Source organism: Elizabethkingia occulta (assembly GCF_002023715.1).
GTDB lineage: Bacteria > Bacteroidota > Bacteroidia > Flavobacteriales > Weeksellaceae > Elizabethkingia > Elizabethkingia occulta.
In genome coordinates this window covers 57672-115342 of the sequence record NZ_MAHX01000006.1, presented here as the reverse complement: position 1 = coordinate 115342, position 57671 = coordinate 57672, and the positions used below count along the sequence as shown (strand labels likewise).

Genomic DNA, 57671 nt, shown 5'->3' with positions numbered 1-57671 from the left:
GGCCAATCATTATCCATACTTTCAGCAAACACCTGTAAGTTAGCTGGTTGATTTAGATTTAGACAGCTCAAATACCTCTTCAAATTAAATATGAAGTATTTAGGCTTAATAAACTCAATTACATCCGAAGTATTTGGTGAAGACTCTCCACCACTACCATTACCACTTGACCCACTACAATCACCATAGTCACCACATCTGCCATCTGGATCAGTAGGGAATGGAGGCGGACTAGGACTAGGATTAGGTTCTTTTGTTAAAGGTTTAGGCTTAGTTATTATAACCTCTTCTATATCTTTACATTTTGGATCATAGTTTACACTATATGGATCACTACAACCTTCAGGATCAGCAAGTGCAATAGGATTTAAACTTGCATTAAGTGCCAATTTTGAAGTCTTCTTTAAACGTCTGTCTAAAGCAGCTTGAAATAATATAACATTTCCCTTATATAAATCATCACCATTTCCAAAAGTACGGTAATTAACACGTGTCCCTTTCTCGGAAAGTATTCCAACTACCAGACTAACTACTTTATTTCCTTGAACCTTTGGGAAAGCAACCCATTTAATATCATCTTTTTCTGTAACGGTTTGTGAACGAATATTTGATTCAACATAAGATTCACCATTCTGAAATAGTGAAGCATTTTTATCATTACTGGCTAAAGTTCCTATTACAGGTTTATTGTTTATTCCTGAAAGATTTGTTTTGTGTAAATTATCATATCTTTTCATTAGGGAAGCAAATCCATCTGCATAATTAATTGTTTTCCCAGATTTAGGAATAAACGTGGCAAAACGATTATCTTCTATCTGTTTTTGTTGAATTGCCCCGTCTTCGGAACGACAAGAAGAAAGTAAGGATAAAGTGAAGATCCCCCATAATGGGACAAAGAGTAATTTTTTTCTCATTTTTATGATTTTATGTTTTTAATTGGTTAAATATATAATAAAAATTCACATTTATATTACGGTTTGCCATAAAATGATATAAAATCAATATTATTTTCTATTAAAACTTAGTAAACCATTGCTATTAGAGGTTTAATGTTATAGATGCAACAATATTGTTAAAGGTTGGATTGATGGGTATTTAATAAGTGTTATTGCTAATGTAAAAGACTGTATGTAAAATATTGTTAATAAGAGTGTTATGTTAATTTCTGCAACATAATACCAATATATACTACATATTTATTCAATCATTATATAGCTTATTATATCCAGTAATCAATCGTTTGGGGAACTTTTGGGCTGTTGTCTGGAGAGTTTATACAGTACAGTTTTAGTCAGTAATGTTTTCATGGGAGCGATTTTAAGCCTATAACACACCACATTACATAAAAGAACTGTTACAAGGTAAGTGAAATCAGTAAACTTTTAAGTGTTAATACAATCTTACCTTATCCCCCCAGCAACTAAACTGTACTAATCACTAGTTAATGGTTTGCCGAGCTTGTTTCTAATATCAATATACATTCTGGTACCTTCATTTTCGTCTACCTTTGTCTGAGACTCCTCTTTATTTGTGATTATCCAGTCTCCATTATGCTTTGATAGCTTGTATTTATTAAAAGATCCATTTTTAACTCTTAAGATCTCTACATAAGCATCATTATCTTTATAAGAGATATTGTATAGAAACCAGAAGTTATCTTTTTCGGTTTTTAACAATTCATCCTTTGCAAAATAGCTTTTCTCTTTAAAAATATGCTTTTTATTGAAGAAACTACTATAATAAAACGGTTCAGGAAGTACATCTTTGGAAACTGTCTGGAGAATATTATCTAAATCATTGTTTTTTGATGACTGACAACTAATAACCCCAGCGGATACAAGGCAAATAAACAATAAGATATACTTTTTCATAAAGTTATTGCTTTGTAAATATTAATTCAGGTACTCTTAGAGGGAACAGCTTAGCATTACCAAATTTTTTACATTCAATATTAGCGCCAATATTGCACATTAGTTTAAGTTCCCATTGTATATGCGTTGAATCTATATAGGTAAAAAAGATAGATCCATTAGTTGCTGGACATTCTTCTCCATCATATTCAAACAATACTCTTTTTTCAGGTGATAAGACAGCTGCTGAACTAATTATAGAATACGGGCTTGTTATCTTCCTGTCAACTGTACTATAAAGTAATTTACCTCTAGAATCTTTTATTGTATAGGTCATAAGCAAGACATCTCTATCATAGCTTAAATCTGAGAAACGTGTGGCTTTAATTGGGAACTTTTTAAATTTCTTTAAAACTAAAGTTATCTTGTTGTCATTAAAGTTTGCAGTCCATTTACCTTCAAACAATGGCAAAACATTTTCCATATCTTTCATGTATACACCACTAGATTTGTTGTCGAAATATTGTGATAGAGGTATCGTTTGAGCTTTGGTATATAGATTAACTAGAAGGATTGTTAAAAATATAATTCTTTTCATATGTGTGATTTTGGACTACGAAATATTAGCAATAAAGAACTTACAACAAATATTCCTGATGTCGCTATGAACCATAAATTTGGCTTACTTGTCAATATCCCAGAAAGAAATACTGAAAATAAAGATAGGGTGATAAAGCAAAGGATTAGCAAGCTTCTGTTTTGATTTTTATAAAAGATTATGAGAGTTCCTGTTAATGTGATTACAATTACAAGTGCCAATAGCATATCCATTCCTAAATTCCCATTAAATAGTTCTGCAAAGAACTCTACCAGCATATAAGGAAAAGCTAGTATATTAATTGTACCCTTTGGGTTTACTCCTCCTATTAATAGAAAAGAGATAATAGAAGTAATCTTTAACGCTTTCATTTTATTTATAAGATAAAATATAGTATTCATTACTACATAACAAGTTTATCTTCTTTAATATAGTATGTTATTAAATTTTCTTTATTATCTATGCTTTTACTTACTGAAGACACTTTTTTGACTTTAAAATTTTTACTGTTTAGAATTTCGATCTTTTGATTTTTCTCATCATAAATCACCTGATAAGCCCCATTAAAACTTATAAAGGGACTATCCAGTGACACATCGTTAGTAAATCTGGTTACTTGTAAAATTTTACTAGTTATAATATTTTTACTTTTAAATTTGAAATGATCATCAGTCTTTTCATCACTACTTGTTTGAGCGAATAGAGCATGGGAGAATAAAGAAAATCCTAACACTACTGAGAATTTAAATAGTTTTTTCATATTTATGCTTTTGATATGATAAATATAATCAAAATATACCCACTATAATCATACCCTATGAGTGTATACCTTAAATAGTAATAGAGTGGGTACTTTTTCCGTATTACTGTATACCTAGTGTAGTGTTAATATAATATATACTATCACGGAAAGTTTTAAAATATAAGAGAAATGTTACTTCTCAACTGCTATGGAACAAGATAATAATTGCTATGATTATGAATGCGAAGATATATAAGACATGTTTTTCATTTATATCCTCAGATAATACTTTATTTATAGTCTTTTTCTCTACATGCCGATCTATTGTCAAATATAAAAATGGTGTAAATATTACACTTAGACCTATTGCTACAACTAGGTATAAAAAATTATTCCACCAAGGTGTTGCCCATAAGTTAACAAAAAAACTTCCAGCTATTAAGACGATCAAAGATACTATAGCTGCAAATATTAGAATTTTGTATAGAAATGAGAGTTTTTTATTAATTCTTAACCTGTAGTCCTTTATCAACTGGAATGGCAATAGAACAATCATTAGCCAAAATATTGAAAAGTATACCTGTCCATGCAAAAGAAGTCTTAAATATTCACGTAGAGTATAATGAATATTATAATATTCGTAATTACCTGTTATAATATTTACCCAATGGCGACCTATTCCCACTATTGGAAATAATACTAAGGCAGCGATAATATTCCATAGAATTTTTCTCCAGATCATTATTTATAGTATTGTATTTCCCTTACCCATTTAAAAAGATCTTTCCCATCAACATTTTTAATTATTTCTGTCCAGTTATTGTTTTGATCATATTTATATCTAAAGCTTACTTTATAGTTTTTCTTATCTTCTGTATAATTTAAGCTTATTATCTGATTATCACTATACTTGAACTTTTCAACAATGATTGCTTTAGAGATATCTTTGTCACAACAATATTTTTCAATAACTCTTTTCTTTTTATCATAAGTATAGTATGTGAAAGTAGGCTCTCCACTAGCGTATCCTCTAATAGTAGTAATAAGGTTGTCATCTTTATAAACATAATTGGTTTGCCTGGTTATTTTAGGATTCTTATGTTCTTTGTCATCTTGGTATAAATCAAATTGCTGTGATTTTATTAATCTGTTTTTTATATCATATTCATTAATGATATTTTTATAAACATTCCCAATAGTATCATATACACCGTACCCCCAGCTACGTTCATCAATACGCTTCCATAATCTAGGATTTTTGTAAATACTATATAAAAGCTTACCTGCATTATTATAAAAATACTTGTACTCATCAACATTTCCATTCTCATCAAATGTTTTAAATACTTGAACTTTCTCTTTGTCATATTTTCGATAAACATGACCGAAGCTATTGTATTTCATATTCTGAGAAATAATATTTACATCACCGTAATCTGAATAAAAATAATTTTTTGTGGAGACAGAATAATTTGTTGAGTCTATTTCGCTTTGAATCTTATTCTTTTCATTGTATATTTTTCGGTAGGCATTCATAAAGTTATCTTTTTTTCCATACCAGATATCTTTAATAACATTACCTTTTGCATCAAAGAAGCGATGATAATTTAAATAGTAACACATTTGAGAAGTATACCAAGTATCCTTAAATCTTGCTATAGTTGATTCTGGTCCCATAAAACCTGAATGACCATAGTCATCATAGTATAACAGTTGTGGGTTTTCAATTTCTGTCAGAAAGATAACTTTTTCTCGAATTTCTTTAACTTTTCCGTATAAAGTATCTTTAGGTAAGTATTGAGATCTTAGAGTATTTATTCCGAAAATAATGATTAGAGTGTAAAGTAGTTTTTCTTTCATATTAAGTGTGTTAGTGAACACTAAAATATTAATAATTAATCATATAATTTAATTTTAGATTTATGTAGTAAAAATACATTATAACACTCTGTTAATTAATTGCTTATGTGGTTTTCTGCAACATAATACCAATATATACTAATATTTATTCAATACTTATATCAGGCTTATATCTTCATATACTAAGGAAAAGCTAGTGTTTGGGGACTTTTTTTTGATATAACGGTTTAAGAAATAACTGACCATCCAAGTCTAATATTTTGCTTCTGGAGATCTAAACTATAATCTACCCACAAAACTGTCTGTTTAAGCCTATATTGTAGGCAGAAGTATATTGCTTTACCACATTTTAATAGTAGCATCTTTTTTGAAAGGATTAAGCAAGGATTTTGATCTGAGGGAACCAGAGCCATTATCAATACTACCAAAAAATATAACAGTCGATCGAAATTAATCTAAAGGAGTAGAAGCTTAATAATTGAAACAACAAGGACTTAAATAAGTAATTAGTATTACATATTAATTGTACAGCTTAGGTGCATTAATTCCTTTTCTTGTAAAGTATTCCTTATTCATTTCATAATGTCTTTCGGTCATGGAGTTCAAATAATCTTTTATGGGTTCTAAGTCATACCTTTTTCTAATTGCGTCAACATTTATACTATCAATAAGCCCATTTTTAGGTTCTGCTTGCCCAAGTTCATTGTAAGTAACTTGAGATCCAAATAGCTGTTTTTTATCAGAGTTAATTCTAACTCTATCATATAGTAATGCATAATTGTCAGCTTGAGCATTTTTTTTCTCCACCTCAATCTTCATGGATTTAAGTATTTTTTTTTGAAATTCAGGATATTTATCACAATGTTGTACTAATAACCAAAAGTTATAAGATCCTTCTTTTCCTACTTTGTCAAAGCCAAGGAATTCAAATTTTTTATAATATTCATTAATGACAACTTTGTTGCTACTATAAACGCTATCTTGCATTTTTCTCCATGTCTCTTTGGGAAGTTTACTGTTTTCTCCGCTTGGGGGAAGTGAAACCAACTGATCACTATCAACCATATTGCTTAGGGTTCTATTAATCAACTCTTTCTCACTTTCTGTTATTTTAGTAGTTTGAGCAAAAGAAATTTTAAAGAATAAAGGAAATGCTAATACTATAATGAATTTAAATAGTTTTTTCATATTTATGCTTTTTGATATGATAAATATATAATAAAATTCAATATCAAAATTTACCCATTATAATCATACCCTATGAGTGTATACCTTAAATAGTAATAGAGTGGGTAATTTTTCCGTAGTACTGTATACCTAGTGTAGTGTTAATCTAATATATACTATCACGGAAACTTTTAAAACCTTTGTAAAATACTATAAATAAGGTGTTTGTGTGATTTTCTGCAACATAATACCAATATATACTAATATTTATATCATTATTAATCTTTACATTTCTATACTATAAACACAATCTTCGGGTACTTTTTAGTGATCTGGTAACTGATACAATATATAAATAGCTCTGTAAGGAGGGATTTAAGTATAATGCAGGTATTAAATACATTATAATGTAGAGAAAGAGGCTCAAAATGGCTGAAAAGACTCTTGTTTACAGAGTTTAGTTATATTCTGGTTTAAAGTTTCTCGCAAAATCGTATTATAAGAGGATTATAATAAATCCAATTTAGAATCAAATAAAATAGCCCTGGGATTACAGGGCTAAATACAACTGTTAACTTAGTTATGTAATAATTTTAATTACTTCTTAGCTTTGAAAACCAATTGAATACGATTACCATTAATACGGAAAAAATTGGTGCAACTATTAAGATATCTTTGATTTCTTCTTTAGTTATAAATATACCCGAAAGAGTATAAGATATGAACAGTATTAGAAATAATACAATGTTTTTCTTCATGATTCTAAAATATTAGTTATTACCAACCCATAGCTTGCCATATACCTTCTCTTGCAGAATTTAATGAAGCTCCCATGCAAGCTCCAAAAAGAGCTCCAGGTAAAGCTCCTACACCTGCGCCCATAGCAGTTCCTCCAATAGCCCCAGCAATGCCTCCATCAATAGCTCCATTGACATCTGCTTTTATGATTGCTTTGTGTTGAGAACTAACAGGTCGCAATTTCATAATAGAGACTCCTCCTTTACCATTGAATAGGTTCTCATTAAGTGCGTATGCAGCTGATTGTGACGTAGTCCAATAGGTAGCAGATGAAATTGATATATCTATTGTCTTTCTTAAAATTAGTTTTTCTTCATTATTTAAATTTGTAGCGCCAGAATATAAAGCTTCTAAATTATTTGTAAATAATTCTAAATCTTCCATATTGTCCAATTCATATATAATTGACTGATAATATGGAACTAGCTTTTGATTGGCACTTCCATAATTCGGTTGCTCAATAGTTCCATTAATAAAGTTTTCTTTATCATATCCCATTTCAGTTAATAATTCATTAGTTGTATCAATGCTTAAATCAAGCTCTTCGGATAAGTTGTAAACAATTTCATTATTAACTTCTCCTAAAACTTCCAGCCGTTCTTCATGAGTTGGATATCTAAATGTTTGAACTCCGCCACCTAAGTTACGCTTTTCTAAATATTTATTACAGACATCTATAGAAATATCTAAAATTTTATTGTGGATTTTCCCCATATCTAATTTACTAATTCTTTGTAAATCGATATTATTAGGTTGAATAGTTTCATCATCTGAAACACAGGAAAATGTTATTAAAGAGATAATTAATAACATGAAAAATAAATAATTTTTTTTCATTGCGATTTAGTAATTTAATTAATTGTTATATTATTCTTAGCCAGCCCCAATAATTATAATATATAACTATTGGGATACTATCTCAAAGACAACTTGCATTTTAATTTTTTTTAATTCCATTTATTTAAATTGTAATTATATTAATCGAATGTATGAATTATTAATAATAAAAACAATTTTTCCTTGATTAAAACATTGATTTATTATCTTTTTATATGGAATAATTAAATACTTAGAGGTGTAATGTCAAATTGATATTAACTTTTTCTAAAAAACTGCATACCTATTGAAGAGTAAGCCGCTATTAATGAGGTGTTTGTGTGATTTTCTGCAACATAATACCAATATATACTAATATTTATTCAATACTTATATCTTCATATACTAAGGTAAAGCTAGTGTTTGGGGATCTTTTTTTGATATAACCGTTTGCCCACATCTAATATTTCAAGAGGATTAAAACTTAAAACCACACACCCACAAAACAGTCTGTTTAAGCTTGTTTTACGCGTAAAAGTATAAACCCTATCATATTTTCACATTGCCCATTCAGAAACGCCTGAAAAGCGCCTTATTTACAGTGTTTATCACTTAATATGCGCACAATCATAAAGCCAACTGTAACTAAAAGGTATAAATTCAGTAATTAACAATCATACTGTAAGTTTAGGAACAAAAATTGCATTAAAAACAGCATACGGATTGTAAAAAGTTATATTTTTGCAGTCAATACATATCGAAAAAAAGAGCGTTAATAATTATTCTGTCAATAGGAATCTGGTAAATTCAATTTGAAGTGCAGAATGGTAAGTTGAACGCTCACGTCCTTATATTAATATATTGGGCGTGGGTTTCGCTTATTTATACTTCAAAGGCTTACCAGAGCCCCTATTGGTAAATAAGAGTTACGAGCCTACGTCCTTTTTCCTTTTTATACATTATCAACAATCACTTTTAGGCTTGGGTGAATTAAAACAATTCATCTTATCATGAAAAAAACATTATTACTATTAGGTGGTGTAACATCAATCCTTTTATCTAGCTGTGGAGTATCTCCAATCGGTCAAATGGGCTATTCCGACAAAGAAGTCATCAAAACAGTAGCTATTTAACAGAACTGTCCCAAAGAAGACATCAAAATTCTAGACAAAATCAACAGACTAGGACATGCAACTTATTCTATAGAAGCATGTGGAAAACATTTTGTTTATAAACGTGTAGGGTCTGTACTAATGGAATCATCAAAGCTTAACGAAACTATTAACGCTAAGTAATATGAAAAGACTTTGTTATATCGCTTCTACAGCACTACTTACAATAACAATATCATGTAAAAAGAAAGCTGAACCAGAAGCTGATAACCAATCTCCAGCCAAAATTCCAGATTCAAGCATGAACAAAGTAAGAAACACTCTCAAGGAAGGAGAGAAATATGCCGACTCAATTATTAATGCAATGCCTAAAAAGTATGTTTTCGTAAGATTGGCAGTTAGTGAGCGACACGTAACAGAAACTGAAAGACTGAATGTTGTATCAAAGATCATGGAGTTACAAATTATTACCGATGAAGAAAAGGCGAAAATGGAAGATTTAATGATTACTAACTATCTTAATTCGTCCAGCGCACAAGTTTATGGTGGTAGGGTCATTTCCAAGGAAACGTTCGTATTTGACACCTATATGGACGCCAGTAATAAAAGAAACACCTACTTAGTGGAAGGGGAATGAGAAAATTAACAATTATATTAATACTTTTCATTAGTTTCTCACTATTCGGGCAACAACAAGTCTTTCAGTCAACTTCTTATGCTTACAAATACCTTACTAATAAAGGGTGGGGTGAGTGGAGTGAAAAGATTCCAACCAGAGCCAATATTTATATTGACAGAAATAAAGGCGAGATAAGAATAGATAGTGCCAAACCCCAGCGGTATAGCCTTACAAGCTTCTTAGATTCTGGATATAATAAGGAGAATAATAAATATTTCCGTTGGCAGGCAATGGATCAGGACGGAAAACTTTGTACAGTCATGCTAATATCCCCGACCAACAAAGAGCATAGCACGCAATTCTATTTCATCTATAATGAATTTAAGATGTATTACAACTTCTTTGAAAATGCTAATTATTTTGATGGCAAATAATGAAACAACTGCTTTTATCAGTCTTTACAATAGTTATTGTGGCATCTTGTGAGCCAAAAGAACCGCCTATTACAATCGATGTATATGCTGACCTTGGATATAAGAACATCGTTGAAACACCTCCTATTAATGGTGAAAAATACTTTATATCATCGTCTAATCATGGGTTCTTCAAAGATACTAGTCAGTTTGATTTAGACAGAGGTGGGTATTTTGTGTTTTACAAGGTCAATAACGGGTTATACATGGCTAATGTATCGGATAAATGGGGACAACAGTCTTATGGTAAAGTAGAAGTGTTATCAAAAAAGGTAGAGGAAATTAACACCTCTACCTTTAAATGGTATTATCACAACAGCTACGATAACAAGTCAGGCTGTGCTACTATTACTCTGGTAAAAACTCATACTCCAGAAGAAACCCAGTTTACTTTACAAATGAGTTACTCAGGACTGAAAGTGAGTTATGGCGGGTTTGTTGATATTTTTTAATATTATTGCTTAACTTCTTGCTTTTTGATAATGACTTGAGTATCTCCAGTCGTGACATCAATAGTATATTTGTTGATATAAACATATTCAAGTGTTCCCCAACTAACTTTAACATATTCTTTCCACTTATTGGTAATTGTCCATACATTTCCATTAACCTCTTTCACCGAATCAGCGTTATTTCCGTACACTACCCCTTCAACAGCAATCTTTTTCTCAAATAAAATTGTATTGGTTTTCAAATTAATTTTTTTGGCTGTCATGGCTGTATTATCAAACAGAAGTTCTTCTTCAAAACTTACAGGATTTAGGGCTAAAATATTGCTGTTAAATATGTGATCTGCTGTTTGGTTATAATAATCATAGGTTAAACCATTGTTATTTTTTTTTGCTAATATAAAGCCGTCAAAATATTTTCTAAAATTGATAACTGTTGAAAGATTTCCTTTATCTAGAGTGTTTCCTTCAAATTTATTTGTAATCTTGCCGTTATTTACAATATAAAAACGACTATATTCTATTGATCCGTTATTCCAATCACTATTATAATTTATATCAAAATTACGACTTGTTGACAAGTGGAAAACAAAAGTGTCTTTATTAATAAAAATAGGATAGAAATAAAACTCATTACTTATATCTATAATACTTCCTTTACCATCTATTCCTCTTATAGGCCAATTCTCATTATCTGAAAATTCAACAATTTTCTTTTTTGATCCTAATTCATAAATTCCAATCCAGGCATTATTATTCTTGGATTTATCAGTACCTATAATTTCAATAGAAGAAATCCCGTTTATCTTATAATTACTTGATTTAATAACATGTATACTTTCAGGAACTCCAAATGAAGCATAAGGGTTATCAGGGCTAATTGATGGGGTATCTGGGGTTTCGGATGCCTCACTTCCTCTTGAACATGCTATTATGCTAAAAATTAGACATGACAACAAGAAATAAAATTTAATTCTCTTCATATTATTTTTTTTTAAGTTCTCTACGTTATTATAACTCACTATTAGTTGGTTATGATTTGTTTTTTGTACAGTCAAAGTATTATAAAAGAATATAGTGAAGATTAATCTACAGCTCCTTCAGGCAATCTGACTAAAATTTATATAAATAGTAAAGATGGTATTTCATTATATATCAACTCCCTATCTTTGTTAGACTAATTGTTTATTGAAAAAAAGAAAAAATTAAACTTTATTTAAAAAAACAAGTTGCAAATATACACAAATTACAATATACTTTAATGGTCTTTAACCTGAGATGATAAATAATAGTATATAAAACAGGCCATTTAAGCACTATTAGGGCATTCTTTTTCTTCGCACCAAACTCTGCCTTCATTTGTGGCATAACTCCGCCAGAATAGCTATAAAAGGTCTTATTTACAATGTCTTTCATTATATAATACCACCCAATGGTAGTACAAAAAGAATCATGTATTGTCCAAATCGGCATTTTTAACAGAAATTCAAATATGTAATTATATAATTAAGATAATCATGAAGAATCAATTTTTAGTAGAGATATACGACTTTTTAATTCTCTATAGTATTTCTGGACAGTCTTTTTGTTCTTACCTGATATTTTAGTAATTTTCTTAATTGTCATTTTACCATATTGTTCCTCATTCCAGGTATTCATAATATCTAATAATTCTTTTGTGGTTCTAGCAACAGTATCCTTATGTATTTGCTTTAGATTGAGCTGTCTTTTTTCTTTTGCAGATAAATCTCTATATGGATCATAAAGAAATCGCCTTTCAGCATTGAATAGTGGAGTTATACCCTTTATTTTATCATATGCCTTGTCAAAAGTAATCTTTACCTCTTGCATCTCTAATGGAGGGTTCATCGCTTTATAGTTAACGGAATGCAGATATTTTAGCAAAAGAGATTCTGGGGCGTCTTTATTTAATGCTAATAGTTGATAAGTAATACTTTTTAGTACAGCTTCTCTTGCTCCAACATTGACGGGTTTGAATGGAACAAATACCTGCGCATAACTTAATTTATTGTGTCTACCTAAATCATAGAATCCGTTTTCATCATATTCGATATTATATGACTTTAGTAATTCATTCAGATTATTAAATCTTAAATTATACCCATTATAATCATACCCTAGTGATATACTCTCTTTAATATTATTAGAATGGGTACTTTTTTCAGTTTGTAATGGAGTCAATGCATCAGTTGTAGGTAGTATCTCTGGTATAGGAATAATATCTGTGTTATCATTATAGTAAGCATTAGGATCGTAGGATAATACTGTTAGTCTATCAATTGAAACTGCTTGGGTATCATGTGGAATATCTAATAATCGAGCTATCTCTGTAGTAGCTATTTTTAGATTGTAGGGAGTTAAGCCTTCTACTTTTACAACTAATGACATACCATTATTGGACAAGCTTCGCCAATATGCACATACATAGGCAGTATTGATTTCAATATCCTCTTCAGTAGCACCATCTACATCCATGTATAGGTAACCAGTCGGAGAATCTAAATTTATACCTCTAATATAATTATTTGAGAAACTAAACCCAACTGAAATAGCTGGTAAACGGTTTTTCTTAATATCACTATATTCATCCGATGTTCTGCTTAAGGATCTAGCTCGTTCTACAAGAGTAATGTGTTCTGGAGGAGGAGTTTTAATAAAGTTGACAACTTCCTCGATATTCTGAAAAGAGCTTGTAATTGTTCTGTTTGTACAACAATTTATTTTGTTTATCATATGGTGTAATGTTTAAAAATTAGACATAGCAACAGCCGTACACGATGGCGAATCGTATAAAAACTTATTGTCATTAAATTATTGATTGTTTTAAGCAGGACTAGGTAGTGTATGCATCCACCATCAACTGTCCTTTTCGGAGATTAGAATCTAATCATGAAGATTAAAATTCAACCTGAATAAATTCTATTTTTTCAAAATCTTCATAATCCCACTCTAAATAAAGGAAATCAGAAAGTTCATCACAGATTCTATCATAGTCTGGATTATACTGAGGGTCAATTTCAACTTCCAATAGTATTCTGCCGTTAGCTTTTTTATTTACAAATATTTAAGCTACAGTATTGCCGTTTTCGTTCACCCAAATACATGTTTCATCATCTTGTATAAATGTTAACGTATCTGGCTCGAACTGTCTTTCTTGAGAATGCATGTAAAGGATGAACTCTTTTGTGAAATCGATATTTTCTTGTTGTTTTTTCATAATAAAAAGATTGAAATTTAGACATAACAATAGCCCCCATAGTAATTTTACTACAGCCAAGTCATTGATTAATAAATTTTTTAATGGGGATTGTAAAAGATACAGGAAGGTTTTTATTATGCGCAATCTAAAAACCAACTGTATAGAAAATGTTAGTTGTCTCGTCTATTTAAAGCCTCTTTAACGTCTTCTTTTGAATAATATACACGTTTACCGATTTTTCTAGCTTTTAGTATTCCGTCTCTATTCCATTGAAATAGTGTTGGATAGCTTACATTAAGAAGCTTAGACGTTTCTTCACGTGTGTAGTATTCTTTTTCTTCCTGAGTATTAACTTTATACTCGCTTAATTCTTTTCGAATTATTTCCTGGATAAACTGACCAAAAGACTTACTGTCTATATGTATCAATTGAATTGTTTCTTTGATCATAATATTTTTGTTTAATTATGATACAAATTTAATATAAGGTTACTTCCGAGAATCGGAAGTTTTTTCCGATAGCCTATGTCAATCTTCAAAAATATTTGCAAAATTATTCTCTCGTTGTTCGGAAATAGATTTTTTTAGTGATCTAAATCCTGCGTTATTTGTGAAAATTTCATAATCTTTGTCTGAAATAAAACGATTGTTCCTAAGCCAATTAATATATTTGAAATGTGGGTGATTATGTACTAATTCTAATTCTTTTAACTTCTGAAAAAGATATGAGTAATCTATAAAGGGATTAAGAATATGTTTCTTTGCGTATTTTATAAATTGTTTGTAAGTATCTTTTTCTCTAAAAATATCCTTCCAATTTATGAGTGTTTCAGGCTTCTTCTCTTGTTTTTTCAACTTCTTCTGCCTCTTTTGCTGTTTCAAAATAAATTTATTATCTCTTTTATGCATTTTGTAAACAAGAGAATCTTTATCTATATACTTTTTGTATTTATTAATTACATGATCTATTTTTCGTGTGTATATATTTGCGACCTCCTCCATTCCTTCATTATCAATATAATACTCAGGAAGATCTTTCACTAACAATGCCCCCATTTTATAAAATAGAGGTTCTGCAGAGATCTGAGATTTGCAGTCATTAAAGAATTTAAGTATATCATTAAGTAACTTAGGAAGTTCTTCTTTGCTTAGTTTAGGATTGTCTAAGATATAATCATCTAAATTGTTTTCTATTTCAGTTATTTTTGTTTGAAATTCCATGTTTAAAATGCTTAAAAAATCATTGTTTTCATGAACAAAATCTAGGTAATTAATAGTTTTAAAACTTAAACATTCTTTAGTCCCCGTATAAGTTTCAAGCCCTAAAGTGAATAAGTTTCCTTTAGTAGTATCATCTGGAAAAAAATCCGTATTACAATGCTCGGATTTAAATTGAATAACCAGTTCAGTAATTGTAACCTTTCGTACAGGTCTGTTGGATTTATCGAAAACAGTTACAACTTTACCTAACATAAATTTTTCTAATGTATGTCTGTCATATATCCCTAGCTTATTTGCCTTATTTATGATTTCTTCTATAGTTGCCATAAATTTATTTACTTTTTAGTCTTTCCTGTTCTTCCCAATACTTTTCGAGTTTATAAACCTGTTCTCTTTTAGACGTAATCTAAAAACCAACTATATTATGTATTGTGATAATTACAAATTAATATCCTAGACTATTAAAAATCTTAGCTGTCGATTTAGCTTTTTCAACCTCTGTTTTATTAATATATGCCAATAGTTGCTTTTCAGTTGTATGACCTGTGAAATTTAATAAATAAGCAGTAGGAATTTTTTCATAGAAATTTGAGGCAAAACTTTTTCGTCCAATATGAGATGTTACCAATTCATGTTTTGGATAATGGCCGAAAACTTTTCGTGTAATCTTTGTTTTATCTTCTTTCTCTATTGGCATCATTTTTCCATTATAGATTATTTTATCTATCCCAGCTTTTTTACATACTTCTTTGATATATAGATTTAGATTTACATCTGATATTTTTCGGGGAAATTCTCCTTTCCTTTTATTCAGAATTTGTTGAACCTTTTTTAATAAGGGGATTTGCATTTTGGCATTTGTTTTTTGCTGGGTAAATTCAATATATTTTTGACCATCACTATCCTCAACAATCATAGAAGCAGTAAACCTTAAATAATCACTAACACGCTGCCCTGTATAACAAGCTATTAATAACCAATCTTTGGCATTTTCTAAATAATCATGAGGCATTTCTGTCTGTTCAATTTTATCTAGCTCTTCAAATGTTAGGTAAATAGATTTAGGTATATGTTTAGTAGCTTTTTCAACTTCAAATTTCCATCCTGAAACATGTTTATGAACATTAATATCAAACGATTCGGCAACATTACATACCATTTTTAAAAATTTTAAGTTTCTGAATGTTGTAGAAATTTTATATTGTTCATTATAACAATAATTTTCAAAATCAACTCTAAATGCATTATCTAAATCCTTGAATTTTAAACCTCTGAAAGTTTTTTTTCTCTTCTTTCGATCAATAACATATCTATTGATTAATTCCTTAACAACTTTTGCCTTTTTTAAAGTTGCAACTGTAACACTTTCCTTTTTTAAAGAAATATAAATATCAATGAATTCGATGACGTCATCAGTATAATTTACATCTTTTGTTTTTTCTTTATCTGGCGATACAATGGTTTTTATCCATTCTTTTAAATCAATTTCTGGACGCTCTTCAATATAACTAGAAATAATACCCGCCTCTAGTTGGGCTAAACGAGTATTTATTGTTTCAGTATCATCCTTGTGCATCTTTTTAGATGGCAGTTTACATTTTCCATCTTTCCACTCTTTAGGCTTGCATGTTATATCGGGAATTGGAACACGAATATCAATGTCCCTGTCTCTAAATTTCACCCAAACAGTACTTTCTTTATCTGAAACTTTTCCTCTGATGTAAAAACTAACTGATGCCATAAATAAAAATATTTCAATTTTAAAGTTGTACCCAAAATTGTACCCAAAAAGTTTAAATCCTAATTAATTTCAGAAAATTTATTTTAATTAAGATGCCTTATATCCTTTTGATATAAAGGATTTATAAATTAACGTGCATTTTAATAGATTTTAAAAAGAAGTTCCTCCAGCTCCACTAAAAAGAGAATCTAAAAGATTCTCTTTTTTCTTTTATGCCTAAAGGTGTACTGAATTTTTATTTTACAGAATCTTTTTTAGATTCTTTATACAATCCTTTTCTTTTAAGGTCTGCAATCCATTGTCTTTTATATTCAGGCATAAAACTGGCATTTGTCATTTTTTTATACAAATGCTCCCGTTTTAGGTCTCCTGTGATGAATTTTTCTGCAATAACTGTGCAGGCGGGACCTGCCCATGCCGCTCCGCCGCCTGCATGTTCCATAACTGCTGCTACAATTATTTTTGGTTTGTCTGCAGGAGCGATGAGCGTAAAAATTGAATTATCCTTTCCTTGGGGAACTTGTGCAGTACCTGTTTTTGCAAGCTGAGTAAAGTCTTTAGATTTTAATCCTGCTCCGGTACCCCTCAGCATTACAGCTTCCATTCCTTTCATGACTAACTCATAATATTTGGTATTTTGTACCAATGTTTTATGTTTCACTTTAAAACGAGGATCAGGATTATTCTTTCCATCAATTGATTTTACAATATGAGGAGTATAGTACCATCCTTTATTTGCTATTGCTACTGTGAAATTTGCTATTTGGAGTGGTGTCAATAGTATTTCTCCCTGTCCCATACCATTATAAACGGCCTGAATAGGTTTCCAGTTTTTGCCATACCGTTTTTTATAGTATTTGCTGTCAGGAATAAATCCTTTTGCTCCGACTGCCAGATCATTATCCATATAAGCATTCAGCCCAAAGCTTTCCATTATTTTGTACCATTCATCAATCCCTTTTGATGGATTACCTGTATATTTATTTAGTATTGACTGGTATGCATATGAAAAATAGCAGTTACTGGATACCTGAATAGAGGGGATAAGAGGAACAGCCCCTCCATGTCCTTTTATAGTTACTCCTTTGTAATGAAATCCTCCGGCACATGGAAAAACGGTATTTTCATCTAGAACCCCCATTTGCATCCCTGATAAAGCAGTGAGTAGCTTGAATGTAGACCCCGGAGGGTAGGATGACTGAACGGATCTGTCCAATGTAGGCGAATCAAAAGAATCTTTAGCCAAATGATAAAGGTTTTTGGATTTCTCATTACCCGTAAAGAGATTAGGATCAATGTCCGGTCCTGTTGCTAAAACTAATATTTCACCGTTACTAGGATCTAAGGCTACAATTGCTCCATGTTTCTCTACCAACATTTCTTCAGCTGTTTTCTGAAGGTCATAGTCGATGGTAAGTGTTATGTCTTTTCCTGTAATAACATCTTTGTCTAGTTTTCCTCTTTTATAGGAGCCTATATTACGGAGTTTAATATCTTTTTGGAGATATTTTATTCCCTTTGTTCCTCTAAGTTCCTTTTCATATGCCTTCTCGATACCTGTTTTCCCTATAAAATCCCCTGGTAGATAATACATCGAATCCTTTTTTATATCCCTTTCATTTACTTCATGGGTATATCCCAAAAGATTGCCAGAGGTAGATACTTCATATTGTCGTTGTGGTCTGTAAACAATATTAAATGCAGGATATTTGAATATAATCTCTTGTATTCTGGCTATTTCTTCACGATTCAGGTTTTTTATGAAAGTCATGGGTGTAAGCTTTGAATAATATTTTTCTTTCTTTATTGAGTTTATCTTATTTATAAAAAAAGATTTATTTATTCTAAGGAGCTTACAGAATCCAATAGTATCAAAATCAGTTTTCATAAGATTTTGTGTGAAAGACATTTCATAAGAAGGTTGATTACCTACCATTATCTTTCCGTTGCGATCGAAAATGACACCTCTTTGTGGAATAATATAATCAGTCTTTATGGATGTATTAGCTGCATTAAGTGCATATCGATCTGTTACCAATTGTAAATAGGCAAGCCTTGCAATAAATATAAAAGCGATGGCCAGCAGGATTGAAAAAATCTTTAAATAACTTGATTTCAAAATTGTTGTAGATTTTAAATCGTGGAAGGTAAATGAGAAGGACAAATATAAATAATAAATTACCTGTATTTTATAAAAATTATTGATGAAAAACTATTTTTTCAATTTAATTTTAGAGGTATTTATAATAATAAAACCAGATAAGAGATGATATGGAATTTGAATTGGATTTTATGTCTGTAACACCAGAATTAGACATAGACTATATTTATTAAGATATACTTTTTCTACAAGGATTAAATTAAAGATTTACAACCTAATAGACGAAACCAAAATTGCTCTATATCGGGAGACATAGAGCAATAAGTATAAAAATTTATTTTGAAAGACGTGAAGTATTGTCTTTTGAATCATTCAAAGAAGATAAAGATGTAAAATTTTCAGAGTGTCATCATAGTATGTATTCAACTTCATTATTATGTGAACAATCAAGATATTTATCACAGTCTTAAAACTTATAAGCTACCATTAATCCACCACGATAAGGTATCCATTCACCACTTTTGTTCCAGTTGTCGGCATCGTCATATCGTTCGCGTGGAGATTTGGAACCATCCCAGCCATGATAGAAACCTTGTGAATTTCCACCACCTAGGTACAGATCAAGATTCCAGTGATCATTTATTTTAAACTGATATCCAACAGTGGCTCCGAGCATTACATTGAATCCTTTCTGATATAAACTAGAGTTCCAGTAATTCCACTTTTGCATATCATAGACAGCCATGCCTATATTAGCACCAACATACCATTTTTCCATTGCTTTCGAGAAATAATAGCGGGTTTCCAGGTGTCCCATATAAATTTGTAAATGCCTTCCGGCAAAAGATTTCCATGGAGAGACGAACAAATCTGCCTGTCCTGTCCAATGCTGGCTGAAAGCATGCTCATAACCTATATTAATCATTCCTATGGGAGCAAAAAGTGCATTCCCTTTGATCTGATTTTTATATTCCTGGGCGTATACTGTATTGCTTAAGATTGCCAAGATGATAATAGTAAGTGTTTTTTTCAATTTTAAATTTTTATGCAAAGGAGTGAAATTCTGAACTTCCCGGCAATGGTGCAGGCTATTTCTAATGTAATTCTAATATGGTGCTTTATAAAAGAAAAGACTCAGGTTCCAAACCCGAGTCTTAATATTAAAATATAATCTGATTTTGTTCAAAAGGTTTTATAAACCAAAATTCACAAAAATGCTAAAACGTGATTTTGCTTCAATATCTCCACCGGCAAGGCGGGTATAAGCAGGTAGCATAAGCTCTGAACCCAAGCTCCATTTCTGATAAGAAACCTCAAAGCCGAGTTTCCCATATAATGCACTTCCGGCAGTATTGGACATGTTTTCCCCAAATTGTTTGTTCCGGTCATAAACCTCACCCTGTAATCCTAGTTTACCTGATAGAATACTATTTTCATTGCGCCATAATCTGTAAAATCCGGTTACCGCATAATTCCACTGATTGCCAAACTGATAATGTTTTTTATTTTCAGTTTTAATGGTATAGTCCGTATTGATAAGCAGGGCAAACAGGCTTTTTTGATATTTGTAACTCAGAGCCATCTGATAATCCCAACTTCCGGTACCTAGCTGGAAACTAGGATTGACTCCGGTAATTCCCTTTTCATCGAATTTACCCAGAGGAATCTTTATTCCTATTCCGCCATTCAGTTGGTGATAAGAATCTTTTGACGCCAGTATTTGGTATATTCCCATTACATTCGCATCGCCTATTCCATTGATCCTGATATCGCCCTGCATTGTTTTTTTATTGTGAAAATGATAAGGGATACTTCCGTAAATACTGAGTTTTTGTGTTACAGGTATTTTTCCCCAAAGCTGAATTGTATTAAAATACTGATCCTGTGTTAGCTTGTCTGTAAACAGGTTTTCTTTTGCAAGATAGTGCTGGGAAAAATATTTTATACCAACAAACTGAGGATTCAGTAAGGATTCAAATCCGGAAGAGCCATTTCCGGCAGCACATCCACAGGCATCACAATCATCATCCATCAATACAAAATGTTCATATCGTAGATTGGCAACCATAGCAATGCTGTCTTTCCCAGGTTCAGCATGAATATTTATAATACTAATTAATCCTATAAATATCAAAATTATTTTTTTCATTTTTAATGATTTCATTTTATTCCGAAAACTTCGGATTTGTTATAAAGTTTTTATCACTTAAAGTCTTTAGAAAAGCAATGATATATTGCTTCTCAATACTTGTCATAGGAATACCGACGTGTCCGTTTTGCCTCAAAAGTGGATCCAGGTTGGGTTGATCCTCTACATTGTCTGAATAAAAGTTAAGTACTGCTTCCAGTGAATAGAATCTACCATCGTGCATATAGGGTGCGGTGTATTCTATATTCCTGAGACTGGGCACCCGAAACTTCATATAATCAGCTATATTAAGCGTTACCCTGTATCTTCCTTTATCATCGAACTGGGCGTTATAATACATTCCTGTATTTCTGTAACTTTCGTCTGTAAATAATTCTCCCGAATGACAGGACGAACATTTCTGTTGAAATAATGATAGACCTTTTGATTCTTCCTGACTAAAAGGAACCTGACCTTTTTTATACTGATCGTATTTGGAATCTGCGGAGACCATAGTCACCATAAATTGGGATAAGGCTTTCAGTACTCTTTCGCCTGTAATATTATCATCTCCGAATGTTGCCCTGAACATTTTTTTGTAATTGGCATCTGCACTTAGTTTTCCTACCGCTTCAGGCATCGAACTGTCCATCTCGAAATCTGTTGTTATAGGGACTAATGATCTTTCATCCAGATTATGACTTACGCCATCCCATGTATAATTTTTGAGAAAAGCCATATTCTGAATGGGTGGTGCATTTCTTATTCCAAGTCTGTCATCAATACCATGGCTAACGGTATGTCCATGATGGGTAAAGGCATATTCCTGAATATGACAGAATCCACAGGAGATAGTGTTGTTTCGGGATAATTTTCCTTCATAGAAGAGCTTTTTGCCCAGAGCAACTCCATTTACCGTAATTGGATTTCCAAGAATATCAAATGTCATTTTGGGAAATCCATCAGGGACATTCAATTGATAAGCCTCATCTTTATTCACGGAGAAACCTTCATACTCATTTTTACAAGACATAAGTGTCCATAAAACAAGAAACGAAAGAATCCGGAGAGGGGTAAATAGCCCTCTTCCGAATTGTTGTATTGAATTAATCGTTATGAACATGATCTACCCTGAACATTTTGGTTAGATTATTAGTCGCATTTACCAGATGCTGGTTAGATCCCATGGCCATCTCGTTCTCTTTATTTAGAGTCAGAGCAGTTTGGCCACTCAGGTACTGATTAAGGTCTGCCAGAATATGGATAGATGGCTTAATACTTTTAGTAACCCTTGCCGTCATAGGTAGATCCAGTGTGATCTCCCTGTATAGATCCGGAGTATTGTTTGCGGATACATTTCCCATATTTCCGCAATGGTTCATAAATTTGGTGTCCGGAGCTGCTGATCCGTAATTGCCTTCAAGTTTTGAGAAAATATATCCGACAGCCCACGACCATGCCATTCCTGCAGCCTTTGCCTTTTGCCAGAAAATACCCTGCCCGTCCTGTCCCAGAAGGTAAGACGACTGACTGATACCAAGTCCGAATCTGATTTTTTTATAGTTATTCCGTGGAATATCTGCCAGATTAATATAGACAATTCCTGCCTTGGCTTCGGCTTGATCTACGATAAAAGCGCCTTTATCGGGATTATTGTAATTGTATTTAAATTCTTTTCCACTTTCATCTATCAGCACAATATTGCTCACAATGTATTTCAGGGTAGTGAAATTATGCTTCTGTCCGCCAGATGAAGTCTGAGCAGTTTGCCCCAGTACAATGTCTCCCAGATTATTAAAGCCATTTTCAAATTTTATCTGCAGATTTCCGGGAGTGGTATCTTCCGTTTCTGTGCTGTCACTGTTTCTACAGGAGGAGAGGGTGAATAAGGTGATACCAATAAATAATAATGATAAAAGTTTATAAATTTTCATTTGTTTCCGATTTTTAAAGTTTTCAATTAATGCTATATAAAGCCATATGAGATGTATTCCGGTCTTTTATCCGGAATATATTGTCAGAGAAGTTTCTGTTGGAATTTCTCTTTAATATTTAAAAGCAAACATTAAAAAACGGGTGGTCTGAAAATAGGTTTCAGGAAGAAATAATGGTAATTCTCTTTGTAAATGTTTTTATCTCTAATTGTAAGTATATAATATCCTGTCTGAATTTCTGAAATTTCAACAGGAAGGCAGAGGTCCGTTATTTTCTGACCCTGATTTTTTGTTTTTGATGACTGAGCGTCATCCTGTGTATTCTTTGCCAGTTCTTTTTCCAGGTAACATTTTCCATTACAATGCAATTTTGGATTGTTTTTGTTTACACAAAGCTCTTCCGAAATATAATTATAGTTCACAGCATAGTCCAGCACCGGCATTAAGGGCTTAAAGACGAGATAAAAAATAAAAAATATGTTGAGAATAAGCTTCATCTATTCTATAATAAGATTTTCTGTTCCGACCAGGCAGAACAGATTTTTAGAAGATTTAAATAATAAATTCTAAGATTGTATATAACTATTCAACAGAGTACAGAGTTTCTGAGGTTTCCATATCTATTGTGTTATAAATACAAATTGAAATAGATTCTCTTCCGAAGAGAAAGAATAAAAATATGGGTGAAATCAGATTAAAGGAGGATGGAAAACATCCGAGCAGGCTAAAAAATGATAAAATGAGCTATAGGATGAGCTCTGTTTAATCTTTTCTGTGAAGTATTTTGTAGGAAAGTCAAATGTAAAGATCTGATCCGTTAGAAAAACATCTGTAAAACCGGAGCTAATCTTTAGATTATTTTGTTTGGGTGCGTTTTCAGAAGTCTTAGCCAGTTCTTTTACCAGATAACATTTCCCGTTACAAAGCAGTTGAGGTTTGTTCTTGTTTTCACAAAGCTTTTCCGAAATATAGTCATAGTTTACAGCATAGTCTATCAATGGCAATACCGGACGTATGGTAAGCATCAATATTATAAATGCGGGCAGTATGAACTTCAATGAAACTATTTTGTTGCAAAAATAAACAAATAACATTTATCAATTCACAAGCTGTGAAATGTCATATTTTTTAGAAAAGCTGAGATTTACCACTGCAAGGGTTGTTATGTATGAATAATGAGATCAAACATTCTGATTCTTTAATAAAAAACAAAAATATTTTCAGATAAATTTTAATGCGTCAAGTTTTGACGCCGCGCCCATTTACATTTGCCTCATCAACATAACACAAGGGTTGATAACATAAAAACACAAAAAAATTAAATGAAAATATAATACGACAAGTTTTGGCGCCATGGGCACTGATCTTTGTCGGAGAATAGAAAACCACCAATTACAAATTATGAAACCAGAACCATTAACTACAAAAGAAGAGTTGTCTCAGAATCTTTCTCAGATACTTAGTGAGCAGGAAAAAGCCGAACTGGATTTCGAATTTTACCTGAACGAATTAGAAGAATTCTTTATGAATGACTTCAAAGAAACAGAAATCCCAGAGGATGATCATCCAATATATTAAAACATGTATAACCCCATAAAAACACAATTATGAAAGATCCACCCGCTGAAAAGAACTTCAGCTTATTAAAACATCAAAAAATCAAATTTAACAACCAATTTAAAAATTTACAATTATGACATCAAAAACAGAATTAAAAAGTTATTTCGAAAACGGGGATATTCCCAATCAGGAACAGTTTTGGGCATGGATGGACAGCTACTGGCATAAAGAAGAAGCCATAGATCCAAATGCCGTGCAGTATACCAATACACAGCCAACGGTATATAAAGTAGGCGGAGTTCCGACAGGTACAACCTTTGAGAACATGCCCATAAAGCAAGTCTTAGACTATATTTTCTATGGCAAAGTAGATTTATCCAGTACCGAAATTAAATTTAAAATCAGAACAACTCAGGCTAATGAAAGGGTTCCAGTTGCTATGCTAAGAACAGCCGCAGAGGTTGCGCAGGCTAAAGTGAACTACGGAGACGGAAAAGAAGAGATGGTAGTAGTTCCTACTTATAATGGTTCAGAATCATGGACGGACGGAGACGGAAATACCCACTATATTGACACCGGAAATACATTTTATCATGTATACGAAACAGCAGGCGATTATGAAATCACCATCAATGCAGAGGCCAATGTAAGCTATGCAAGATTCTGCGAAGGACTTAACAAGACCACTCAGGGATATTTTGAGCCAATGCTTAACAATTATATTGTTGAACTATCCAAATTCAAATCAGATTCCTTAACCAGTCTGGATTATACTTTTGCAGGCTTATCACAGGCTAATGTGACTGCAGATTTTAAGCTTGAAACGCCAAAAGTTGAAACAATGGATGTTGCCTTTTATGGCTTTGGAGAAGGCAGGGAATTTGAAGCTTTCCCGGCAAATATGCTTTCCCAAATTACTAAACCAACAGGATTGAGAGGTACTTTCTTCAGAGCAGGTCTTAAAAAGATCTTACCTGGATTCTTAGACAGTTTCTTCAATCTGGAAACGGTTTGGGAATGCTTTAAGAATTCCAAATTGGGTAAGGATAACTATAATGGACTCGATGCGGGTGTATATATGTCGCAGGCAGTAGAAGGAACTAACGATTTTATTCCGGTTTCGTTATTCTGGAAGAACCCAAAGCTAAAGGATATTTCTCATTGCTTCAATTACATTGGTGAAGGCAGATTTGGAAATGTAACTTCAGGATATTTAACTTTTCATGTTATAAGAAGAGAACTGTTCTGGAATGGTAAATCAGTCGGAAATACCTCCGGAACTATTGAAAATGCTTTCTATGCTTTTGCGAAGAATAACAGAATTTTATGTGAGCCAAATCTATTAAAGTATGCTCCAAATATGAAGCATCTGGGCGGAATCTTTACTCAAACTAACCATACCAATCATGCAGTGAGCTGGGGAGGTATAGTTCCAATAGCTTATGATGAAAATAATGTTATTCAGTTTAATGAGGACTCCTCCTATAATGCTGTTCCAGGTAAAGGGCTAACCTATGATTTAAGAGTAATGTTCCCTGCATCAAGTTATCCGAATATCTTAACCTTGAACGGAGCATTTACAACTGCTGCTGTTGGCGGTACTTATGGATTTAACCATTATATGGATTACGGACCAAATGGATGGAGCCATATGAAACTAGATTTAAGTTTTAGTGCTACGGACTTCCTTGCAAAATTCCCAAATGCTACAGCTGGAAGTGTAGATAGCTATGCTAAAACAATGCTTGGGCAATCCGGCGGTTCGGAAGCGGATAAAGCAGATGGTAGAAACGGTGTATTCTTTATGCTGGATCAGGATACCAGAATCACAGACAAAACTACAGTTCCTGCATTAGTATTCAATAACGCGATTCCATACTAGTAAATCAATGAGTCAATGAGTCAATAGGTGAATTATCTATTACTTATTCCACATTGCTCATTGCTTATCGAATAGCACTAATCAATAAAATTTTAAAAATCCCTTAAAAATTGGTCTTAGAAAAGGTCAACAGGGAGAACTATGTCTAAAAATTAAAAAAATAATCAATAAATATTAATATTATGAATACAAACAGCAGCAATGCAGCACAAACACTTTTCCGCTTTACCAATCTTAGAAATCCACAGCTAGCGGAGGCTCAGGATAATGATAACTTTATTTTAAGAGATACTAAAACAATAGGTTATTTCGATAGTCTTGTTCAGGAATGGTCTCCGGCTAAAGGAATTTCCAAAATCGATTTTTTTTTAGAAAAACTTATTAAAGACCCTTTGGTAGCAACTATAAAAAAAACTGAAGAGGAGCTTAAAGCTATAGTTGGTGATTTCTTTGAAGCTGGGAAAAAGCTGGCACAAAAAAGAAATTGGGAAACAATTGCAGATATCAACGTGTTAATGGATGCATTAAAAACAAAGATTGAAACAGCAGCATCTGTTGAAAACAAATTATTAAATCCCGAATCCGAAGAAGTAAAAACATTGTGGGACAGTCTAATTTATCAAATGCTGACACAAGAAGATTTTTATACTAAGGAAGCTATTATTCAATCTTTACAGGCGGTCAATTATTATGTGAAATTTTTCCAGATTGAGGAAGAGAATGAAGATAAAAAAAGAGTACAACTTCAGAAAATAGCCTCTGCAAAAGTTGTGATTCCTAACTATTTGTTTATCGACTCTGTAACAAAAGAAGAGAGCGAGATGATTTTTACTGTAAATGAAACGAAAATCGGAAGCTCCTATATTTTTGAAAACAATTCTCAGGAGCAAGCATTGTCTGAAGAAGCAAAACAGTCTTTCATCAGACAACAGTCACTTAATTCTTATAATGAGAAAAAGCGGAAATTGGAAGATTTAAAAATCGAGATAAAACAGCTTGATACTGTATACAACAAAAATGTGGCTAAATCTTATGATACTGCGGTTAGTGAATTTCAGAAAACGATTCAGCCATTGCAAAGTGCCTATCGGGATGCTTTGTTGGATGTAGAAGCAACATTTACAGAAGCAATGACTGAAGCACAGAAAAAACAGGCTCTTAATGCAGTTCCCAAGCCGGATCTTCCGGAGTTTACTTTTAATGCTCCGGCGCAAAGAGATCTTACCGTTTTTAAAAATAAATTATCAGAACCATTATTGGAATTATTTGCAGAATTAATAGGTACTCCTTCTACCGAAGAAGAAATAGCAAATAACGGGGTAAAGCCTGAAAATATATTGGAATTAGGAGAAAAGTACATTGTTTTTCCGGACGACCAGTATTTGAATTTCAATGAGATTAAAGAGGTGATTACGGATCATATCAAAGAGGTTAATGATGGAATTATTACCAATACGGACCTAAATCAAGTCAGCTATGTCAGTGTTGGGGGAGTGCTTATTCCTTCACAAAAAATAGCAACCGAAGAGAAAGATAAAATTAAATACAATGGATTGCTTACCTCAAGACTCAATGATCAGGATGATGGGAATCATGTAGAAATGGCTTTATCCATTAATGTAGGAAAAGATATTCCTGTAGAAATTTTATCTTACAGATTAGTCAGCGAATCAGGAGCTATGAAGAAAGGTAGTTATGTAACAATAAACCCATATCCCTCATTTTTTACCTGCCGTGACTTTTTTGAAAATAATCTGATGGAGAATGACTTCGGTAAATATTCAAAGTTTATCATTGAATGCAGGATAAACGGTCAGAGATTACAGGCTGTAGTTGATGGCTACGGGGGATATATAGGTGACAAGGATGTTTTCTTCTATTTAATGAACCATATTGAAAACGGTGATAATGCCAATTCATTTATCCCGTCAGATTTTGGGATTAAAAGACTGGGGATCTCAGATTATCTGAGAGTAGAACAATCGACCCATGCCTATGTAGAAGGAGAAGTCGCCAACATTGAAAATATAATGGCACGCGAATATCGTGACAAGTCTACCAGAAGACTGAGAAGAAGTGAAGTGACAGAAACTTTTTCTTCTGATAGCGAAAGAGAACAATTAACCGATACAACTACAACCGAAAGGTTTGAAATGCAATCTGAAGTAGCAAAGGTACTACAGGAGTCCACGGATATGGGGATTAATACCAATACCACATTTAGTGCTTTAAATGCACAATTTAGTATTGGAGCAAGTTTTGCAAATCATCGTTCCAAGGAAGAAAGTATGAGACAGGCAGTAACCCAGGCACAGGATATTACCGTAAGGGCTCTGGACCGTGTGGTAAGAAAAGTACACGAAGAGCGTATTGAAAAGATCATTGAAGAGTTTGAAGAAAACAATTCACATGGATTCGACAATCGTAAAGGTGATAAACACGTAGTGGGTGTTTACAGATGGGTGGATAAACTAATGAAAAACCAAGTACATAGATATGGGAAACGATTAATGTTTGAGTTTTCGATCCCTCAGCCTGCAAAACTTCATTCTCTTGCAATGAAATCTCTGAAAGATCAAAAAACTATTGAGTTACCTATAGATCCGCGAAAATCGGGCATATTTACAATGACAGATTATAGCTCCCTGAATGACGAGAATATACTAAAATACTGGCAGAGTAAATACAATGTAGAAATTGAGAAACGACCGGAAAATGAAGTAAGAGTTACCAAGGCTATTAGTGTAAGCAATGCTGAGATTAAAGGAGAAATGGCTGCAAAATCCGATTCAATAGAGATTCCGGAGGGGTATACAACATCCGGTGGTTGGCTAAATGCCAGTCACTTCTTCCAGCCGGACAGATTTGAATGGACACATATCAGAGTCACCGTGGGTGATGTTTCTAAATTAGTGGCTGAGCACAATGCACATATTGCTATAGACCAGGAATTCTTTTTTAGAAAAAAATATGCTAAAAATGTAGGGTTTGCTTTTGAAAGTGGTGATACAGCCGGCGTAACAATAAATATTTCTCTGGATTGTGTTCTGAATAAGGAAGTAAAAGATGAATGGTTGCAGAAGACTTTCAATCAAATTATCAGAGCTTATGAAGATGCGATGGTAGAATACAATCAAAAAGTAGCCAACGAAGATGCAAAAGCAGGAGAAATTAAAGGGACTAACCCATTGTTCTACCGACAAATAGAACAGGAAGTACTGAAGCATAATTGTATTGCCTATCTGGTAGATGACAGATCACAGAAATCCTTAGGCAGACATATGTACGAGGGGGATGATGTTAAGAATTTCCAGATAAAAAGAGAAGAACTTGATCAGTATGCCTCTCTTGCCAAATTTATGGAACAGGCTTTTGAATGGGAAATTATTTCCTACAACTACTACCCTTATTACTGGGGATCTAGAAATGACTGGGGAACAATGTATCAGTCAGAAAATATAGATCCTTTATTCAGATCTTTCCTTAGAAGTGGTATGGCAAGAGTCGTAGTGACCGTACGTCCCGGATTTGAAGATGCTGTACAGTATTATATGGTAACCGGTAAAATCTGGAATGGTGGTGAAGTCCCTGTAATTGGAGATCCGTTGTATCTGTCTATCGTAGATGAGTTGAAGGAAACAGAAGGTGAAGTGTACGGAAAAGCATGGATTACCCGCGTACCTACGCCACTTACGATTCTTCAGGCGGAAAGCATAGGATTGAAAGTAGAACACGCTCTTCCTTTTACACAGGAAGATCCAAAAGATTTTGAAGATCCAAAAGCACTGATTACAGAAAGTAATTTCGAAAAGAATGATGCTACAATGCAGGCTCCTGAAAGTAAAATGGTAGGTAGTATGGAAATCAATAATGATTATATCCAGCTGACCACCAAGGACGACCCTAAGCAGGTTGTTGCTCAGTTATCATTGGATGATCTGAAAGAAGCTCTTCAATAAGCTTTGTAATAAATATCAGAGAGGGCGGTATACTGCCGCCCTTCTTATTAATCTTTAAAATTTAGAAATTATGAGTACACTTGTGTTAGATCAGAATGTACCAGTATTTCCTGTAAAAGAAACTCCTCCGGAATTAAGACAGTTGACCTCACGGCAAATAGCCGATACCTATTATGGTGGAAAAGCTATGGATGAAAGTAAGGGGTACAAGATCTATACAGATGATACTGCATTATCGGGAGATATAAAGGAGGTTACTGTATATAAATCCCGCCATAGCAAGAAAATTGGTAATATGGATGTTGTATTGTTTGCGAGTAAAAATGGAGCTTTCCTTTTGCAGCGTTATATGGAAGCATTACCTCAAAGTAATGAGCTGATCCTTTTTATAGAAACAGACATCGGTAACCTGAAAAATAATGTCGTTCGGGCTAAAGCCGGTGCTGGTCTCACCAAACCCGGGAGTGGGGAATTTGCAGAAATACTGAATTTTACACGGGAATATCAGGGGATGATACCCCAGGAGGAGTTGAGAGAATTGATCAATAAAGGTATTTACAAAAACAAAACAGATATTGTCAACTGGCTTCTCAGTATAAAAGATACGGTTGTCAGAGAATTTTTCAATTATTTTACAAAAGGGATACTTACTGAGGCTGAGGTTTTTTTCAAAGCGTTGAGTAATGATATCTCGAAGTTTAAAATAGAAGAAACCGGCTGGAATCCTAATCCGAAAGAAGGAGAGTATGACCCAACATTTATTCCGCAGATTTTATCGGACGAGATCAAAAAGTATTACCAACATGAAGCTGAAGGAGGTGCATATACAAACCTTGAAGGACAAAAAAAAGTGACTGCTGAGATTGTTGAGCGTCTTTTTGGAAAGATAGACGGGATACGTGCTAACCTTACAGGGCCATTAAGCAATGCCGGGAAATTTCTTCCCGATTTCGTTCTTAAAAAATTCTCACAGGTATTCGATTGGTTCTTTAAGCAGCTGGATCAGCTAAGGAAGTTTCTGGGGGACCCGGTTACAGGGTTATTAGGTATTGCCTATCAGGGAGTCCAGACAGCAAATGCGTTTTTATGTGGTATTTATAACAGCCTTGTAGATGTTATTGCGGGGATCTTTTCTCTTATTGAGTTTATCTTTAAGGCGGTAGCTGCGATGCAGAATATTGGTGAAAACAAAATAATCTATGGGGAAACGCTACTGGAACTGATGGAGGATTTCATAGAAGGAGTTATGTCATTTGATTATGTTGAATTTTTTAAACAGTCTATCGCTTTTCAGATCTATACTATAAAAGGAGTGATAAATAAGGCAACTCGTTTGACGCTTTCTCAGGTAGCATATTACTATGGGTATATTACAGGTATTATAATAGATATTGTGGTGGAAGCCCTACTAACCGGGGGAACAGCTACAGTAGCCAAATTAGCCAAGTCCGTAGAAAGTTTTATACTCAGTCCATTGGAGAAAATTTCTCAGGCTATTGCTAAATCTGTTAATTTTACCAAAGATGTGTTGACAAGAGCTGTTGAGTTTTTTTCATTACTGATACGGGAATTTAAGAAGGGGGTTAAGAATATTTTTCAGAAATTAGAAAAGCTATTAAATGAAATTTTTGGTTTTGGAGAAGATGTAGCGGATCACGCGTTGACACCTGCCGAGAGAAGGGTGAAGGAAAGGCAGAAAGCAAAGGCAAGACGATTAGCAGCAAAATTAGGTTTAATATCGCCAGAATTAAAAATTCTTTTAAAAGACAAAAATTTTAGTGAAATTTATTGGGATTTATCTAATGGGAAAGTAAAAAGAGCTTTTGGTAATTTATTAAACTATGAAGAAGAGGCTGTTTTAAGATTTTATACAACCAATAGAGGGTATAAGAATTTTAATAAAGCACTACGAGGAGAAATAAAGATGACAGGGTTTTACAGCACACAAGAAAAACTGATGAATGAAGCTCTGGAAAAACTACCTGTTTATGAATCTGAAAGTTTGCTTTATAGAATTGAAAATCTTACTGATGTCCAAATAAATGAATATTATAAAGTTGGGAAAGAAATTACTAATAAACATTTTACTTCAAGTAGTTATGATTTATTTTCGATAGGTGAAGCTATGAGAAAGAGGAAATTTACAGTATTAATTAGAATTGAATCTAAAAATGGAAAATTAATTGAGGCAATTTCTACATTAAAAGATGAAGCTGAGGTTATTTTTAAAAGTAATACTACTTTCTATGTTGATAAATTTACCGAGAATATTAATCCTTTAGATCCTTTTGGTTCAAAAATAAAAACAATAATAATTAAAGAAAAATAAAATGGAAAGTAACAAAGATAAATTGGAGAAGTTGTTGAAGATTCGTGAAAAATATCAATATATTGTAGAGACTTTATTTGATAATCCTTCTAAATTATCAGATACAGAAAGAGAAATTTTCATGGAAAAACATAAGTTAGAAATTTTAGAGTTTCAAAAAATAAATGATGATATTGCTTCGTTAAAGTGGAGCCTTATGACATCTCAAGAACAAAAAGATTATTTGGATAAATATTCTGATGATTAATTTTCGACCGCTTCATTTGAAGCGGTCTTTTTCTTTATTTGATTCTTTAATTTTACCAAAGATGTGTTGATAAGAGCTGTTGAGTTTTTTTCATTACTGATACGGGAATTTAAGAAGGGGGTTAAGAATATTTTTCAGAAATTGGAAAAACTCTTAAATTAAATCTTTGGTTTTGGAGATGAAGTGGTGGATAGTGCTTCTACACCGGCAGAGAGAAGGGTGAAAAAGAAACAGGAAAGAATAAAGAAAAGGCTTGAAAGAAAAAATAAGCAAGTTTCTCTGATAGATAGAGGGAAATATTTGGGACAATCTTTAAGCTTAGATGATTTATTCAAAATTGAAGATTATTTATTAAATCTAAAAGTAGATTTCCAATTAGGGGAAGGTAAAGGCGTTTTTGAAGTAAAAGGGTATTTTACAAAAAATAGTAATCCTGTAGTATTGGAACCTCATAACGCGGCAATGTTTATTACAGATGGTAAGAACATGAAGATTATTTTACGAGAAAATGCCACGATTTATGAATTTCTCCACGAATTGATGCATTTTCGAGATTGTCAAAATTTGGGAAAAACGACTTATTTAAAAAAAGCTTTAGTAGATCGAGAAAAATATGTTTATGATAAAATGATAGAGTATTCCAAGTATTTGAATAGGAAAGAATTAAAACATGCGGAAAATTATATTAACATTCATTACGAAAGGATTGGAAAAACTGATAATCTAGGTAATCCTGTAAAAGAAACTTTACCTTTTAAATTAGATGATATACCTAAAAAACGGCAAGAAATAAATATTAATCAAATTCTAAATTTAAAATAATTATAACATGATAACAAAAGAACAAGCATTAGAAAATGTGAAAAATTATATCAAAGAGAAGAACAGAAAATATTCATATATTAATGAAGAAAAAATATGGTTTAAAGAAAATGAGTATATTAATTATGGTAAATATGAAGAAAAGAACAGAAATGTTTATGTGATTAATTATGATATTGAGGGCTATACAGAAGATATTCCATACTTTGTATATGTAGATGCAGAAACGGGAGAAATTCTTTTTACAATCACACAGCATGGTTATGCTGAAGATTGGGAAGATTAAACCTTAAACCGCTTCACATGAAGCGGTTTTTCTTTATTTTGAATCTTTAATTCTACAAAGATGTGTTGACCAAGAGCCATTTAGTTTTTTTCTTTGCTGATCCGGGAATTTAAGAAAGGTGTTAAGAATATTTTTCAGAAACTGGTGAAACTCTTAAATGAAATCTTTGGCTTTGGAGATGAAGTAGCGGATCACGCTTCTAGACCTGCAGAGAGAAGGGTGAAGAAAAAACAAGCTGAGCAGGCAAGAAGTTTTTTAAAAGAATTAAAAATAGAAGATTATATTTCTTTACGAAGTAAATTTCATGATCAGGAATTGGTGGAAAAATTATGGAAAAGTAAAATAATAAATAAAAAAATATTTTCTAGTAATCTTAAAAAGCTTTATTTTAAATACATGGATGCTTATCCAGTTCTAAAGAAAGGCTTCAACCAGGCAGAGTTTAAAACGATTATTAAAAGCAAAGGAAAACTAATAGAGGAAGTTGAAGAATTTTCTATATCGGGAGATAAAACTAAATTGTTAGATAATTTTGGTAATCCACCCAAACTACCTCCAAATACTATAAATGTACTTGATGACTGGGAAAATTTTAAGAAATTTGTAGGAGGAGCTGGAGATTTTGCAAATAGACCAAGAAATTATGATAGTGAAATCAAATATATTTTCAATTTTCTTAAAAACCATGCAAATAAAGGGGATGAATTTATAATTGAAACCAGCAATATCTTTAAGACTTGTGGTAGTTGCAAGCGGGAATTTGTAATGTTGGAAAACTATTTAAAAACAAAAGGAAAGAAAATAAAAATTATAGTGTTTTCTGATGAAATGATTAAAGGGACAGAAGATTTGAAAACTGTATTAAAACTTAAAAAGAAAAAATAAAGTTATGATTATCGAAATAATGGTAAATCTTAAGAATAATTTAAATTTACCTAATACAGTAGCTAATAGCCAAGGATTAACAATTGTTGAAATAGAACAATTAGAGAAAAAGTTTAGTCAGGGAAAGGAATTTCCCAAGGCATTTAGGGAGTATTTATATTTGGCGGGAGACTATTTTAATGGTGGATTTGATACTTTAGGAGAGGGACTTGATCAACTTCAGGAATATGCAAAAGAAGACTTAGAGAGGGCAGGGCAGAAATTTGATAAACCTTTTTTTGCTTTTGATGTATTAGATAGTATGTATAGTATTTTGCTTTTAGATGAAAAAGAAGAAGATCCAAAAGTTTATTTATTAATGCCTTTTTTGGCAAAAGATGGATCCGAACCATTGATTAAACCTAATGGTTGGGATTTTACAGCTTTAGTAAATGAAAGTATAAGAAGGGTAAAGAATAATATTTCCTTTTAAATTTAACCACCTCGAAAGAGGTGGTTTTTTAGCACTTAAAAGCACAGATTTTATAAGCAGATCGCCCACAATTTGGGGATGCAACTAAGACGAATTTTTCATTAGGTATTCCAAGTAATTATTTTAAAGAATTGTTGGATAATATGAGTAATATTGAAATTTTAAAATTTAAATAAGATGAAAGAGATAGAGAGAATACATCAAAGTATAAAAGGTGAATTACCAGATACTACAAAAATGATTATCACCATAAAAGATGTTAGCAATGTAGAAGAAGTGCTGAATAATGCTAAGCAAATAATGCTATGTATTTCTAAATATGCTTACAGAAACGATTGGCCATCCGATGAAGAATGGAAATCTATTCTTCCGAAGTGGTTTGTGGAAAGTATGACTTTAAAATCTGAAAAAGATAGAGACAATGATGAGAACTTATGGCATTATGAATCTTGGATAGAGAGTATGTACCATAGAGCATGGGAATGGTATAGTTCTAAGATTGAAGGTAATACAATAACGATTGTGCTTAAAATGCTTAATCTCCCATATATTTTTGAACAATTTCTTTATATATTTTATTCTCAAGGAGTACTAATGAGTAATATTACAGATAAAGATGATATATATGGGGAAACCCAACATTAAGTTTTAACCGCTTCATTTGAAGCGGTCTTTTTTTATTGAAAGTTTTAATTTTACCAAAGAGCTGTTGACAAGAGCTGTTGAGTTTTTTTCATTACTGATCCGGGAATTTAAGAAGGGGGTTAAGAATATTTTTCAGAAATTGGAAAAACTCTTAAATTAAATCTTTGGCTTTGGAGATGAAGTAGCGGATCACGCTTCTACACCGGCAGAGAGAAGGGTGAAAGAGCGTCAGAAAGCAAAGGTCTCTGAAAAAGAACTTGCGGCTTTATCTAATAGATTAAAGAAGCATTTAAAGATTTTAGAAAAGATGGCTGACGAAGCTCTACTCTGGAATACAAAAAAACGTCCTAAGGCATGTGCTTTTTTAGAAGGAAAAGGAAAGTCAATTTTTAATTATAGTTTTAAACAAAAATTGCCGGCAGGAAAATTTCCTAAAGACTTACACCCCCTGGTAAATGATTGGGTAGAAGACATGTGGAAACTCCATAAAGAAGGAAAGATTAAATTGCCTGAACATCATGGTAAATGTGCTGAGGTACTAAATATTTCTGATTGGCTAAAGAATATTGACCCAAAAGGAAAAATGAGAATAGAAGAAGCAAGAGATGTATTTGATGGAGTGGTGAGTCATGCAAAAGAGATTGATAAAAAATTAACAAAAATACATGGTGTTTATAAGCCTGCATGTAAAAGCTGTGTAAGCATTTTAGACTATTTTAATATTAAAGAATATAAAATCAATAAATTATGAGGTTTTCAGATAAAAGAATAATTACAAGATTATTAGAATCGGGATGGTTTGATGGAAGAAATATTTTGAAAAATCTGGAATTTCCAATTGAGGGTTATCCATTGGAAGCAAAAAAATTTCTTCAGGAATATGGACTTTTAAAAGTTCAGGATGTAGAGTATGATAATGAATATCAAAGATATATTGCTTCTTATTTTGAAATAAATCCTATGATTGGAAAAGGGCATTATGATTCTGATGGCGATTTTACTTATTATTCTTCAATTTTAGGAAAACAAATATTTAATCTGGGCTACTTTAAACCTGATGGTTATTATATCTGTTGCGATGCCGATGGGAGGGTATATAAAATAGGAGAATATTGTTTTTATGTTGGAGGGGATTTATATGAAGGAATAGAAAATATTCTTTTAATGAATACATTAAAATCCTTACAACTTGATGAGGATACAGGAAAATGGTGGAACATGGATGGAGAATATGTAAAGTTACCTTAATCTTAATATAAACCGCTTCACATGAAGCGGTTTTTCTTTATTTTGAATCTTTAATTTTACAAAGATGTGTTGACCAAGAGCCGTTGAGTTTTTTTCTTTACTGATCCGGGAATTTAAGGTATTAAGAATATTTTTCAGAAACTGGAGAAACTCTTAAATGAAATCTTTGGCTTTGGAGATGAAGTGGTGGATAGTGCTTCTACACCTGCCGAGAGAAGGGTGAAGGAAAGGCAGAAAGCAAAGGCAAGACGATTAGCAGAAAAATTAGGTTTAATATCGCCAGAATTAAAAATTCTTTTAAAAGACAAAAATTTTAGTGAAATTTATTGGGATTTATCTAATGGGAAAGTAAAAAGAGCTTTTGGTAATTTATTAAACTATGAAGAAGAGGCTGTTTTAAGATTTTATACAACCAATAGAGGGTATAAGAATTTTAATAAAGCACTACGAGGAGAAATAAAGATGACAGGGTTTTACAGCACACAAGAAAAACTGATGAATGAAGCTCTGGAAAAACTACCAGTTTATGAATCTGAAAATCTGCTTTATAGAATAGAAAATATTTCAGAAGAACAGATTAACAGAATCTATAAAGTTGGGAAAGAAATTACTAATAAACATTTTACTTCAAGTAGTTATGATGATTTTGCTATTGGAAAAGCAATGGAAAGAAGACCGTACACTATTTTGATAAGAATTGAGAGTAAAAATGGTAGAATGATAGAAAGTTTATCAACATTTAATCAAGAAAAAGAAGTTTTGTTTAAATCAAAAACTAAATTTTATGTAGATGATATTAGAATGTCAACGAGCCCTGAGGATTACATAACCTCTATTAAAACAATAATTTTAAAAGAAAAATAATTTTATTATGGAAAATAAAGAAAGTTTAACAGAATTATATAAAGAATTAGAAAGCTACAGTTATATTGTAGACAAGCTTAGTGATGTAAATTTATCTCAGATTGCGAGAGATTCTTTCATCGAACAAAATAAAAATAAGATAAAAGAAATGAATATGATTAGAAAAAAAATTTCAGATATAGAGTGGAAACAACTGACGCCCCAACAACAAAAAGATTATTTGGATAAATATTCTACTGATTAAGTTTTAACCGCTTCATACGAAGCGGTTTTTCTTTATTTTGAATCTTTAATTTTACCAAAGATGTGTTGGCAAAAGCCGTTGAGTTTTTTCTTTACTTACCCAATAGCACAGATTTGTAATCCGTACTTTTTCATACCGTAAAATTATTATTTTAGCTCTGCGTGAAACTACTCGGGATTAGATAGAATGCTAGACATTGAAATTGTTTTATTGGATAGGATGAAGTCACAAATTGCAAATCCGTAAAATGGAGAGATTGAACAATATAATATAAGTAATGAAAAGAATTATCATTAGTTTAATAGTGTTTATGAGTATTGGCTGTTCAGAGTACAAAGAAAAAAAAGATACTCAGAGTACTATTGCAGATAACCAAAGTAAGAATATACAGAATGACGTTTCATGTCAAGTGAAAATTATTAGTGAAGGTCTCATTGATATTACACTCGTAAACATATCGCAAAAAGAGACTTCTTTTAAATTTCCTACTCTTTTTTTGCAAACTGGAAACGATGCTTCAGATACTAAAGATCAATTTGTTGATGAGTTTGTAATTAGCTGTAATAAAATAAAAGATGCATCTATTAATGGAAATAAAATTATGATGGATAAAAACTGTACAGTATTTTTAAAAGAAAAAGAACAGTTAGAATGTCATTATAAAATTCCGGTGCAAAAACGTGGGAAATATTATTTAACCCTTGAAAATAGTCCAAAGATTGATTTGTTGACAAAGAGTATTATTTTAAAATAACCTAATGAGTGATTTATAGATTTTATATACTATTTCTTATCAATCAGAACATACGATTCGTTCTCCATACTACCCGATAGCATAGATTTGTAATCCGTGTTTTTTTATGAACTACAAATCAAAAACGCTAGGTCTTCGGGTAATAAACATATCTTTTATCCATAAGGTAAATGCAAGACCTAAATAGATAAGGAAGAATACTCCGGCAGTAGCAAAAGTGGAGTAGATAAAGAACACGCGGAGCTTGGACACAGGAATCCCTAGTTTGGCTCCCATACGGGTTAATACTCCAAACCATTGTCTTTCCATTTTATGTCTTATGTTGCTCAGCATTTTTCAGAATTTGAAATCCGATAGCGCAATTTAAGCATTTTTTTGCTTTACAGAAAGTTTTGTACTGATAGAGGAATGCCTGAGTCTGCAGGCTGTTCTGAAATTTTACATCCAATTTCTCCCATTGTTTTATAATTTGGTTTTTCTCCGGAGGAATATTTCGGTAAGAATCAATAATATGATTGACTTTAGATTCCGAGTTTAACTGTTGAAAAAAGTATTGAAGAGGTAGAATACAATTGATAAACAGTAGGTTGATGAATTCAGGGCTTAGTTTCTTTACAAAACTAATCTGAGCACTTTTCCCGAAACTAAAATGATCCGTCCAATATTCAGAAGCGGAAAGAGAAGACAGTAGAGTCCGGATGTTCTGATAATCGGGAGCCTGAATCAGTATTGAAAATAGATTCTGCCACTCCGCATATAGAGTGGCCAATTGTGAAAGTCTTATTGTGGGAAAATTGGCTGGCCGAAGGCGTGAAAATTTTGGAGAAAAACGAACATCTAATAATGTAAACTTGGATTGTAAAAACCTGAATTCACGATTCCACAATTCCATCGTGCTATCTACAGGTTCTTCCAGCCAGCCACACATTCCGTAGAATAAAGCTTCCAATTGGACTTTGTTCTGGCGTATTTTATTAATGGTACCATAATCTATAGCATAAGCCATCTGATGAAAGATTTCGGCATTTATCTTTAACCCGAAAACATAAGCCAGTTGCTGAAAAAGCAAAGCTTCAAAATTGTTTTTATTCCGTTCCAGTATCCTTTTGTAAATAATGGTTTTTGCTTCCAGCTTTTGCAGGAGAACCTGTTCCTCATGTTTTGCAGGAATTTTCGAAGGTGTAAAAAGGTGTTCACAGGGGATGAAACTTTTTTCTGAATAACTGTCGGTTAAAGATTCATCAATATAACCCTTTAGTATAAGCGTTGGTACATTTTTATCGCGAAGTTCGCTAATCTCCATATCATCTGTATAGACGACATGAAGAATAACATTCTGATAAGCCAGATCTCCGGAATGCCGGTGAAAATGCCAGTCTGAAGACTTTACGTGAATTTCTATGCTGCCCGCCAGAGTTGTCGTACCAATTTTAATTTTTGCGAAGAGAAAATCCGGGCCGGCATTCATATTCCATTCGCCAAAATCTAAAATTTCAATAATCTCATCATCAGATGTACGAAAATTGGTATTACTGAATTTTTTATAATACCAAATATGCTGTAAATATTTTTCATTCATTTTCAGTGTTTTATGAAAATGAATATACGTAAAATAAAATGAGTAATTTTAATTTAATAAAATGAGAGTTCCGGCGGAATGTGTGTTTTTTTAATATTGCTTGCCTTCTTCAGCGATATTAAAGCCTTTATCCCTTATTTTTCCCTGAATAGCTTTATCCCATAATACTCTGTTAGAATGATTAAAGTGGATAAAATGAATTTTCTTTTTCACTATTGCAGGTTCTTTTTGAAACAAATCCTCTGTTTCTGTTACTAGCGGGTGTGGAACTTCAGAAATAGGTCTGTTACTCATTTCATTTTGGTCGTAGAAAGTAGCATCCAGAAATGCAAAATCAACATCTTTTACTTCCTCAATAATGCTTTTATTCCACTTACTCCATTTATCAATATCTGGAATAAAGAGGAAACGCTTTTTAGGAGTCATCATTCTGAAACCTGCTGTTTCAGAATATTCATCACGATGAGGTACTGTAAAAGCCTTTACAGTAACAGAATTACCTATGTTTACTTCCTGTTCAGCAGTTAAAGGAATAATCTCTATATTTTTCAGACTGACCAGCTGGCTCCATGGACCATTGTTTTCCAGAAAGCTTTTTAGTTTAGGCAATACATATACCTTAACTTGTTTGGTATTCATAACCTCTTTGCCAAACTCCATTAATCCGGTATAATGCCCGATATGTGCGTGGGTAATAAATACACCTTCCGGCAAATAAGGGTATTCCTTATGTCTTTGCGAGAAGTCGTGTAATTGCTGTCTGATATCTGGTGTAGCATCGAAGAGCCACCACTTTTTCTGAACAGGATCTACCAAAGCAAGAGAAGACACATTCCTTCTTAGTTCCGGATGTTCCCATGCCAGGTTACATCCTTCTTTACTACATCCCATATGCGGAAAACCTCCGTCTTGAGCAACACCCAATACTTCTACATAAGCATCCGGAGTTTGTGCGTTGTATAACTGCGACCAGAAGCTGACAGCTAACAGGCAAAGGGCAGAAAGAATATGCTTCATTATGCTTCGTATTTTTTAAGTTACTTTTATTAAAGCTTCTTTATATAATTCTTCATACAATGGAAGAATATTTGCAATATCAAATTTCAGAGCATTCTCCTTGGCATTAATTTTCATTTTTGCCAGAAGGGTCTCATCGGAAAACAGTTTTTTAGTGTATTCCACCATAGCATCTACATCGCCAACGTCCGCAATAAATCCGGTTACTCCGTGTTTGTTTACTTCCGGTATTCCGCCTGCATTACTGCTGATTACCGGAGTTCCGGCAGCCATTGCTTCCAGAGCGGCAAGACCGAAGCTCTCCTGTTGAGATGGAAGCATAAATACATCCGCATAAGCCAGAATCTGATAAAGATCATTTACTTTACCCATTAATCTGATTTTGGAAATCAGCTCCGGATTGTTTTCAAGGAAAGTATTGATACGCTCCATTTCCGGACCTTCTCCAATAATAATAAGACGTGTCGGGATTTCTTCCTGTACTCTTTTAAAAGTTTCCAGGACATCCTGAATACGCTTAACCTCTCGAAGGTTAGAAACGTGAATCATAATACGCTCATTGTCCTCTGCAAACTGAGATCTGCAACAGTTGTTGAATGTGGTAAAGATCTCGTTGTCTATAAAGTTGGGAATTACCTGAATCTCTTTCTTAATATCGAAATTAATGTAAGTATCCTTCATCAGACTTTCCGATACAGAAGTTACAACATCAGATTTATTAATGGAAAATTCAACTGCCTTTTTATAGCTTGGATGCTGACCCACTAATGTAATGTCGGTTCCGTGCAGTGTTGTGATAAGCGGAGTTTCTATACCATCATCTTTCAGCATCTGCTTGGCCATATAAGCTGCATACGCATAAGGGATGGCATAATGGGCGTGAATAAGATCCAGTTTGTATATTTTCACCACATGGTAAATAGTAGAAGAGAGTGCAATATCATAAGGTTGATATTTGAACAAAGGATAGATTTCTACATTTACTTTATGGAAATATATATTGGGCTTGGTCATATCCAGTCGCGCCGGCATACTGGAGCTCATGAAGTGTACCTCATAACCTTTGTCGGCCAATAGCATGCCGAGCTCTGTTGCAACAATCCCGCTTCCTCCGTAAGTGGGATAGCAAAGAATACCTATTTTCATTTTTCTATTCTCGTTTTTTAAAGATCCTGTCCGTCTCCGTATTTCAGTTGATTGTTGATCAATACAGGGAGGCGTCCGTTTATTTTGGTTTGTCCTGTAAAAGCTTTAGCCGCAGCTTTTTGGGAATATTCATTGTTTTCATACGAAACCAGCACTGCAGGAATATTTTGTATGTCAACATCCATTAATGCATATGGGCTTCCGAAGACATCTAATATTACTTTTGTATTTCCGGACAACTTGTTTAAAACAGCTTTGCTGGCTGCTGAAATTTTGTAGGGTTTATACGCTGTAGAATTGTCTTTGTGGAAACCAACTATAACCTTCGCACCAGAAGGAATACTGCCAATTTCGTTTGCTTTCTTTACAATAAGGTTGATATTGTTCCCCAGTTCACTGGCAAAAGTCTTGTAAGGTGCTTCTTCCAGTGGAACATAGTATACTGTCTCATTCTTTTGCAGAGGTAAAAGTTGCTGATCGTTTTTCAGTAAAGTCAATGCATTGGCATACAACTTTTCTGAAAGCTGAGCATGACTCTCGTTGTTGAGGTCGCTGTTAATATTATTGGTGCTTATTTTTTTGAAATTTGGGAGACCTAAATAGTATTTGGTCAGTAGTATTTTCTTTACACTCTCTTCTATGCGGGATTGCGGTATTTCACCGTTATCGATAGCCTGCTGGATTAGTTTTTTTCCTTCGGATACGCCCTGCGAAAAAAGCATAATGTCATTTCCGGCAGCAAATGCTTTTTTATCCAGCTCTCCGGCTTTATATCTGCTGGCTACAGCACCCATATTCAGAGCATCTGTAATAATAAGTCCTTTGTACCCGAATTTTTTCTTTAAAAGATCCGTAATAATAGAGTAGGAGACAGATGCCGGAATTCCAGATTTAGACTCCAGAGCCGGAACGTATAAATGTGCAACCATAACGCCGCCAACATTCTTATCCATTAAAGCCTTAAAAGGAGACAGTTCAGTATTGTTTAATCTGTCAATATTATGTTTTACAACCGGAAGATCCATGTGGGAATCTTTGTCGGTATCTCCATGCCCGGGGAAATGCTTGATAGCTGCCAGAACTCCGTTATCCTGAAGCCCGTTGCTATAGGCTAGCCCTTTTCGGATAACATTATGTACATCCGAACCGAAAGAACGGTTGCCGATAATAGGATTAGAAGGATTGGTATTAACATCTACAACCGGAGCAAAATCCCAGTTTACACCCATTCTTTTTGCATCATTAGCAATTTTGGAAGCCATTTCATATACCAACTTGTCATCCTGAATGGCACCTAATGTAATAGCCCAAGGAAACTTGTGTGCAGCGGCAATTCTTTGATACAGTCCCCATTCTGCATCCATTCCTATAAGAAGGGGGACTCCTGATGACGCCTGGAACTCATTAACAAGATCTATTTCCTGAGCGGCATTGTCCTGCATAAGAATAATACCACCAATTTTTTCTTTATTAACCAGCTGACGAACAAAGTTGATGTGGTTCTGATCCTTATTAGTATATAAAGCGGTGATAAAAAGCTGTCCAAGCTTTTCATCCTGCGTTAAAGAGTTATAGGTTTTGTCTACCCATTGCTGAGCTTTTTCTCGTTCCTTTTGGTTAAGGTTTTTAGGTTGATACTGAGAAAAATACTGAGGAGATATAAAAGTGGATATCGATAATATGGTATAAAAAAAGAATTTGTTCATATAACGGGAGTATATGAACAAATTTACAATATTTTATGCGAAAAAAACGGATTACTTTTGCTCGTCCAGATAATGGCCAAAGTATGTTTTCTTTACGTTGAGGTAGTCTTTGCTTTCTTGTGTAGCCTCCATTTGTAAAGGGATTCTGTCTACAAGTTTTATATCGCTTTCTTCCACCGCTTTTATTTTTAACGGATTGTTGGTAATCAGATTGATAGATTTTATACCTAGAAGATCCAGTATCTCTATAGCAACACTAAAATCCCGGTCATCAGCCGGAAGACCCAGTTGAAGATTCGCCTGTACTGTGTCCAGACCCTTCTCCTGAAGAGCATAAGCTTTCAGCTTGTTGATAATACCTATGTTACGACCTTCCTGACGAAGATAAATAATAACGCCGCCATGCTCATTTGTGTATCGCATTGCAGCATCCAGCTGTTGTCCGCATTCACACTTCCTGGAGTGGAAAACTTCACCCGTAATACACTCGGAGTGGAATCTTACATTTACGGTTTGGCTAAGGTCTGTATTGTTGGCTACGATTGCCATGTGAGGCATCCAGTCATTTTCGTTTTCAGCAAAAGCAATCATCCGGAATTGTCCGTATTCTGTAGGGACATTAGATTCCGCCTGTATTTTGATCATCTTGAATTACTTAAGGTATTCTAAAGAATTGATATTGGCTTTTATCCTCGTCAGATAACGATCGATAAGCTCAATATCATCACGATTCATATATTTTTTTAGCGTCTGAAGAGTCTTATATGAAGTGGCATAATCACGATAGGCTAGTCTTTTCTGTTTAGAATTGCCTTCCGTGGTACCATAGATATAAGACTGAACTGCAGCCTTTAATTTTTTTACTTCAGCATTTACCGCCGAGTTTTTAAATTTAGGAAATACCGTGATTAGATTAGATAAATCTGACACGTACTTTACCTTTTCAACACTGATTTCAGTTGAAGCTGCTTTACTTTCGACATAATGATTGTCAAAATTAGACACCAAAGAACTGGGCATTTGATCCTTATTCGAACGGGATACGTAATTAAGTGTCTCAACAGAACATGAAACACTTAGCAAACCGATAAGTATAAAAAGACCAATGTTTTTTTTAGCCATTTTGCTGTTTTTTCTGATATAAGATCGGGTTCAAACTCTCATCATTATACATTTTCATCTGTTTGTAAGTTTTCATTTTAACCGATCCGTTACTTATATCAGTAAGCAACTGTTCTATGGCTGAGGACAAATCTATATGCTGTTCTTTTAGTACAGCTAGTTTTGCAGCACATTTTTCGCGATGTTCCACACTTGCGCTTTCTCTGTTAGCCTCCTGGTCCATGTGATAGATTTTCAATGCTAAAATTGATAACCTGTCTACGGCCCACGCTGGAGTTTCTGTATTCAGTTTCGCATCTGCTTTTGCCGGAACATCTTTATATTTTTCAAAAAAATAGCTGTCTATGTATTCCACAAGATCAGTTCTTTTCTGATTAGAGGCATCTATTCTTCTTTTTATAAGAAGAGCTTCATCTGGAGAAATATTTTCATCACGGATAATGTCTTCAAGATGCCACTGAACGGTATCGATCCAATTCTTTGAATACAAAAGCCGTTCCAAACTTCCTTCTGAGAATGGATTTTGCTCGGGTGCATCTACATGATCCTGAATATGATACTGGATAATAGACTGATTGAAAATATCCCAGGCTGTTTCTGTCAGGGACATATCTTATGCTTGTTTGTTATCCTGGTTTTCAGGTTTTTTATCCTCTTCTTTTACCGCGTCTTTAAATTCTTTAATACCAGACCCCATTCCACGCATTAATTCAGGGATTTTTTTACCTCCGAATAACAATAGAAGAATTACCAGTACAATAAGAACATGGGTAATAGATAGCTGTAATATGATTGCTAAATTGTTCATTTTTGGATTATTTATTTCTGCAAAGATACAATATAATTTAGTTCGAAATCCATCCAAGTGGATCAACCGGAGAGTTTCCGTTCCAGATCTGGAATTCAAGCGTATAGGTGCCATCCAGATCCAGTCCTACCTGTCCGATCGGAGTACCTGTAGAAACCTGCTGGTTCTGAGATACAGATACTGAACTTAGGTTGGAGTAGATCGTAAAGTAAGAACCATGTCTTACCATTACGGTTTTGGAACCACCAACATATAATATTTTGGTTACAACTCCGGGGAATACAGATTTTGCAACCGAACCCGCAGGTACAGATATCTTGATTCCGGAGTTTTCTTCCTGAATATTCTTGAATACAGGGTGCGGCTGACGCCCGAAGCGGTGTGTGATCTGTCCTCTTACAGGGAATGGCATACGGCCTCTGTTATCAGCAAAATTAGATCCTGATGTAGTGGTTGCACCATAATCTTTCATTACCTTATCTTCCGCTGCTTTCTTGGCGTCGTTGCTTGCTTTTGCAAGCCTTGCTTCCGCGTCTCTCGCTGCTTCTGCTCTGTCTTCAGCAGCTTTGGCTCTTGCGGCTGCTTCGCGGGATTCTTTTTCAGCGGCTAGTTTTTTAGCTGTTGCTTTTTCATTAGCCTCAGCTTTTGCCGCTTCATCAGCACGTCTCTTTTCGTCCGCTGCCTTTTTCGCTGCTAATTCAGCCGCTCTTCTTGCCTCAGCTTCAGCTGCCTTTCTTTCTCTTTCCAGAGCTTCAGCTTTAGCACGGTTTTCAGCTTCAATACGAGCTTTCTCTTTTTCAGCCGCGATTCTGGCTAAACGTCTTCTCTCTTCTTCCGCTTTTCTTTCCGCCTCGGCCTTGGCCTTAGCAATACGAATCTCCTCGTTGATAATTCTTCTGATCTCGCCTTCAAGCTTTTTAGACTCTACCTGTTTTTGGCGGATTTCAGCTGCAATCTTAGCTTCATTCTGTTTAAACTCAGCTAAAAGAACTTCTTTTTGCTCTCTCTCAACGTTTATCGTTTTAAGCTCTTTTTGCTGATTAAGCATCAGAATCTCTTTATCTTTTTTAGATTTCTCGCGTAATGCAACAGTTGATTTTACCTGATTGGTTTTATCTGTAATTTCAGCTGCTTTTTTATCCTGAAAATCTGAATATTGTTTTAGATACTGAATTCTTCTTAAGGCTTCTCCTAAGTTTTTAGAAGAAAGGATAAAGGTTACCTTATTTTGTACACCTTTGTTCTTATATGCTTTTACAAGGATATCAGCATAGTTTTTTCTAAGAACACCTAATTCGCGGTTGTATTTATTGATTTCCAGTTGGCGTCTGTAGATGTCATCTTCTATGAAGCGTTTCTCCTTCTGGGTATTGGTATACAGTTTCTCACGCAAACCAATTTTCTGGTTCAGGTTCTGCAAATAAGCAACAGAAAGACGGGATTCTTTTTGGGACTTTGCCAGGTCTGCATTTAGAGTGGCAATTTGCTTTTTAAGATCAGCATTCTGTTGTTGGAGTTTTTCTTTTTGCTGCCCGAAAGCACCTAAGCTTATGATGGAAAATAGGAGAAAGTATAGCTTCTTTTGTGTCATTTAATCTCTTTCTTTGTATAGTTAGACGGCACAGAATACGGTGTATCCATCCTGGAAAAATCAAAGGTCGTATTTTCGATCAAAATTTGATCGGTTTTTTTATTTTTTATAATTATTTTAACATTCTTAGGGAAGTTTTCATTGTTTGCACTCACCCAGTCTGAATAATTAATTTCTAACTGATTATCAGATTTAGCATCATTAATCTGCACCTTGTTTAGTCTGAACCCGGAATCGTAATCTATACTTACATTGTATGAAGAAACCTTTCCGTCTACGGTAACCTCCTGCGGTTTTACTGACTTCAGACTATAGCCCTGTGCATTCTGCGTAAGGGTGAAATCCTTGTCATTAACAGGGACAAAGGTTCTTCCGGTTAATAGATTTTGCAACGCCTGATAATTGATAAAGTTTACACCCAGAAGATTATTCAGGTAGGTAAAGTCGGAATCAATATAGGTTCTGTTTATTTTTTCATAACCTTTAATACCTTCCGGAGTAGCGACTCCGCGTGCACCTGTTAGTCCTAAAAGAGCTGTAATGTTGGCCCATACTTTCTTATTGTTCTCTATATAAAAAACAGCATTGAGCTGTGGAATAAATTTTCCGTTTTCTATATTGATTTTACTGGAGATTTTCACAGCATCAAATGCTGATGGCTGCTGGATGTGTGAAAAAAAAGACGCATTGTCTTTTATAGATTCGTGCGTATTTTTAGGTGTAGTTTCTTTTGCGATATTTCTGGATGCACAAGATGCCAGAGATGCTGCGATAAGAATATACAGAATTGGATTTTTCATGTTGAAGGTTTTAAAATTACCGGCGAAAATCAGACCAAAAAAATAGTGAATGTTAAAATATGCTAAACCAGAAAACTAGTTTTTAGCAACACCAGAACTTCCGAATCCTCCGGCGCCACGCTCCGTTTCTTCAAGACTATCTACCGGAATCCATTCTGCTGTTTCGTGTTTAGCAATTACCAGCTGAGCAATACGGTCTCCATCGTTGATTATAAATTCATCTTTAGATAAATTAGCCAGAATAACTCCAACTTCTCCACGGTAATCGGCATCAATTGTTCCCGGAGAGTTCAGACAGGTAACACCGTTTTTGAAAGCCAGTCCGCTTCTTGGTCTTACCTGAGCTTCATATCCTACCGGAAGCTCAATGAATAATCCTGTTGGAATAATTCTTCTTTCCAGAGATTGCAGCGTAATTGGAGCCTCGATATTTGCATAAAGGTCCATTCCTGCTGATTGTGCGGTTTGATATTTTGGTAAATCGTGTTTAGATTTATTAATTACTTTTATTTTCATTACTATGACTTTTTTATTTTTGAAAGGATCATTTTTTTCTCACTATAGAGTAAAATTGCGGCGAAAATTATAAATAAAAGGTTGCTTAACCAAAAATTATAATTGAAAACTTTTACTATGATGATGCTGAATCCCCCTAGTAGAACAAGGAAGAAGCTCATTTTCTTTATTCTGTAAGGAATTGGGTAATATTTCTGACCCAGAAAATATGAGAGAAGCATCATGACAAAATAAGCGGCAAATGTAACCCAGGCAGAACCTATCATACTTCCCATATATTTTAATACTACAATGTTGAATACAATATTGATAATAGCTCCTGTCCATGAAATGATAGTTCCCATTTGTGTACGGTCTGTAACTTTATACCATGTGGAAAAATTATAATAAATACCGAAACAAAGATTGGCGATAACAATAATCGGAATAATGTCTATAGCGATCCAGTAGGTTTTGCTTGGGATAAAAATACTTTTCAGCCAAGATATGTTAGCGATGATTCCCATTGCTACAGTAGCCGCAAAGAATGTGAAATACTCAGTCACATTTGCATAGGTTTTTTTAGCATCACCCTTATCCATTTGCTTGAAGAAGAAAGGTTCAATCCCCATTCTGTATGCTGTAACAAAAAGTGTCATCAGAACTGCAAGCTTGTAACAGCCACCATAGGCACCGGCTTCTTCTTTTGAAATGAACTGGATTTGGATGGATTTATCAAAGTTTTCATTAAACATAAATGCCAGTCCAGCCAACATCAATGGCCAGGAGTATTTTATCATTCTGGAAAATAGACTGGTGACGAATTGGAGACGTACTTTTGCTACAATAGGGAGTAATAATGCAAACCCTAAAATACTTGCCGCAAGATTACTGAAGAATGGGTAATCTACAGGTTGGTCCAATCCTATGCTTCTTGAAAATGCTTCCGGAATCCAGAAGAACAAAGCCGCTGTAAAAATAGCCTGAAAGACAGACTGAACAATCCGGACTGCTGAATATTTTACAGGCATATTATTGTAACGGAGCCATGCAAAAGGAATAACACAAAGGTTGTCGAAAAATGCAATTAATGCAAACCATTTGATGTATTCCGGATTATTATGATATCCCAGAGCATTGGCAATGGGTTGATTGAAAAGATAACAAAGTCCAAGAAATACAGTAGAGGTAAGGAATAAAAACCAGAATGAAGTATTGAAGGTTTTTTTCTCATTGCCCTTTTCTGCCGAGAATCTGAAATAGGCTGTCTCAAACCCAAAAGAGAGTATGATATTCACAAAAGATATTAATGCATAAAGGTTTGTGAATATAGCAAAGTCATCATTCTGAATTTTGTAGATCAGAATTGGATTTAGGATAAATAGTATAATTCTTGGTGCTATAGCGCCTATTCCATAAATGACAGTTTGCCCTAAAAGTTTCTTGTACAAAGCTCAAAAATTTCCGCAAAGATAAAAATAGATTTTGATTTCTTATTTTTAGGATGAAGCCTTACATTTGTTGTGATCTAAAAAAATAAAAATGAAACAAACCTCCACAGCAGTGTTGGTAAGTTTTATCTGATAATTAAATAAATTGCTGCCAGATGAAAGTCCTGATAAAAAATGCCAAAATCGTCAACGAAAATCAAATTATTGAAAGTGACCTGCTAATTGAAAATGATATTATTTCCAAAGTATCAGCAAATATTCCGGAAACAGAAGCAGATCAGGTAATAGATGCTAAAGGAAAATATTTACTGCCGGGTATTATCGATGATCAGGTGCATTTCAGAGAGCCGGGGCTAACACATAAAGGAAATATTGAATCCGAAAGCCGTGCAGCTGTTGCTGGAGGAATTACCAGTTTTATAGATCAACCCAACACGGTTCCTAATGCTGTTACGCAGGAATTACTGGAAGATAAATACAAAATTGCAGCAGAGAAAGCCTATGCCAACTATGGCTTTATGATGGGAGGTACCAATGATAATCTGGAGGAACTTTTGAAAACGAATCCTAGAAATGTTCCGGGAATTAAATTGTTTTTAGGATCTTCTACAGGGAATATGCTGGTTGATAATCCTGAAACCCTCGAAAATATTTTTAGCAATACCCAAATGCTTATTGCGGTGCATTGTGAGGATGAAGCGACAATTAAAGCTAATACTCAAAAATATGTAGACGAATATGGTGATGATATTCCGATGAAATTCCACCACCTGATTCGTAGTGAGGAAGCGTGCTATAAATCTTCATCCAAGGCTATTGAGCTGGCGAAAAAGACCGGAGCGAGATTGCATATTTTCCATTTATCAACAGCAAAAGAAACAGAATTATTCAGAAACGATATTCCGTTAAAAGATAAAAAGATTACAGCTGAAGTATGTGTACATCACCTTACTTTCACCAATGACGATTATGAAACAAAAGGCTCTCTGATCAAATGGAATCCGGCTGTAAAAACGCAGAAGGATAAAGACGGATTATGGGAAGCTCTGCTGGATGATCGTATTGATGTTATCGCTACAGACCATGCTCCACATACATTTGAAGAGAAACAGAATGTATATACCAAATGCCCATCTGGTGGACCTTTGGTACAGCATTCATTGGTTGTAATGTTGGAAAATTATCACAATGGAAAAATCTCTTTGGAAAAGATTGTGGAAAAGATGTGTCATAATCCTGCCATACTCTTTAAAGTAGAAAAACGTGGTTATGTAAAAGAAGGTTATAAAGCCGATTTGGTATTGGTAGATCTGGATGAAAACTGGACTGTAGCTAAAGACAATCTTTTGTATCAATGTGGATGGAGTCCGCTGGAAGGTGCGAACTTCCATTCGAAAGTTACGCACACTTTTGTAAACGGACAATTGGCTTTTGAAAACGGAAAAGTTACAGAAGGAAAGTTTGGGGAAAGATTGCTTTTTGAAGCATAAAAAATATTGATTAATAAATAAGCATGACCGGAAGAAATTTCCAGCCATGCTTATTGTTTTCTTAACTATAAAAAGGATCAGCTATAAATTCTGAGAGATACAGAGAAAATATTCCTGCTGTGAGATGGTATTCTTCCGGAATACTTACTTTCCGACATGCCTGTTTTTACACAGATCAGGCTCCTCCAGAGCATTTTTTTTGATTTCTTATATTATGAAATAAAGTTCATCATAATGAATGAGGAGCTCCATCAGGAGCTTTTTCTCCATAGATTATAATTTATGAAAATTCACGGCGTTCCGGAGGAACGCTATCTTATATAAAGAAAGTGAATCTCAATGGAAAAGAGATTAAAAACGTGAGAATGCAAATCAAAAGATTAAAGGATAGAGCATTTTTTGATTTATTAAATATTTTATCATTAGTACTCTTCAATAATTTATAATCTGGTTCGGAGTTGAACTCAGCATCTTTAGCTCAGGTATCGGGCTGAGCTGAGTTTATAGTGAGCCTGACGAACCAAACTATAGAAGCCTTTTTTCTGCTGAAAGCTATTTCTTAGGTTTATTGCTCATGTAGAAGACGATTTTTCCGCCATTCATAATATCCGAATGTTTTAGAGTAAAGTTTTTAATCTCTTTTCCGTTGAGAAGAATCTTTTTTACATAGACATTTCCCGGGCTTTGGTCAATGGCTTCGATTTCAAAATTCTTTCCATTTTCCAGTGCAAGAACAGCATTTTTTATAGCCGGGCTTCCGATAGCATAATCTTCTGATCCTGGTGCAACAGGATAAAAGCCTAGAGAACTTAGTATATACCATGCGCTCATTTGTCCGGTGTCGTCATTTCCTCCTAATCCATCCGGGGTAGATTTATACTGCATTTCCAGAATATGGCGGACTTGCTTCTGAGTTTTCCATGGCTGTCCTGCCCAGTTGTAAAAGTAGGCCACATGATGTGCCGGTTCGTTGCCATGCACATAGCCGCCAATAATGCCTTCGCGGGTAATATCTTCAGTATCTGCAAAGAACTCATCCGGAAGATGCATGGAAAATAACTGATCCAATTTTGAGGCAAATTTTTGTTTTCCACCCATTTGTTGGATTAATCCGTCCGGATTGTGGGGTACAAAAAAGCTATAGTTCCAAGAATTCCCTTCTATAAATCCTTGTCCGTGAGTGCTCAACAGATCAAATTCTTTTTTGAAGTTGCCATCTGCCATTCGGGGACGCATAAAGCCTGTAGTCTTGTCAAAATTATTTCTCCAGTTTTCAGAACGCTTTATAAACTGGTTGTAGATTTCAGTCTCGCCCAGATGTTTTGCCAGTTGAGCAATAGCCCAGTCATCGTAGGCGTACTCTAATGTATTGGAAACAGAAGTTCCATTTTTTTCTGCCGGGATATAACCTTTGTCTATATAATCTCCAATGCCTTCATAATTACGTTTGTTTGCAGTCGCTACACATGCCATAAGAGCAGCTTTTGCATCGCCGGTATAATTCCCTTTTATAATAGCATCAGCTATAACGCTTACACTGTGATAACCGCTCATGCACCAGTTCTCATTTGCGTAATGCGACCAGATTGGCAGCATTTTGAGAGATGACTGTTCATAATGAGCCATCATGGATTTTACCATATCTGCATTTCTCTTAGGCTGAATAATATTGAAATATGGATGGAGTGCTCTATAGGTGTCCCATAGAGAGAAGGTTGTATAATTGGTAAAGCCTTGTGCCTGATGAGTGTTCTGATCAAGACCTTTGTATTCTCCATTAGCATCCATGTAAATAGTTGGGTTAATAAAGGTATGGTACATGGCAGTGTAGAAGTTAACTTTCTGGTCTTCTGTACCTTTTGTGACTATTTTATTCAGCTCTTTGTTCCAGTTTTCCTGTGCCTTTGTTTTAATTTGATCAAAAGATAGATTTCCAGCTTCTTTTTCCAGATTTTCCATTGCATTTGCTTGGCTTACTGGTGATATAGCTAATTGTACTTCTATGGCTTCGTTTTCCTGAGTGTTAAAATCAAAATACATACGTATTTGCTTACCTGCAATCTCCGGGAAGTTTTTACTCTGATCGAATTTCCTCCAAAAGCCGTTATATACTCTTTTTCCATCATAGTTTTTTTGTCCGTAAGACTTGAAAGGCTTAGAGAACTTCATAGCGAAATAAACAGTACGTGTACGTGCCCAACCGTTGGTTTGTCGATAGCCTGTAAGTGTTCTGTCATCATTTACACGAACATAGGTCCATACATTTTTATTATTATAGTTATAGATTCCGGCCATAAGATCTAAAATAATATGTGCCTGGTCGGTTTTCGGAAAAGTATAACGATGAACGCCTACACGTGTAGTAGCAGTTAGTTCTGCCAGTATATTATAATCCTGAAGCTTTACTTTATAATAACCTGCTTCAGATGTTTCATCACTATGAGAGAAACGGGAACGATAACCACTTTCAGGATTAGAAGCCGTGCCGGGATTTAGTTTTAACTTTCCGGTGGTAGGCATCACAAGAAAGTCTCCTAAATCCGAATGGCCCGTACCGCTAAAATGAGTGTGGCTGAATCCTGTAATAGTTTTGTCTTCATACCGGTAACCTGCACAGTATTTATAAACATCACCATTATATTTTCCGTTCAGCTCATAAGAAATTGTATCAGTTTCCGGGCTTAATTGTACCGAACCAAACGGAACTGTGGCACCGGGAAAAGTATGTCCCATTTTTTCGGTTCCGATTAGAGGATGAACGTAGGGAGTGAGTTTTTGTAATTGTTGTCCATTGATTCCAAAATAAGCAAGAAGAAATAAAAGGAAGGTAAATTTAGTTTTTTGCACTGGTTAATGATTTTCAATACATAAAAGTAAATAAAACTCCCGAAGTATTATTTATAACATGGTGTTAAAATAAATCTGATATATTTTCCCGTTGAATAATTTAGTATTTTTAACCAAAAAGAAAAACATGAGTATATATACACAGTCGATGCTGAAAGATGATGCATTGAAAGATAAAGTTATCATAGTAACCGGAGGCGGAAGTGGTCTTGGAAAAGCCATGACAAAATACTTCCTGCAGTTGGGAGCTAAAGTTACTATTACTTCCAGGAATCTTGAAAAACTTCAGAATACTGCTAAAGAATTAGAAGCAGAAACTGGTGGTACAGTATTTTGTGTTTCCTGCGATGTCCGCAACTGGGATGAGGTAGAAGCGATGAAAGAAGCTGTACTGAAAGAGTTTGGTAAAATAGATGTCTTATTGAATAATGCAGCCGGTAATTTTATTTCTCCGACAGAGCGGTTAACGCATTCTGCATTTGATTCTGTTTTGGATATTGTACTAAAAGGAACTAAAAACTGTACACTTTCTGTTGGCAAGCACTGGATAGATTCGAAAACACCAGGTACAGTTTTGAATATTGTAACCACTTATGCTTGGACGGGATCTGCTTACGTGGTGCCGTCGGCTTGTGCTAAGGCGGGTGTGCTGGCTATGACAAGAAGCCTTGCGGTAGAATGGGCGAAATACGGAATCCGTTTCAATGCAATAGCTCCGGGACCTTTCCCTACAAAAGGAGCATGGGAGAGATTGTTGCCGGGAGATCTTGTAGAAAAATTTGATATGACAAAAAAAGTTCCGTTAAGAAGGGTAGGAGATCACCAGGAATTAGCAAACCTTGCGGCTTATCTAGTTTCTGATTTCTCCGCATATATCAATGGAGAGGTTGTTACAATAGATGGTGGTGAATGGTTGCAGGGAGCTGGTGAATTCAATATGCTGGAAGCTATTCCACAGGAAATGTGGGATCAGTTGGAAGCAATGATAAAAGCAAAAAAATCAAGCTAGTCTTTTTGGATTAGATAAAATAAAATCGGGATTGTAAAATCCCGATTTTTTTATGAAGCCGTGTTATATTTTTTTAAGATCTTAAACCTGCTCTTGGTCCGTTAGATGCTGTAGTTGCCTGCATACGTGCTTTCTGATTTGCAGAAAACATATAAAGCGAAGCATCGTTAGAATAGTCCATATAGTTCATAAACATTAATGAACGTTGTACGCCGCCACAAGTTCCGTATTTTGGATATACCGGATCTCCAGTGCTTGCACTTGGTTGTACCGGAGTATCATCACAATAGTCAGTAGCACATCCGGAACCGTCCCCCCAGATATGTCTTAGGTTAAGATAGTGTCCGATTTCGTGTGTCGCAGTTCTTCCAAGGTTGAATGGAGCGCTGGCACCAGTTTTACCTACATATCTGCGGCCTAATACAACACCATCATTCCATAAACCGGCAGATTCCGGGAATGTAGCATAACCCAAGATTTCACCTTGAGGAGAAGGCATTGTGTTTACAATCCAGAAATTAAGATTTTTAGAAGGGGCTGTTGCATCTATACCACCTGTCGATGCTTTTTTCATTGCATCGTTTGTATAGCTCCAGCTGCTTTTGCTGCTTTGTTTTCTGTTAACAGCTGCTAATTTGAATTTTACTTTTACATCTCCGGCAGCTACTGGAAGGAATTCTGAAGGAATTTTTGTGATATCTGAGTTTGTAGCTGAGTAGTCTTTGTTCAGGATATCGATTTGTTCCTGTAGAATAGCGTCAGAAAGATTATCGGCTGTAGTTTTGTAAATAACATTGAAAACTACAGGTATTTCCACAGTGCCATCCGGAAGAACAGCCATGCCGCTAAGTTGTCTGCCTGTACTTGCTTGTTTTTCGAAATTTGCCGACATAGCTTCGATGCTGTTATAACGACGAAGTGCGCTAGCATCTGTTTGTAGCAAGTTTTGTCTGATTTCTTCTGATGGACAAAGTCTTGCAGTTGCATCTGTAGATGCATTAAGTGTTGTTTGGTTCTGAGAGTTTGCCGGCATCTCAGTTTCAGGGTCATTTTTACAGGAAGCAAGCATAACTAATGCTGTCATTCCTAAGAATAATTTCTTCATAATAAAATTTGATTGATTTAGTCTAGCGAATATATAGAAATTTCAATACAATGTCTTAAAAAATGTTATTTACCGTATAATTGTTTTAAAATATCAATGTATATGTATAGATTATTTATACTATTCTTTGTTTTTATGGTATTATTGTATTTCTTGGAAGAAATAATTTTGAACATAAATTATCTAAAATTTAACAGAAAAAAAGTAGATAAATTATCTGATATTTTTTTTCAATCACTTTTGTGAGTCAGAATAGTTAAAAAATATCGGGTATCAATAAATAACGATATACAGCCATTTTACATGTGATTTAAGCAGGCTCTAAAATGTTAGTAAGTTTATTTTGAACAAGTTTTTTTATTTTTGATAACCATAAAAACTTAATAACCAATATGAAATCTCTTTTAACTGCACTCATTTTCGTGCTGAATATATGCCAGCTATGCCTGGCTCAGGATTTTAAATCTGTGAATAATCTTG

57 protein-coding genes (2 of these 57 cut by a window edge) are annotated in these 57671 nt (G+C 33.9%); 23 read left to right on the top strand and 34 right to left on the bottom strand.

The features are described from left to right. From BAZ10_RS19215 to BAZ10_RS04480, 7 genes are all read right to left on the bottom strand, one after another. A protein-coding gene (locus BAZ10_RS19215; RefSeq protein WP_245803746.1) for a hypothetical protein crosses the window boundary here: on the bottom strand, nt 1–914 show its 5' portion. 394 nt of this gene lie to the left of the window's left edge; the window shows 914 of its 1308 coding nt (coding positions 1–914); its start codon is at nt 912–914; the stop codon falls past the left edge of the window. Between the two features lie 516 nt (nt 915–1430). Then, nucleotides 1431–1871, bottom strand: coding sequence for a hypothetical protein (locus tag BAZ10_RS04515; protein ID WP_078771045.1), 441 nt, complete (start codon nt 1869–1871; stop codon nt 1431–1433). A gap of 4 nt (nt 1872–1875) precedes the next feature. Then, nucleotides 1876–2448 carry a DUF6705 family protein gene (locus BAZ10_RS04510; RefSeq protein WP_078771044.1) on the bottom strand — a complete coding sequence of 191 codons (573 nt, stop codon included), beginning with the start codon at nt 2446–2448 and terminating at the stop codon, nt 1876–1878. 403 nt (nt 2449–2851) lie between these two features. Next, on the bottom strand, nt 2852–3208 hold the full coding sequence (locus tag BAZ10_RS04500) for a hypothetical protein (RefSeq protein ID WP_078771042.1): 357 nt from the start codon (nt 3206–3208) through the stop codon (nt 2852–2854). Nucleotides 3209–3931: 723 nt separating this feature from the next. Then, nucleotides 3932–5050: a hypothetical protein gene (locus BAZ10_RS04490; protein WP_078771040.1), complete on the bottom strand. Its 1119-nt coding sequence runs from the start codon at nt 5048–5050 to the stop codon at nt 3932–3934. 519 nt (nt 5051–5569) lie between these two features. Continuing rightward, nucleotides 5570–6238 carry a DUF6624 domain-containing protein gene (locus BAZ10_RS04485; protein WP_078771039.1) on the bottom strand — a complete coding sequence of 223 codons (669 nt, stop codon included), beginning with the start codon at nt 6236–6238 and terminating at the stop codon, nt 5570–5572. A gap of 756 nt (nt 6239–6994) precedes the next feature. Then, complete coding sequence (locus BAZ10_RS04480; protein WP_131828240.1) at nt 6995–7852, bottom strand: hypothetical protein; 858 nt, start codon at nt 7850–7852, stop codon at nt 6995–6997. Nucleotides 7853–8841: 989 nt separating this feature from the next. Between BAZ10_RS04480 and BAZ10_RS19345 the strand changes: the two genes are divergently transcribed. From BAZ10_RS19345 to BAZ10_RS04460, 4 genes are all read left to right on the top strand, one after another. Continuing rightward, nucleotides 8842–8964 carry a hypothetical protein gene (locus BAZ10_RS19345; protein ID WP_260262902.1) on the top strand — a complete coding sequence of 41 codons (123 nt, stop codon included), beginning with the start codon at nt 8842–8844 and terminating at the stop codon, nt 8962–8964. A 163-nt stretch (nt 8965–9127) separates the two neighbouring features. Continuing rightward, nucleotides 9128–9580 (top strand): hypothetical protein, encoded by a 453-nt coding sequence (locus BAZ10_RS04470; RefSeq protein ID WP_078771037.1) that lies wholly within the window; start codon nt 9128–9130, stop codon nt 9578–9580. After that, nucleotides 9577–9996, top strand: coding sequence for a hypothetical protein (locus BAZ10_RS04465; RefSeq protein ID WP_078771036.1), 420 nt, complete (start codon nt 9577–9579; stop codon nt 9994–9996). Before BAZ10_RS04470 ends, BAZ10_RS04465 begins: the two co-directional genes overlap by 4 nt. Nucleotides 9997–10034: 38 nt before the next feature. Then, entirely contained in the window at nt 10035–10487 is a 453-nt protein-coding gene (locus BAZ10_RS04460) for a hypothetical protein (protein ID WP_131828239.1), read from the top strand. Between the two features lie 2 nt (nt 10488–10489). Here the strand turns inward: BAZ10_RS04460 and BAZ10_RS04455 are convergent, their stop codons facing one another. The 7 genes from BAZ10_RS04455 to BAZ10_RS04420 form a co-directional block, all read right to left on the bottom strand. Next, nucleotides 10490–11467: a hypothetical protein gene (locus BAZ10_RS04455; RefSeq protein ID WP_131828238.1), complete on the bottom strand. Its 978-nt coding sequence runs from the start codon at nt 11465–11467 to the stop codon at nt 10490–10492. Between the two features lie 532 nt (nt 11468–11999). Beyond that, complete coding sequence (locus BAZ10_RS04445) at nt 12000–13238, bottom strand: BT4734/BF3469 family protein (protein WP_078771032.1); 1239 nt, start codon at nt 13236–13238, stop codon at nt 12000–12002. Nucleotides 13239–13874: 636 nt separating this feature from the next. Continuing rightward, a complete protein-coding gene (locus BAZ10_RS04440; RefSeq protein WP_078771031.1) occupies nt 13875–14153 on the bottom strand; it encodes a helix-turn-helix domain-containing protein in 279 nt (92 codons plus the stop codon). Between the two features lie 78 nt (nt 14154–14231). Beyond that, entirely contained in the window at nt 14232–15251 is a 1020-nt protein-coding gene (locus BAZ10_RS04435) for a hypothetical protein (RefSeq protein WP_078771030.1), read from the bottom strand. Between the two features lie 118 nt (nt 15252–15369). Continuing rightward, on the bottom strand, nt 15370–16665 hold the full coding sequence (locus BAZ10_RS04430) for a tyrosine-type recombinase/integrase (protein ID WP_078771029.1): 1296 nt from the start codon (nt 16663–16665) through the stop codon (nt 15370–15372). A gap of 235 nt (nt 16666–16900) precedes the next feature. Further along, nucleotides 16901–18784, bottom strand: a complete 1884-nt coding sequence (locus BAZ10_RS04425; RefSeq protein ID WP_078771085.1) for a penicillin-binding transpeptidase domain-containing protein — start codon at nt 18782–18784, stop codon at nt 16901–16903. Between the two features lie 448 nt (nt 18785–19232). Then, complete coding sequence (locus tag BAZ10_RS04420; protein WP_078771028.1) at nt 19233–19799, bottom strand: DUF3575 domain-containing protein; 567 nt, start codon at nt 19797–19799, stop codon at nt 19233–19235. Nucleotides 19800–19811: 12 nt separating this feature from the next. Between BAZ10_RS04420 and BAZ10_RS19340 the strand changes: the two genes are divergently transcribed. Continuing rightward, nucleotides 19812–19937 (top strand): hypothetical protein, encoded by a 126-nt coding sequence (locus BAZ10_RS19340; protein WP_260139119.1) that lies wholly within the window; start codon nt 19812–19814, stop codon nt 19935–19937. A 21-nt stretch (nt 19938–19958) separates the two neighbouring features. On the opposite strand, the gene BAZ10_RS04415 is transcribed toward BAZ10_RS19340, so the two are convergent. From BAZ10_RS04415 to BAZ10_RS04395, 5 genes are all read right to left on the bottom strand, one after another. Further along, on the bottom strand, nt 19959–20915 hold the full coding sequence (locus BAZ10_RS04415; RefSeq protein WP_078771084.1) for a transporter family protein: 957 nt from the start codon (nt 20913–20915) through the stop codon (nt 19959–19961). 16 nt (nt 20916–20931) lie between these two features. Then, complete coding sequence (locus tag BAZ10_RS04410) at nt 20932–22017, bottom strand: cytochrome-c peroxidase (protein WP_078771027.1); 1086 nt, start codon at nt 22015–22017, stop codon at nt 20932–20934. Beyond that, entirely contained in the window at nt 22001–22828 is an 828-nt protein-coding gene (locus tag BAZ10_RS04405) for an MbnP family protein (protein ID WP_078771026.1), read from the bottom strand. The genes BAZ10_RS04410 and BAZ10_RS04405 overlap by 17 nt, the downstream gene beginning before the upstream one ends. Before the next feature lie 131 nt (nt 22829–22959). Further along, nucleotides 22960–23271 carry a hypothetical protein gene (locus BAZ10_RS04400; protein ID WP_245803745.1) on the bottom strand — a complete coding sequence of 104 codons (312 nt, stop codon included), beginning with the start codon at nt 23269–23271 and terminating at the stop codon, nt 22960–22962. A gap of 246 nt (nt 23272–23517) precedes the next feature. After that, on the bottom strand, nt 23518–23886 hold the full coding sequence (locus tag BAZ10_RS04395) for a hypothetical protein (RefSeq protein WP_394363735.1): 369 nt from the start codon (nt 23884–23886) through the stop codon (nt 23518–23520). Between the two features lie 343 nt (nt 23887–24229). Here BAZ10_RS04395 and BAZ10_RS18990 point away from each other — a divergent pair, with 343 nt between their 5' ends. The 15 genes from BAZ10_RS18990 (at nt 24230) to BAZ10_RS04325 (ending at nt 39025) form a co-directional block, all read left to right on the top strand. Further along, nucleotides 24230–24406, top strand: coding sequence for a hypothetical protein (locus BAZ10_RS18990; protein WP_021347063.1), 177 nt, complete (start codon nt 24230–24232; stop codon nt 24404–24406). 115 nt (nt 24407–24521) lie between these two features. Further along, a complete protein-coding gene (locus BAZ10_RS04390; RefSeq protein ID WP_078771023.1) occupies nt 24522–26270 on the top strand; it encodes a PKD domain-containing protein in 1749 nt (582 codons plus the stop codon). A 182-nt stretch (nt 26271–26452) separates the two neighbouring features. After that, nucleotides 26453–30229, top strand: a complete 3777-nt coding sequence (locus tag BAZ10_RS04385; RefSeq protein ID WP_078771022.1) for a hypothetical protein — start codon at nt 26453–26455, stop codon at nt 30227–30229. Between the two features lie 70 nt (nt 30230–30299). Next, nucleotides 30300–32558, top strand: a complete 2259-nt coding sequence (locus BAZ10_RS19210; RefSeq protein ID WP_245803744.1) for an ADP-ribosyltransferase — start codon at nt 30300–30302, stop codon at nt 32556–32558. A gap of 1 nt (nt 32559) precedes the next feature. Continuing rightward, nucleotides 32560–32805 carry a hypothetical protein gene (locus tag BAZ10_RS04375; protein WP_078771021.1) on the top strand — a complete coding sequence of 82 codons (246 nt, stop codon included), beginning with the start codon at nt 32560–32562 and terminating at the stop codon, nt 32803–32805. Between the two features lie 186 nt (nt 32806–32991). Then, nucleotides 32992–33627, top strand: coding sequence for a zincin-like metallopeptidase toxin domain-containing protein (locus tag BAZ10_RS04370; RefSeq protein WP_078796955.1), 636 nt, complete (start codon nt 32992–32994; stop codon nt 33625–33627). Nucleotides 33628–33634: 7 nt separating this feature from the next. Next, nucleotides 33635–33913 carry a PepSY domain-containing protein gene (locus BAZ10_RS04365; RefSeq protein WP_078771019.1) on the top strand — a complete coding sequence of 93 codons (279 nt, stop codon included), beginning with the start codon at nt 33635–33637 and terminating at the stop codon, nt 33911–33913. A 93-nt stretch (nt 33914–34006) separates the two neighbouring features. Then, nucleotides 34007–34798, top strand: coding sequence for a hypothetical protein (locus BAZ10_RS04360; RefSeq protein ID WP_078771018.1), 792 nt, complete (start codon nt 34007–34009; stop codon nt 34796–34798). A 4-nt stretch (nt 34799–34802) separates the two neighbouring features. Beyond that, on the top strand, nt 34803–35270 hold the full coding sequence (locus tag BAZ10_RS04355; protein ID WP_078771017.1) for a hypothetical protein: 468 nt from the start codon (nt 34803–34805) through the stop codon (nt 35268–35270). A gap of 177 nt (nt 35271–35447) precedes the next feature. Next, entirely contained in the window at nt 35448–35915 is a 468-nt protein-coding gene (locus tag BAZ10_RS04350; protein ID WP_078771016.1) for a hypothetical protein, read from the top strand. A gap of 217 nt (nt 35916–36132) precedes the next feature. Then, nucleotides 36133–36666, top strand: coding sequence for a YwqJ-related putative deaminase (locus tag BAZ10_RS04345; protein ID WP_078771015.1), 534 nt, complete (start codon nt 36133–36135; stop codon nt 36664–36666). Next, nucleotides 36663–37163 (top strand): SUKH-3 domain-containing protein, encoded by a 501-nt coding sequence (locus BAZ10_RS04340; protein ID WP_078771014.1) that lies wholly within the window; start codon nt 36663–36665, stop codon nt 37161–37163. Before BAZ10_RS04345 ends, BAZ10_RS04340 begins: the two co-directional genes overlap by 4 nt. Before the next feature lie 186 nt (nt 37164–37349). Beyond that, nucleotides 37350–38027: an ADP-ribosyltransferase gene (locus tag BAZ10_RS04335; protein WP_245803743.1), complete on the top strand. Its 678-nt coding sequence runs from the start codon at nt 37350–37352 to the stop codon at nt 38025–38027. A 7-nt stretch (nt 38028–38034) separates the two neighbouring features. Continuing rightward, nucleotides 38035–38271, top strand: coding sequence for a hypothetical protein (locus BAZ10_RS04330; protein ID WP_078771013.1), 237 nt, complete (start codon nt 38035–38037; stop codon nt 38269–38271). A gap of 277 nt (nt 38272–38548) precedes the next feature. Further along, nucleotides 38549–39025 (top strand): hypothetical protein, encoded by a 477-nt coding sequence (locus BAZ10_RS04325; protein ID WP_078771012.1) that lies wholly within the window; start codon nt 38549–38551, stop codon nt 39023–39025. Between the two features lie 111 nt (nt 39026–39136). Here BAZ10_RS04325 and BAZ10_RS04320 read toward each other — a convergent pair whose 3' ends face one another. The 13 genes from BAZ10_RS04320 to BAZ10_RS04260 form a co-directional block, all read right to left on the bottom strand. Further along, entirely contained in the window at nt 39137–39358 is a 222-nt protein-coding gene (locus BAZ10_RS04320) for a PspC family transcriptional regulator (protein WP_021347045.1), read from the bottom strand. Beyond that, the gene (locus tag BAZ10_RS04315) at nt 39336–40604 is read right to left on the bottom strand and encodes a DUF2851 family protein (RefSeq protein WP_078771011.1); all 1269 of its coding nucleotides are present in this window, start codon (nt 40602–40604) and stop codon (nt 39336–39338) included. Before BAZ10_RS04315 ends, BAZ10_RS04320 begins: the two co-directional genes overlap by 23 nt. Before the next feature lie 90 nt (nt 40605–40694). Then, a complete protein-coding gene (locus BAZ10_RS04310) occupies nt 40695–41621 on the bottom strand; it encodes an MBL fold metallo-hydrolase (RefSeq protein ID WP_078771010.1) in 927 nt (308 codons plus the stop codon). A gap of 15 nt (nt 41622–41636) precedes the next feature. Next, nucleotides 41637–42767, bottom strand: coding sequence for an N-acetyl-alpha-D-glucosaminyl L-malate synthase BshA (bshA, locus tag BAZ10_RS04305; RefSeq protein ID WP_059345998.1), 1131 nt, complete (start codon nt 42765–42767; stop codon nt 41637–41639). A gap of 17 nt (nt 42768–42784) precedes the next feature. Beyond that, nucleotides 42785–44473 carry a glycoside hydrolase family 3 protein gene (locus BAZ10_RS04300; RefSeq protein WP_078771009.1) on the bottom strand — a complete coding sequence of 563 codons (1689 nt, stop codon included), beginning with the start codon at nt 44471–44473 and terminating at the stop codon, nt 42785–42787. Between the two features lie 51 nt (nt 44474–44524). After that, nucleotides 44525–45118, bottom strand: a complete 594-nt coding sequence (gene ribA / locus BAZ10_RS04295) for a GTP cyclohydrolase II (RefSeq protein WP_034870683.1) — start codon at nt 45116–45118, stop codon at nt 44525–44527. Between the two features lie 6 nt (nt 45119–45124). Continuing rightward, nucleotides 45125–45595 carry a hypothetical protein gene (locus BAZ10_RS04290; RefSeq protein WP_059325006.1) on the bottom strand — a complete coding sequence of 157 codons (471 nt, stop codon included), beginning with the start codon at nt 45593–45595 and terminating at the stop codon, nt 45125–45127. Beyond that, nucleotides 45588–46205, bottom strand: a complete 618-nt coding sequence (locus tag BAZ10_RS04285) for a DUF4254 domain-containing protein (protein WP_078771008.1) — start codon at nt 46203–46205, stop codon at nt 45588–45590. The genes BAZ10_RS04290 and BAZ10_RS04285 overlap by 8 nt, the downstream gene beginning before the upstream one ends. 3 nt (nt 46206–46208) lie before the next feature. Then, nucleotides 46209–46403 (bottom strand): twin-arginine translocase TatA/TatE family subunit, encoded by a 195-nt coding sequence (locus BAZ10_RS04280; protein ID WP_009089111.1) that lies wholly within the window; start codon nt 46401–46403, stop codon nt 46209–46211. 37 nt (nt 46404–46440) lie between these two features. After that, nucleotides 46441–47994 carry a murein hydrolase activator EnvC family protein gene (locus BAZ10_RS04275; RefSeq protein ID WP_078771007.1) on the bottom strand — a complete coding sequence of 518 codons (1554 nt, stop codon included), beginning with the start codon at nt 47992–47994 and terminating at the stop codon, nt 46441–46443. Continuing rightward, nucleotides 47991–48794, bottom strand: a complete 804-nt coding sequence (locus tag BAZ10_RS04270; protein WP_078771006.1) for a DUF4292 domain-containing protein — start codon at nt 48792–48794, stop codon at nt 47991–47993. Before BAZ10_RS04270 ends, BAZ10_RS04275 begins: the two co-directional genes overlap by 4 nt. Nucleotides 48795–48869: 75 nt before the next feature. Continuing rightward, nucleotides 48870–49310, bottom strand: a complete 441-nt coding sequence (gene dut, locus BAZ10_RS04265; protein WP_078771005.1) for a dUTP diphosphatase — start codon at nt 49308–49310, stop codon at nt 48870–48872. 2 nt (nt 49311–49312) lie between these two features. Beyond that, complete coding sequence (locus tag BAZ10_RS04260) at nt 49313–50740, bottom strand: oligosaccharide flippase family protein (protein ID WP_078771004.1); 1428 nt, start codon at nt 50738–50740, stop codon at nt 49313–49315. 155 nt (nt 50741–50895) lie between these two features. Here BAZ10_RS04260 and BAZ10_RS04255 point away from each other — a divergent pair, with 155 nt between their 5' ends. Continuing rightward, nucleotides 50896–52230, top strand: a complete 1335-nt coding sequence (locus BAZ10_RS04255) for a dihydroorotase (RefSeq protein WP_078771003.1) — start codon at nt 50896–50898, stop codon at nt 52228–52230. Between the two features lie 552 nt (nt 52231–52782). On the opposite strand, the gene BAZ10_RS04250 is transcribed toward BAZ10_RS04255, so the two are convergent. After that, nucleotides 52783–55077, bottom strand: coding sequence for a GH92 family glycosyl hydrolase (locus tag BAZ10_RS04250; RefSeq protein WP_078771002.1), 2295 nt, complete (start codon nt 55075–55077; stop codon nt 52783–52785). 127 nt (nt 55078–55204) lie between these two features. Here BAZ10_RS04250 and BAZ10_RS04245 point away from each other — a divergent pair, with 127 nt between their 5' ends. Further along, a complete protein-coding gene (locus BAZ10_RS04245; RefSeq protein ID WP_078771001.1) occupies nt 55205–56086 on the top strand; it encodes an SDR family oxidoreductase in 882 nt (293 codons plus the stop codon). Between the two features lie 73 nt (nt 56087–56159). Here BAZ10_RS04245 and BAZ10_RS04240 read toward each other — a convergent pair whose 3' ends face one another. Continuing rightward, on the bottom strand, nt 56160–57191 hold the full coding sequence (locus BAZ10_RS04240) for a zinc metalloprotease (protein WP_078771000.1): 1032 nt from the start codon (nt 57189–57191) through the stop codon (nt 56160–56162). Between the two features lie 392 nt (nt 57192–57583). Here BAZ10_RS04240 and BAZ10_RS04235 point away from each other — a divergent pair, with 392 nt between their 5' ends. Further along, nucleotides 57584–57671, top strand: partial view of an alpha-N-acetylglucosaminidase gene (locus BAZ10_RS04235; RefSeq protein WP_078770999.1) — the start only. It continues 2051 nt past the right edge of the window; only the first 88 of its 2139 coding nucleotides appear in the window; the start codon lies at nt 57584–57586; its stop codon lies beyond the right edge, outside the window.

Coding starts and splice junctions, on each gene's coding strand:
- BAZ10_RS04515 (WP_078771045.1), bottom strand. CDS start 1,871: ATGAAAAAGTATATCTTATTGTTTATTTGCCTTGTATCCGCTGGGGTT.
- BAZ10_RS04510 (WP_078771044.1), bottom strand. CDS start 2,448: ATGAAAAGAATTATATTTTTAACAATCCTTCTAGTTAATCTATATACC.
- BAZ10_RS04500 (WP_078771042.1), bottom strand. CDS start 3,208: ATGAAAAAACTATTTAAATTCTCAGTAGTGTTAGGATTTTCTTTATTC.
- BAZ10_RS04490 (WP_078771040.1), bottom strand. CDS start 5,050: ATGAAAGAAAAACTACTTTACACTCTAATCATTATTTTCGGAATAAAT.
- BAZ10_RS04485 (WP_078771039.1), bottom strand. CDS start 6,238: ATGAAAAAACTATTTAAATTCATTATAGTATTAGCATTTCCTTTATTC.
- BAZ10_RS04480 (WP_131828240.1), bottom strand. CDS start 7,852: ATGAAAAAAAATTATTTATTTTTCATGTTATTAATTATCTCTTTAATA.
- BAZ10_RS19345 (WP_260262902.1), top strand. CDS start 8,842: ATGAAAAAAACATTATTACTATTAGGTGGTGTAACATCAATCCTTTTA.
- BAZ10_RS04470 (WP_078771037.1), top strand. CDS start 9,128: ATGAAAAGACTTTGTTATATCGCTTCTACAGCACTACTTACAATAACA.
- BAZ10_RS04465 (WP_078771036.1), top strand. CDS start 9,577: ATGAGAAAATTAACAATTATATTAATACTTTTCATTAGTTTCTCACTA.
- BAZ10_RS04455 (WP_131828238.1), bottom strand. CDS start 11,467: ATGAAGAGAATTAAATTTTATTTCTTGTTGTCATGTCTAATTTTTAGC.
- BAZ10_RS04445 (WP_078771032.1), bottom strand. CDS start 13,238: ATGATAAACAAAATAAATTGTTGTACAAACAGAACAATTACAAGCTCT.
- BAZ10_RS04440 (WP_078771031.1), bottom strand. CDS start 14,153: ATGATCAAAGAAACAATTCAATTGATACATATAGACAGTAAGTCTTTT.
- BAZ10_RS04435 (WP_078771030.1), bottom strand. CDS start 15,251: ATGGCAACTATAGAAGAAATCATAAATAAGGCAAATAAGCTAGGGATA.
- BAZ10_RS04430 (WP_078771029.1), bottom strand. CDS start 16,665: ATGGCATCAGTTAGTTTTTACATCAGAGGAAAAGTTTCAGATAAAGAA.
- BAZ10_RS19340 (WP_260139119.1), top strand. CDS start 19,812: ATGCAAAGGAGTGAAATTCTGAACTTCCCGGCAATGGTGCAGGCTATT.
- BAZ10_RS04415 (WP_078771084.1), bottom strand. CDS start 20,915: ATGAAAAAAATAATTTTGATATTTATAGGATTAATTAGTATTATAAAT.
- BAZ10_RS04410 (WP_078771027.1), bottom strand. CDS start 22,017: ATGTTCATAACGATTAATTCAATACAACAATTCGGAAGAGGGCTATTT.
- BAZ10_RS04405 (WP_078771026.1), bottom strand. CDS start 22,828: ATGAAAATTTATAAACTTTTATCATTATTATTTATTGGTATCACCTTA.
- BAZ10_RS04400 (WP_245803745.1), bottom strand. CDS start 23,271: ATGCCGGTGCTGGACTATGCTGTGAACTATAATTATATTTCGGAAGAG.
- BAZ10_RS18990 (WP_021347063.1), top strand. CDS start 24,230: ATGAAACCAGAACCATTAACTACAAAAGAAGAGTTGTCTCAGAATCTT.
- BAZ10_RS04390 (WP_078771023.1), top strand. CDS start 24,522: ATGACATCAAAAACAGAATTAAAAAGTTATTTCGAAAACGGGGATATT.
- BAZ10_RS04385 (WP_078771022.1), top strand. CDS start 26,453: ATGAATACAAACAGCAGCAATGCAGCACAAACACTTTTCCGCTTTACC.
- BAZ10_RS19210 (WP_245803744.1), top strand. CDS start 30,300: ATGAGTACACTTGTGTTAGATCAGAATGTACCAGTATTTCCTGTAAAA.
- BAZ10_RS04375 (WP_078771021.1), top strand. CDS start 32,560: ATGGAAAGTAACAAAGATAAATTGGAGAAGTTGTTGAAGATTCGTGAA.
- BAZ10_RS04365 (WP_078771019.1), top strand. CDS start 33,635: ATGATAACAAAAGAACAAGCATTAGAAAATGTGAAAAATTATATCAAA.
- BAZ10_RS04355 (WP_078771017.1), top strand. CDS start 34,803: ATGATTATCGAAATAATGGTAAATCTTAAGAATAATTTAAATTTACCT.
- BAZ10_RS04350 (WP_078771016.1), top strand. CDS start 35,448: ATGAAAGAGATAGAGAGAATACATCAAAGTATAAAAGGTGAATTACCA.
- BAZ10_RS04340 (WP_078771014.1), top strand. CDS start 36,663: ATGAGGTTTTCAGATAAAAGAATAATTACAAGATTATTAGAATCGGGA.
- BAZ10_RS04330 (WP_078771013.1), top strand. CDS start 38,035: ATGGAAAATAAAGAAAGTTTAACAGAATTATATAAAGAATTAGAAAGC.
- BAZ10_RS04325 (WP_078771012.1), top strand. CDS start 38,549: ATGAAAAGAATTATCATTAGTTTAATAGTGTTTATGAGTATTGGCTGT.
- BAZ10_RS04320 (WP_021347045.1), bottom strand. CDS start 39,358: ATGCTGAGCAACATAAGACATAAAATGGAAAGACAATGGTTTGGAGTA.
- BAZ10_RS04315 (WP_078771011.1), bottom strand. CDS start 40,604: ATGAATGAAAAATATTTACAGCATATTTGGTATTATAAAAAATTCAGT.
- BAZ10_RS04310 (WP_078771010.1), bottom strand. CDS start 41,621: ATGAAGCATATTCTTTCTGCCCTTTGCCTGTTAGCTGTCAGCTTCTGG.
- bshA (WP_059345998.1), bottom strand. CDS start 42,767: ATGAAAATAGGTATTCTTTGCTATCCCACTTACGGAGGAAGCGGGATT.
- BAZ10_RS04300 (WP_078771009.1), bottom strand. CDS start 44,473: ATGAACAAATTCTTTTTTTATACCATATTATCGATATCCACTTTTATA.
- ribA (WP_034870683.1), bottom strand. CDS start 45,118: ATGATCAAAATACAGGCGGAATCTAATGTCCCTACAGAATACGGACAA.
- BAZ10_RS04290 (WP_059325006.1), bottom strand. CDS start 45,595: ATGGCTAAAAAAAACATTGGTCTTTTTATACTTATCGGTTTGCTAAGT.
- BAZ10_RS04285 (WP_078771008.1), bottom strand. CDS start 46,205: ATGTCCCTGACAGAAACAGCCTGGGATATTTTCAATCAGTCTATTATC.
- BAZ10_RS04280 (WP_009089111.1), bottom strand. CDS start 46,403: ATGAACAATTTAGCAATCATATTACAGCTATCTATTACCCATGTTCTT.
- BAZ10_RS04275 (WP_078771007.1), bottom strand. CDS start 47,994: ATGACACAAAAGAAGCTATACTTTCTCCTATTTTCCATCATAAGCTTA.
- BAZ10_RS04270 (WP_078771006.1), bottom strand. CDS start 48,794: ATGAAAAATCCAATTCTGTATATTCTTATCGCAGCATCTCTGGCATCT.
- dut (WP_078771005.1), bottom strand. CDS start 49,310: ATGAAAATAAAAGTAATTAATAAATCTAAACACGATTTACCAAAATAT.
- BAZ10_RS04255 (WP_078771003.1), top strand. CDS start 50,896: ATGAAAGTCCTGATAAAAAATGCCAAAATCGTCAACGAAAATCAAATT.
- BAZ10_RS04245 (WP_078771001.1), top strand. CDS start 55,205: ATGAGTATATATACACAGTCGATGCTGAAAGATGATGCATTGAAAGAT.
- BAZ10_RS04240 (WP_078771000.1), bottom strand. CDS start 57,191: ATGAAGAAATTATTCTTAGGAATGACAGCATTAGTTATGCTTGCTTCC.